General features: G+C 70.9%; 57 protein-coding genes (2 of these 57 only partly in view). 34 read left to right on the forward strand and 23 right to left on the reverse strand.

Features of this window, described 5'->3' with window-relative positions; all coding sequences use genetic code 11:
* The 8 genes from ADK57_RS00255 to ADK57_RS00290 all read left to right on the forward strand — a co-directional run.
* On the forward strand, positions 1-743 hold the 3' portion of the coding sequence (locus tag ADK57_RS00255) for a GvpL/GvpF family gas vesicle protein (RefSeq protein ID WP_053747227.1). Its footprint begins 28 nt before the window's first position; the window shows 743 of its 771 coding nt (coding positions 29-771); its start codon lies beyond the left edge, outside the window; it ends in the stop codon at positions 741-743.
* 7 nt (positions 744-750) lie between these two features.
* A complete protein-coding gene (locus ADK57_RS00260; protein WP_053747228.1) occupies positions 751-1014 on the forward strand; it encodes a gas vesicle protein GvpG in 264 nt (87 codons plus the stop codon).
* Positions 1011-1733 (forward strand): hypothetical protein, encoded by a 723-nt coding sequence (locus ADK57_RS49695; protein ID WP_053747229.1) that lies wholly within the window; start codon positions 1011-1013, stop codon positions 1731-1733. The genes ADK57_RS00260 and ADK57_RS49695 overlap by 4 nt, the downstream gene beginning before the upstream one ends.
* A 3-nt stretch (positions 1734-1736) precedes the next feature.
* Positions 1737-2834, forward strand: a complete 1098-nt coding sequence (locus ADK57_RS00270) for an SRPBCC family protein (protein ID WP_053747230.1) — start codon at positions 1737-1739, stop codon at positions 2832-2834.
* Positions 2831-3157: a gas vesicle protein gene (locus ADK57_RS00275; RefSeq protein ID WP_053747231.1), complete on the forward strand. Its 327-nt coding sequence runs from the start codon at positions 2831-2833 to the stop codon at positions 3155-3157. The genes ADK57_RS00270 and ADK57_RS00275 overlap by 4 nt, the downstream gene beginning before the upstream one ends.
* A complete protein-coding gene (locus tag ADK57_RS00280; RefSeq protein ID WP_053747232.1) occupies positions 3154-3942 on the forward strand; it encodes a GvpL/GvpF family gas vesicle protein in 789 nt (262 codons plus the stop codon). Before ADK57_RS00275 ends, ADK57_RS00280 begins: the two co-directional genes overlap by 4 nt.
* Positions 3939-4127: a gas vesicle protein gene (locus tag ADK57_RS00285; RefSeq protein ID WP_053747233.1), complete on the forward strand. Its 189-nt coding sequence runs from the start codon at positions 3939-3941 to the stop codon at positions 4125-4127. Before ADK57_RS00280 ends, ADK57_RS00285 begins: the two co-directional genes overlap by 4 nt.
* A 71-nt stretch (positions 4128-4198) precedes the next feature.
* Complete coding sequence (locus ADK57_RS00290) at positions 4199-4462, forward strand: gas vesicle protein K (protein WP_053747435.1); 264 nt, start codon at positions 4199-4201, stop codon at positions 4460-4462.
* Positions 4463-4534: 72 nt separating this feature from the next.
* Here ADK57_RS00290 and ADK57_RS00295 read toward each other — a convergent pair whose 3' ends face one another.
* The 3 genes from ADK57_RS00295 to ADK57_RS00305 form a co-directional block, all read right to left on the reverse strand.
* Complete coding sequence (locus ADK57_RS00295; protein ID WP_053747436.1) at positions 4535-4705, reverse strand: hypothetical protein; 171 nt, start codon at positions 4703-4705, stop codon at positions 4535-4537.
* Between the two features lie 42 nt (positions 4706-4747).
* Positions 4748-5569, reverse strand: coding sequence for a class I SAM-dependent methyltransferase (locus ADK57_RS00300; protein WP_053747234.1), 822 nt, complete (start codon positions 5567-5569; stop codon positions 4748-4750).
* 133 nt (positions 5570-5702) lie between these two features.
* Positions 5703-7196 carry a bifunctional phosphatase PAP2/diacylglycerol kinase family protein gene (locus tag ADK57_RS00305; RefSeq protein ID WP_053747235.1) on the reverse strand — a complete coding sequence of 498 codons (1494 nt, stop codon included), beginning with the start codon at positions 7194-7196 and terminating at the stop codon, positions 5703-5705.
* Between the two features lie 65 nt (positions 7197-7261).
* Between ADK57_RS00305 and ADK57_RS00310 the strand changes: the two genes are divergently transcribed.
* Positions 7262-7915, forward strand: a complete 654-nt coding sequence (locus tag ADK57_RS00310; RefSeq protein WP_053747236.1) for a histidine phosphatase family protein — start codon at positions 7262-7264, stop codon at positions 7913-7915.
* 50 nt (positions 7916-7965) lie between these two features.
* Positions 7966-9585, forward strand: coding sequence for an ABC-F family ATP-binding cassette domain-containing protein (locus ADK57_RS00315; protein WP_053747237.1), 1620 nt, complete (start codon positions 7966-7968; stop codon positions 9583-9585).
* A gap of 192 nt (positions 9586-9777) precedes the next feature.
* Here the strand turns inward: ADK57_RS00315 and ADK57_RS00320 are convergent, their stop codons facing one another.
* Positions 9778-10926, reverse strand: a complete 1149-nt coding sequence (locus ADK57_RS00320; protein WP_053747238.1) for a Vms1/Ankzf1 family peptidyl-tRNA hydrolase — start codon at positions 10924-10926, stop codon at positions 9778-9780.
* Positions 10927-10983: 57 nt separating this feature from the next.
* Between ADK57_RS00320 and ADK57_RS00325 the strand changes: the two genes are divergently transcribed.
* Entirely contained in the window at positions 10984-11262 is a 279-nt protein-coding gene (locus tag ADK57_RS00325) for a DUF6158 family protein (RefSeq protein WP_053747239.1), read from the forward strand.
* A gap of 40 nt (positions 11263-11302) precedes the next feature.
* Here ADK57_RS00325 and ADK57_RS51900 read toward each other — a convergent pair whose 3' ends face one another.
* From ADK57_RS51900 to ADK57_RS00345, 5 genes are read right to left on the reverse strand one after another with little or no spacing between them, the layout of a single operon-like run.
* Complete coding sequence (locus ADK57_RS51900; RefSeq protein ID WP_267890749.1) at positions 11303-11431, reverse strand: hypothetical protein; 129 nt, start codon at positions 11429-11431, stop codon at positions 11303-11305.
* The gene (locus tag ADK57_RS00330) at positions 11431-11973 is read right to left on the reverse strand and encodes a type 1 glutamine amidotransferase domain-containing protein (protein ID WP_053747240.1); all 543 of its coding nucleotides are present in this window, start codon (positions 11971-11973) and stop codon (positions 11431-11433) included. Before ADK57_RS00330 ends, ADK57_RS51900 begins: the two co-directional genes overlap by 1 nt.
* A gap of 6 nt (positions 11974-11979) precedes the next feature.
* On the reverse strand, positions 11980-12360 hold the full coding sequence (locus ADK57_RS00335) for a hypothetical protein (RefSeq protein ID WP_053747241.1): 381 nt from the start codon (positions 12358-12360) through the stop codon (positions 11980-11982).
* On the reverse strand, positions 12357-12782 hold the full coding sequence (locus tag ADK57_RS00340) for a CBS domain-containing protein (protein WP_053747437.1): 426 nt from the start codon (positions 12780-12782) through the stop codon (positions 12357-12359). Before ADK57_RS00340 ends, ADK57_RS00335 begins: the two co-directional genes overlap by 4 nt.
* 26 nt (positions 12783-12808) lie before the next feature.
* Positions 12809-13192, reverse strand: a complete 384-nt coding sequence (locus ADK57_RS00345) for a DUF2795 domain-containing protein (protein ID WP_053747242.1) — start codon at positions 13190-13192, stop codon at positions 12809-12811.
* A gap of 130 nt (positions 13193-13322) precedes the next feature.
* Here ADK57_RS00345 and ADK57_RS00350 point away from each other — a divergent pair, with 130 nt between their 5' ends.
* The 5 genes from ADK57_RS00350 (at position 13323) to ADK57_RS00370 (ending at position 17914) form a co-directional block, all read left to right on the forward strand.
* Positions 13323-13520: a hypothetical protein gene (locus ADK57_RS00350; protein ID WP_053747243.1), complete on the forward strand. Its 198-nt coding sequence runs from the start codon at positions 13323-13325 to the stop codon at positions 13518-13520.
* Positions 13521-13742: 222 nt separating this feature from the next.
* Positions 13743-14540, forward strand: a complete 798-nt coding sequence (locus ADK57_RS00355) for an RNA polymerase sigma factor SigF (protein ID WP_053747244.1) — start codon at positions 13743-13745, stop codon at positions 14538-14540.
* 159 nt (positions 14541-14699) lie between these two features.
* Positions 14700-15413, forward strand: a complete 714-nt coding sequence (locus ADK57_RS00360) for a hypothetical protein (protein WP_053747245.1) — start codon at positions 14700-14702, stop codon at positions 15411-15413.
* 213 nt (positions 15414-15626) lie between these two features.
* Positions 15627-16874, forward strand: coding sequence for an aminotransferase class I/II-fold pyridoxal phosphate-dependent enzyme (locus ADK57_RS00365; protein WP_053747246.1), 1248 nt, complete (start codon positions 15627-15629; stop codon positions 16872-16874).
* Entirely contained in the window at positions 16871-17914 is a 1044-nt protein-coding gene (locus tag ADK57_RS00370; protein WP_053747247.1) for an MBL fold metallo-hydrolase, read from the forward strand. Before ADK57_RS00365 ends, ADK57_RS00370 begins: the two co-directional genes overlap by 4 nt.
* Here the strand turns inward: ADK57_RS00370 and ADK57_RS00375 are convergent.
* Together ADK57_RS00375 and ADK57_RS00380 are read right to left on the reverse strand one after the other, a co-directional pair.
* Positions 17911-18555: a DedA family protein gene (locus ADK57_RS00375; RefSeq protein WP_053747248.1), complete on the reverse strand. Its 645-nt coding sequence runs from the start codon at positions 18553-18555 to the stop codon at positions 17911-17913. The two genes, ADK57_RS00370 and ADK57_RS00375, sit on opposite strands and share 4 nt — an antisense overlap.
* A complete protein-coding gene (locus tag ADK57_RS00380; RefSeq protein ID WP_053747249.1) occupies positions 18552-19325 on the reverse strand; it encodes an MBL fold metallo-hydrolase in 774 nt (257 codons plus the stop codon). The genes ADK57_RS00375 and ADK57_RS00380 overlap by 4 nt, the downstream gene beginning before the upstream one ends.
* An 85-nt stretch (positions 19326-19410) precedes the next feature.
* On the opposite strand from ADK57_RS00380, the gene ADK57_RS00385 reads away from it, so the two are divergent.
* The 8 genes from ADK57_RS00385 to dnaK all read left to right on the forward strand — a co-directional run bounded on the left by ADK57_RS00385 (position 19411) and on the right by dnaK (position 29957).
* Positions 19411-19842, forward strand: coding sequence for a hypothetical protein (locus ADK57_RS00385; RefSeq protein WP_053747250.1), 432 nt, complete (start codon positions 19411-19413; stop codon positions 19840-19842).
* Between the two features lie 100 nt (positions 19843-19942).
* Positions 19943-22039, forward strand: coding sequence for a phage holin family protein (locus tag ADK57_RS00390; protein ID WP_063785904.1), 2097 nt, complete (start codon positions 19943-19945; stop codon positions 22037-22039).
* A 280-nt stretch (positions 22040-22319) separates the two neighbouring features.
* Entirely contained in the window at positions 22320-23381 is a 1062-nt protein-coding gene (locus tag ADK57_RS00395; RefSeq protein WP_053747252.1) for an ATP-binding protein, read from the forward strand.
* Positions 23378-25177: a DUF2201 family putative metallopeptidase gene (locus ADK57_RS00400; protein ID WP_053747253.1), complete on the forward strand. Its 1800-nt coding sequence runs from the start codon at positions 23378-23380 to the stop codon at positions 25175-25177. Before ADK57_RS00395 ends, ADK57_RS00400 begins: the two co-directional genes overlap by 4 nt.
* 61 nt (positions 25178-25238) lie before the next feature.
* Positions 25239-25667, forward strand: coding sequence for an OsmC family protein (locus tag ADK57_RS00405; protein ID WP_053747438.1), 429 nt, complete (start codon positions 25239-25241; stop codon positions 25665-25667).
* Between the two features lie 117 nt (positions 25668-25784).
* On the forward strand, positions 25785-27176 hold the full coding sequence (locus ADK57_RS00410) for a hypothetical protein (protein ID WP_053747254.1): 1392 nt from the start codon (positions 25785-25787) through the stop codon (positions 27174-27176).
* Between the two features lie 7 nt (positions 27177-27183).
* Positions 27184-27942, forward strand: coding sequence for a glycerophosphodiester phosphodiesterase family protein (locus ADK57_RS00415; protein ID WP_053747255.1), 759 nt, complete (start codon positions 27184-27186; stop codon positions 27940-27942).
* A gap of 95 nt (positions 27943-28037) precedes the next feature.
* Entirely contained in the window at positions 28038-29957 is a 1920-nt protein-coding gene (gene dnaK / locus ADK57_RS00420) for a molecular chaperone DnaK (protein WP_053747256.1), read from the forward strand.
* Positions 29958-29991: 34 nt separating this feature from the next.
* Here the strand turns inward: dnaK and narJ are convergent, their stop codons facing one another.
* The 3 genes from narJ to ADK57_RS00435 all read right to left on the reverse strand — a co-directional run bounded on the left by narJ (position 29992) and on the right by ADK57_RS00435 (position 32453).
* A complete protein-coding gene (gene narJ / locus ADK57_RS00425) occupies positions 29992-30474 on the reverse strand; it encodes a nitrate reductase molybdenum cofactor assembly chaperone (protein ID WP_053747257.1) in 483 nt (160 codons plus the stop codon).
* 179 nt (positions 30475-30653) lie between these two features.
* Positions 30654-31469 (reverse strand): SAM-dependent methyltransferase, encoded by an 816-nt coding sequence (locus ADK57_RS00430; RefSeq protein WP_053747258.1) that lies wholly within the window; start codon positions 31467-31469, stop codon positions 30654-30656.
* A 120-nt stretch (positions 31470-31589) separates the two neighbouring features.
* The gene (locus tag ADK57_RS00435) at positions 31590-32453 is read right to left on the reverse strand and encodes a helix-turn-helix domain-containing protein (protein ID WP_078972864.1); all 864 of its coding nucleotides are present in this window, start codon (positions 32451-32453) and stop codon (positions 31590-31592) included.
* 372 nt (positions 32454-32825) lie between these two features.
* Between ADK57_RS00435 and ADK57_RS00440 the strand changes: the two genes are divergently transcribed.
* A complete protein-coding gene (locus ADK57_RS00440) occupies positions 32826-33251 on the forward strand; it encodes a hypothetical protein (RefSeq protein ID WP_053747260.1) in 426 nt (141 codons plus the stop codon).
* Here the strand turns inward: ADK57_RS00440 and ADK57_RS00445 are convergent.
* Entirely contained in the window at positions 33233-34072 is an 840-nt protein-coding gene (locus ADK57_RS00445) for a helix-turn-helix domain-containing protein (protein WP_053747261.1), read from the reverse strand. The genes ADK57_RS00440 and ADK57_RS00445 overlap by 19 nt on opposite strands.
* Positions 34073-34215: 143 nt before the next feature.
* Here ADK57_RS00445 and ADK57_RS00450 point away from each other — a divergent pair, with 143 nt between their 5' ends.
* From ADK57_RS00450 to ADK57_RS00460, 3 genes are all read left to right on the forward strand, one after another.
* Positions 34216-35319, forward strand: coding sequence for an ADP-ribosylglycohydrolase family protein (locus tag ADK57_RS00450; RefSeq protein ID WP_053747262.1), 1104 nt, complete (start codon positions 34216-34218; stop codon positions 35317-35319).
* Positions 35320-35417: 98 nt separating this feature from the next.
* Entirely contained in the window at positions 35418-35723 is a 306-nt protein-coding gene (locus ADK57_RS00455) for a 4a-hydroxytetrahydrobiopterin dehydratase (protein WP_053747263.1), read from the forward strand.
* 5 nt (positions 35724-35728) lie between these two features.
* A complete protein-coding gene (locus ADK57_RS00460; RefSeq protein ID WP_053747439.1) occupies positions 35729-36472 on the forward strand; it encodes a class I SAM-dependent methyltransferase in 744 nt (247 codons plus the stop codon).
* Here the strand turns inward: ADK57_RS00460 and ADK57_RS00465 are convergent.
* Positions 36441-36917, reverse strand: a complete 477-nt coding sequence (locus ADK57_RS00465; protein WP_053747264.1) for a hypothetical protein — start codon at positions 36915-36917, stop codon at positions 36441-36443. The two genes, ADK57_RS00460 and ADK57_RS00465, sit on opposite strands and share 32 nt — an antisense overlap.
* Positions 36914-37393, reverse strand: coding sequence for a hypothetical protein (locus ADK57_RS00470; RefSeq protein WP_053747265.1), 480 nt, complete (start codon positions 37391-37393; stop codon positions 36914-36916). The genes ADK57_RS00465 and ADK57_RS00470 overlap by 4 nt, the downstream gene beginning before the upstream one ends.
* Before the next feature lie 39 nt (positions 37394-37432).
* On the opposite strand from ADK57_RS00470, the gene ADK57_RS00475 reads away from it, so the two are divergent.
* The gene (locus tag ADK57_RS00475; RefSeq protein ID WP_053747266.1) at positions 37433-38413 is read left to right on the forward strand and encodes a helix-turn-helix transcriptional regulator; all 981 of its coding nucleotides are present in this window, start codon (positions 37433-37435) and stop codon (positions 38411-38413) included.
* Positions 38414-38454: 41 nt separating this feature from the next.
* The gene (locus tag ADK57_RS00480) at positions 38455-40353 is read left to right on the forward strand and encodes a rhamnogalacturonan lyase (protein WP_053747267.1); all 1899 of its coding nucleotides are present in this window, start codon (positions 38455-38457) and stop codon (positions 40351-40353) included.
* 61 nt (positions 40354-40414) lie between these two features.
* On the opposite strand, the gene ADK57_RS00485 is transcribed toward ADK57_RS00480, so the two are convergent.
* Both ADK57_RS00485 and ADK57_RS00490 read right to left on the reverse strand, forming a co-directional pair.
* Positions 40415-43072: a cellulose binding domain-containing protein gene (locus tag ADK57_RS00485; protein ID WP_053747268.1), complete on the reverse strand. Its 2658-nt coding sequence runs from the start codon at positions 43070-43072 to the stop codon at positions 40415-40417.
* A 152-nt stretch (positions 43073-43224) separates the two neighbouring features.
* A complete protein-coding gene (locus tag ADK57_RS00490) occupies positions 43225-46143 on the reverse strand; it encodes a glycoside hydrolase family 48 protein (protein WP_053747269.1) in 2919 nt (972 codons plus the stop codon).
* A 251-nt stretch (positions 46144-46394) separates the two neighbouring features.
* Between ADK57_RS00490 and ADK57_RS00495 the strand changes: the two genes are divergently transcribed.
* From ADK57_RS00495 to ADK57_RS00510, 4 genes are all read left to right on the forward strand, one after another.
* Positions 46395-47876, forward strand: coding sequence for a cellulase family glycosylhydrolase (locus ADK57_RS00495; RefSeq protein ID WP_199830439.1), 1482 nt, complete (start codon positions 46395-46397; stop codon positions 47874-47876).
* Between the two features lie 47 nt (positions 47877-47923).
* Entirely contained in the window at positions 47924-49633 is a 1710-nt protein-coding gene (locus ADK57_RS00500) for a glycoside hydrolase family 6 protein (protein ID WP_053747271.1), read from the forward strand.
* Between the two features lie 144 nt (positions 49634-49777).
* Positions 49778-50680 (forward strand): class I SAM-dependent methyltransferase, encoded by a 903-nt coding sequence (locus ADK57_RS00505; protein WP_053747272.1) that lies wholly within the window; start codon positions 49778-49780, stop codon positions 50678-50680.
* Between the two features lie 185 nt (positions 50681-50865).
* Complete coding sequence (locus ADK57_RS00510) at positions 50866-51567, forward strand: SDR family oxidoreductase (protein WP_053747273.1); 702 nt, start codon at positions 50866-50868, stop codon at positions 51565-51567.
* 13 nt (positions 51568-51580) lie between these two features.
* Here the strand turns inward: ADK57_RS00510 and ADK57_RS00515 are convergent, their stop codons facing one another.
* The 4 genes from ADK57_RS00515 to ADK57_RS00530 form a co-directional block, all read right to left on the reverse strand.
* Positions 51581-52282 (reverse strand): glycoside hydrolase family 75 protein, encoded by a 702-nt coding sequence (locus ADK57_RS00515; RefSeq protein ID WP_053747274.1) that lies wholly within the window; start codon positions 52280-52282, stop codon positions 51581-51583.
* 176 nt (positions 52283-52458) lie between these two features.
* Entirely contained in the window at positions 52459-53292 is an 834-nt protein-coding gene (locus tag ADK57_RS00520; RefSeq protein WP_053747275.1) for an aldo/keto reductase, read from the reverse strand.
* A gap of 120 nt (positions 53293-53412) precedes the next feature.
* Positions 53413-55239: an AMP-dependent synthetase/ligase gene (locus ADK57_RS00525; protein WP_053747276.1), complete on the reverse strand. Its 1827-nt coding sequence runs from the start codon at positions 55237-55239 to the stop codon at positions 53413-53415.
* Between the two features lie 285 nt (positions 55240-55524).
* Positions 55525-55663, reverse strand: partial view of an MFS transporter gene (locus tag ADK57_RS00530; protein WP_053747277.1) — the 3' end only. It continues 1361 nt past the right edge of the window; 139 of the gene's 1500 nt are visible here — the last part of the coding sequence; its start codon lies beyond the right edge, outside the window; its stop codon occupies positions 55525-55527.

A 55663-nucleotide genomic window follows, 5' to 3' on the forward strand; every position in this document is an offset into this window, starting at 1 on the left:
CCGCGTCCCATCCTTCGCTGCCCGACGGCATGGGAGGCGTCGGCGACCCGCCGCGTCCCGTCCGCATCCTCAAGGAGGGTGAGCTGGCGGCGATCGTCAGCGAAGCTCCCGAAGGCCTGCGCCCCAAGCGCAGGGACCTGCTCGCCCACCAGAACGTCCTGAGCGAGTCCGGTGCGGCCGGCTGCGTCCTGCCCATGAGGTTCGGCAGTGTCGCCCCCGACGACGGCACCGTCACCGGGGTGCTCGCCGAGCGAGCCGACCACTACGGGGAACGCCTGCGCACCCTGGACGGCAAGGTCGAGTACAACGTCAAGGCCACTCACAACGAAGAGGCCGTACTGCACCGCGTGATGGCCGAGAATCCGGAGATCCGCGCCCTGACCGAGGCCAACCGGCAGTCGGGCGGCGGCAGTTACGACGAGCGGCTCCACCTCGGCGAGATGGTGGTGGCCGCGGTCAAGGCCCGCGAGGCCGAGGACGCGACCGACGTGCAGCACACCCTGGAACCGGCCGCCGAGGCGGTCAGCGTGGGGCCCGAGTCCAGCGGCTGGATCGCCAACATCTCGTTCCTGGTGGGCCGCGACGACGCGGCGTCCTTCCTGACCGCGGTGGACCAGGTCCGCCAGGGCCATCCGCACCTCGAACTGCGCGTCAACGGCCCCCTGCCGCCGTACAGCTTCGTCGAACCCGGTCCCGCCGAGCCCGCGGGCACCGCGTTCGCTGGCGACGCCGCGGAGGAGTGAGGACGACGTGGGACTCATAGGCGAAGTACTGCTGCTGCCGTTCGCACCCGTGCGCGGCAGCGGCTGGGTGATCAGACAGGTGCTGAACGAAGCGGAGCGCCTCTACTACGACCCGGCCACGGTCCGGGCCGAACTCGCCCAGCTCGAAGAGCGTCTTGAGGCGGGTGAAATCGAGGAGGAGGAGTTCGACCGCATCGAGGACGAGCTCCTCGACCGGCTGGAGATCGGCCTGCGCGGCGGCGCGGGGCCTGGCGACGGGACAGCGCTATGAATCGAGTGGGACTGGGCCTCGCGGTAGGGGCCGGCTACGTCCTCGGGCGTACGAAGAAGATGAAACTGGCGTTCGCGATCGGCACCCTCGTGGCCGGCAAGCGGATGCATCTGAACCCGCGGGCCCTCGCGGACCTGGCCTCCCAGCAACTGCGGAACAACCCGCAGTTCAAGGAGATCGGGGACCAGCTGCGCGAGGATCTGCGCGGTGTCGGCAAGGCGGCATCAGGCGCCATGGTGGAACGCCAGATCGACGCGGTCGCCGACCGCCTGCACGGCCGTACCGCCCAGGTCCGCGACCAGCTCGCGGGCGTGGTGCCGGACACCTCGGACCTCGGGCTCGCGGACGAGCCCGACGAGGACGAGGAACCCGAGGAGGAGTACGAGGAGCCGGAGGCCGAAGAGGCCGACGACGCCGAAGCGGCCGACGCCGAAGAGAGTGACGAGGCGGAAGAGGCCGAAGAGGCTGAGGACGCCGATGGCGCCGATGACGCCGAAGCGGCCGATGACGCCGACGCGGAGTCCGAGCCGCGTCGCAGGCCGGCGGCGAAGAAGGCCGCCAGGAAGGCGCCCGGCAAGAAGGCGCCCGCGAAGAAGGCTCCGGCGAAGAAGGCTGCCGCGAAGAAGACCGGGGCCAAGAAGACGGCCGCCAAGAAGACGACCGCGTCCAGGGGTGCCGCCCGCGGTGCCCGCGGCCCGCGTGCCGAAGGGAGGCGCTGAGCGATGACCGAAACTCTCGGAGCGGCGCGGGGCGTCACCGACAAGGCGAAGGATCAGGCCACGAAGAACCCGATCACCGACGTGGCCAAGAGCGAGGCCGCCGACCGGCTCAAGGCGGAGGTGCAGGAGTACCTCGCCGCCCAGGCCCAGCGCATGCTGGTCGGCGTCGGCCGCAAGCTCGGCGAGACCACGGGCAAGCTGAACGACATCGCCGAGGGCAACAGCCCGGGCTTCGCCAAGCTCGCCCTCGACGGCGGCCGCAAGCTCGCCGAGGGCAAGGGCCCGCTGCGGTCCGCGCTGGAGCTCGGCGCCACGCGCGCCAAGGACAGCGTGGTCAGCGCGTTCAAGAACCTCGGCGGCGGCAAGGGCAAGAAGAAGGGCGGAGGCGGCAACAAGCCGACCGTCATCATCGAGTACATCGACATCGGCGTCCCGCTGCGCACCGCCTACGACCAGTGGACCCAGTACCAGGACTTCAGCACCTTCGCGAAGGGCGTCAAGAGCGCGAACCGCGCCGACGACACCCATTCCGACTGGCAGCTGAAGGTCTTCTGGTCCAACCGCGGCTGGAAGGCCCACACCACCGAGCAGGTGCCCGACGACCGGATCTCCTGGAACTCGGAGGGCGCCAAGGGCACCACCAGGGGCGTCGTCTCCTTCCACCACCTCGCCGACAACCTCACCCGCGTCCTGCTGGTCATCGAGTACTACCCCCAGGGCTTGTTCGAAAAGACCGGCAACATCTGGCGCGCCCAGGGGCGCCGGGCCCGGCTCGACCTGAAGAACTTCGCCCGCCACATCACCCTCAAGGGCGAGGCGGAGGACGCCTGGCGCGGCGAGATCCGCGACGGCGAGGTCGTGCAGAGCCACGAGGACGCCGTGGCCGAGGAGGAGGAAGAGTCGGCCAAGGCGGAAGAGGAGGCCGAGGAGCCCGAGGAGGAGGGCGAGGAGGCGTACGAGGACGAGGAGGAAGGCCCGTACGCCGAGGAAGAGGCCGAAGAGTACGAGGACGAGGAGGAGCCGGAGGGGGATGAGGAGCCGGCGGCCGAGGCCGAGGAAGAGGACGAATACGAGTACGCGGACGGCGGGAGCCGACGATGACGACGCCGAGCCGGCTGCCCGACCCCTACGGCCAGGGCAGCGGCTCCAACCTCGCGGACATCCTTGAACGCGTCCTCGACAAGGGCATCGTCATCGCGGGTGACATCCGCATCAACCTGCTCGACATCGAACTCCTCACCATCAAGCTGCGCCTCATCGTCGCCTCCGTCGACAAGGCCAAGGAGATGGGCATCGACTGGTGGGAGGACGACCCGGCGTTGTCCTCCGGTGCCCGTCGCAAGGAACTCGCCCGGGAGAACGCCGAGTTGCGCGAACGTCTCGCCGAACTGGAGCCCGACCGTGCTCAGGAGGAGGCGCCGTGAGCGGACTGCGCTACGTCTACGCCATCTGCCGCCCCTTCGGCGCGCCCCTGCAGTCCCAGCTGACCGGCGTGGCCGGCGACCCGCCCAGACTGCTGAACCACCACGGCCTGGTCGCCGTCGTCAGCCATGTGCCGGAGCGGGACTTCGCCGAGAAGCCGCTCCACGCCCATCTGGAGGACCTGGACTGGCTCACCGCGACCGCCCGCGCCCACCAGGGCGTGATCGACGCCCTCACCGTGGTCACCACCCCGCTGCCGCTGCGGCTCGGCACCGTCTTCCGCGACGACAGCGGTCTGCGGACGATGATCGAGGAGCGGGAGGACGACTTCCGGCGCACCCTCGACCGGCTGGCGGGCCGCGTCGAATGGGGCGTCAAGGTGTACGCCGAGCCGGAGCCGCAGACGTCGGAAAGCGGTCGGCCGGCGGAGAAGGCAGCCTCGGGCCGGGACTATCTGCGTCAGCGACGCCAGAGCGTCCGGGCGCACGAGGACAGGTGGCAACAGGCGGAACAGTTCGCGAGCCGGCTGCACGAAACGCTTTCCGTCTATTCCGAGGATTCCCGGCTGCACGCCCCGCAGAACCCCGCCCTTTCCGGTGTCTCCGGACAGAACGTGCTCAATGCCGCCTATCTCGTTCCGCGCTCCGATTCCGAGGAATTCGTGGAGCTCGTGGACCGGACGAAGGGTGAGGTACCGGGAATGCGCGTGGAACTCACCGGTCCCTGGGCCGCCTATTCCTTTTCGGGGGAGCCCACGGGGGAGTCCACGGGGGAGGAGGACCGGTGACGGTGATCGAGCGCCGAGAGGTCGCGCTGGTGGACCTCCTCGACCGGCTGCTCGCCGGCGGGGTCGTCATCACCGGCGACATCACCCTGCGCATCGCGGACGTCGACCTGGTCCGGATCGACCTGAACGCGCTGATCAGTTCGGTGAACGAACAGGTGCCGTCACCTTGGGGGGAGCTGTCGTGACCGAGCGACACAACCGGACCGAGCGGCACAACCGGACCGAGCGGCACAACCGGACCGAGCGGCACAACCGGATGGACCTCGACCCCGACACCGTCGAGCGGGACCTGGTCAAACTCGTCCTGACCGTGGTGGAACTGCTGCGCCAGCTCATGGAACGCCAGGCGCTGCGCCGCTTCGACGAGGGTGGCCTGAGCGAGGAGCAGGAGGAGCGCATCGGGCTCACCCTGATGCTGCTCGACGACCGCATGACCGAACTGCGCGAGCGGTACGGGCTGCGGCCCGAGGACCTGAATCTGGACCTCGGGCCGCTCGGACCTCTGCTTCCCCGGGAATGAACCCCGGGAAGGAAACGACGGTAAGGAAACGAACGGGGGCCCCGGGTCAATTCCCGGGGCCCCCGTTTCAATTCACCACCTGTACCAGCGGCCCCTGCCTCCACCCGCGGTCGTACTCCGCATCAGGAAGCCCAGAAGCCATAGCACCAGAACAGCCAGCGCAATCCACCAGAGAATCTTCACTGCGAACCCGGCACCGAAAAGGATCAGTACCAGAAGCAGTACCAGCAGGATGGGAACCATAGTGTGAACCTCCTGCATTCCGGGTTTCCCGGAAACGGGGATTCAGGCTTCCTTTCGGCACAGAATCTCTCCGTGCAGCACGCTGAACCAGCCGTCTTCGCACTGCCCCCACTCCCGCCAGGCGGCGGACACCGCCCGCAGTTGCCCGTGGGTCGCGTGCCCGCCGTCCGTGGCCCGCTCGGCGTACGCCGAGGCCAGGGTGCGGTCCGCCCACAGGCCGCTCCACCACGCCCGTTCCTCCTGGGTGGCGAAGGTCCAGGTGCTGGAGGTCGCCGTGATGTCCGTCAGGCCCGCCCGCAGCGCCCAGGACTTCAGCCGGCGCCCGGCGTCCGGTTCGCCGCCGTTGGCGCGGGCCACCCGTTGGTAGAGGTCCGCCCAGTCGTCCATCCCCCGGGACGCGGGATGCCAGGTCATCGCCGCGTAGTCCGACTCCCGTACGGCGACGAACCCACCCGGGGCGGTGACCCGCCTCATCTCGCGCAGCGCCTGCACCGGATCGCCGACGTGCTGCAGCACCTGGTGGGCGTGGACCACGCAGAACGTGTCGTCGGGGAAGTCCAGGGCGTGCACGTCCGCGACCGCGAAGCCGACGTTGGCCAGACCCCGTTCGGCGGCGGTGGCCCGGGCCTGGTCCAGGATGCCCGGTGCGTGGTCGACGCCGGTGACGTGCCCGTCGGGGACCAGGGCGGCCAGGTCGGCGGTGATGGTGCCCGGCCCGCAGCCGACGTCCAGGATCTTCATGTGGGGCTTCAGTGAACCGAGCAGGTAGGCCGCCGAGTTGGCGGCGGTGCGCCAGGTGTGGGAACGCAGCACCGACTCGTGGTGCCCGTGCGTGTAGACGGCGGTCTCCTGTGACTTCGACATGGGTGTGCTCCCTGTTCGGCGTCTCCTCGGGTACGCCTCACCGTACGCGCGCATGTCGAATAATGAGACCCGCGTTTTGCCATCTGGACTGACGGGTGGTCAGTTACCGGGCAGTGGCTGGATTGACGGGTGGTCAGTTACCGGGCAGTGGCCGGTACACCGCGAGCGCCTCGGGCAGCTTCTCCAGCGTCACCTCGCCCTCCACCTCGGTGACTTCACCGTCGTAGGCGAGGAGCGTGCCGGAGGCGACACCGGACAGGTGCAGTCGGCCCACCTGGACCGCCGCGTGGGCGGGGGAGCGGGTCAGCGGCCCGGCGACGGCGGCCGCGAGCAGCCGCAGTGTGGGTCGCCGCCCGCCGTGCACGACCCGCACGTCGAGTTGCCCGTCCGCCAGGTCGCGGCGCCGGCCGGGTGTGAGGCCCATCCGGTGGTAGGTGCCGTTGCCGGCGAACAGCAGCCACAGCGGCCGTGCCTCACCACGGAACTCGGCCTCCAGCGGGTGCTGGTCGGTGCGCGACACGCGCAGCGCCGCGAGCACCCCGGCCGGCCAGCCGCCGATCCGGGACGACCAGCGTTCCCGTTCGCGCACCAGCTCCGGATACACGCCCAGGCTGCACGTGTTGAGGAAGATGCCCTCCCGTTCGCCGCCGCTGAAGCGGCCCACGTCGACCCGTACGCCCTCGCCCTCCTGGACGGCCCGGCTCAGATCGCGGATGCCCTCCACGCCCAGGTCGTAGGCGAAGTGGTTCAGAGTGCCGCCGGGCAGCACCGCGAGGGGCAGACCGTGGCGCAGGGCGATTGCGGCCGCGGCATTGACCGTGCCGTCGCCGCCGCACACGCCGAGCACCCGGGCGCGGGCCGCCGCCTTCTCCAACTCGGTGCGGACATCGGCCGGTTCGCACTCGACGACCTCGGCCGCGCTCAGACTGTCCCGCAGCGCGCGCACCCGGTCGGCGGTGCCCGAGGCGGTGTTGGCGACGACGACCAGGCCCGCGCCGTCCGGCAGCGCGGGAACGTCCGCGCGGGGCCGGGCCGGCACCGCCACCTGGGCGCGGGTCGGCACCAGGCCCCGTACGGCGAGCGCGGCGCCCGCGCCCAGCGTGGCGCCCGCCAGCACGTCGCTCGGGAAGTGGACGCCGGTGTAGACGCGGGACATGGCCACCGAGAAGGCGACCGGCGCCACGACCGCGCCCCAGGACGGCGACTCCAGGGCGACCCCGGCCGCGAACGCGGCCGCCGACGCCGAGTGGCCGGAGGGGAACGACGTGGTGATCGGCTGCCGCCTCAACTGGCGCCTCAGCGGCACCGGGTCCAGGACGGGGCGGGAGCGGCGCACCGAGCGCTTGCCGACGGTGTTGATGGTCAAGGAGGCCAGGCTGAGCGAGGCGAGGCCCCGCGCTGCCGCCCGGCGGGCTCGCGGGGTGCGGCTCGCGGCCATCGCGGCGGCTGTCGCGAACCACAACACTCCGTGGTTCGCGCTCCGGCTCAGTCGCGGCAGGATCGGTCCGGCGGCGGGCCAGTTGCGCTCGGCGGCGAACTCGAACAGCCGGCAGTCCAGGGCCAGCAGCCGGTCGCGCAGCACGTGGGGGCCGGGCTTCGGGACGGTGAGGTCGACGTCTGGGCTCATGCTGTCCCGGGTACCCTGAAGTGGCCGTTTCCTGTCCGGCGGGCGGCGCACCCGGAGGCCCCCACATGCGTCTGCTGCTCATCCGTCACGGCCAGACCCCCACCAACGTCCGGTTCCTGCTGGACACGGCAGTCCCCGGGCCCGGCCTCACCGAGCTCGGCGAACGCCAGGCCGCCGCCCTGCCGAAGGCCCTCGCGGACGAGGACATCGAGGCCCTGTACGCCTCCACCCTCGTCCGTACGCAGCTCACCGCCGCCCCGCTGGCCGCCGCCCGAGGCCTCGACGTGCGCGTCCGGGACGGCATCCGGGAGCTGTCCGCGGGGGACCTGGAGATGCTGCCGGGAGACTCGGAGCCAGGCCTGCGGTACATGGAGACGGTGTTCGCCTGGTCGGCCGGCGACACGGAGTTGCGTATGCCGGGCGGGGAGAGCGGTGCGCAGGCGCTGGCGCGCTACGACGCCGTGGTCGCGGAGGCCGCCGACAGCGGGGCCTCGGCCGTCGCCATGGTCAGCCACGGCGCGGCGATCCGGATGTGGACGGCGGCCCGCGCGGACAACGTCGACGTGTCCTTCGCCGCCGCCCGCCCGCTGGACAACACCGGGGTGGTGATCCTGGACGGATCGCCGTCGGACGGCTGGAAGGCCCTGTCGTGGGCGGGCGCGGTGGTCGCCCCCGCGGGCGAGGGCGGCCCCACGGGCCGGCCCGTCGACCCGGAGTGAACGTATAACGGTTTGCCCGGGCTCCCCGGCGGCCCGCACAATGCGGCCTCATGGGACATCTGGAAGCCGCACACCTCGAGTACTACCTCCCCGACGGGAGGGCGCTGCTCGGCGACGTGTCGTTCCGGGTGGGCGAAGGGGCCGCCGTGGCCCTCGTCGGACCCAACGGCGCCGGCAAGACCACCCTGCTCCGGCTGATCTCCGGCGAGCTCAAACCGCACGGCGGGACCGTCACGGTGAGCGGCGGCCTCGGGGTGATGCGCCAGTTCGTGGGATCCGTACGGGACGAGACGACCGTACGGGACCTGCTCGTGTCGGTCGCGCCGCCCCGTATCCGGGAGGTCGCCCGGGCCGTCGACAAGGCCGAGCACGCGATCATGACCGTCGACGACGAGGCCGCCCAGCTCCAGTACGCGCAGGCCCTCTCCGACTGGGCCGAGGCGCGCGGCTACGAGTCCGAGACGCTCTGGGACATGTGCACCATGGCCGCGCTCGGCGTGCCCTACGAGAAGGCGCAGTTCCGGGAGGTACGCACGCTCTCCGGCGGCGAGCAGAAGCGGCTGGTCCTGGAGGCACTGCTGCGTGGCACCGACGAGGTGCTGCTGCTCGACGAGCCCGACAACTACCTCGACGTGCCCGGCAAGCGCTGGCTGGAGGAGCGCCTGAAGGAGACCCGCAAGACGGTCCTGTTCGTCTCCCACGACCGCGAACTCCTCGCCCGCGCCGCCGAGAAGATCGTCTCCGTCGAACCCTCGCCGGCGGGCGCCGACGCCTGGGTGCACGGTGGCGGCTTCGCCACCTACCACGAGGCCCGGCGCGAACGCTTCGCCCGCTTCGAGGAGTTGCGCAGGCGCTGGGACGAGAAGCATGCCCAGCTGAAGAAGCTGGTTCTGAATCTCCGTCAGGCAGCCTCCATCAGCCACGAGTTGGCGTCCCGCTACCAGGCCGCCCAGACCCGCCTTCGCAAGTTCGAGGAGGCCGGACCGCCGCCGGAGCCGCCGCGCGAGCAGGACATCAGGATGCGACTGAAGGGCGGACGTACCGGCGTACGGGCCATCACCTGCAAGGGACTTGAGCTCACCGGCCTGATGAAGTCCTTCGACCTGGAGGTCTTCTACGGCGAACGCGTCGCCGTCCTCGGCTCGAACGGCTCCGGGAAGTCGCACTTCCTGCGGCTGCTGGCCGGCGACGACGTGGCGCACACGGGGGAGTGGAAGCTCGGCGCGCGCGTGGTGCCCGGACACTTCGCCCAGACGCACGCCCACCCCGAGCTGGAGGGCCGCACGCTCCTGGACATCCTGTGGAAGGAACACGCCCAGGACCGTGGCGCCGCCATGTCCCGGCTGCGCCGCTACGAGCTCACCGGCCAGGCCGAGCAGAGCTTCGAACGGCTCTCCGGCGGCCAGCAGGCCCGTTTCCAGATCCTCCTGCTGGAACTCCAGGGCGTCACGGCCCTGCTCCTCGACGAGCCGACCGACAACCTCGACCTGGAGTCCGCGGAAGCCCTCCAGGAGGGCCTGGAGGCTTTCGACGGCACGGTCCTCGCCGTCACCCACGACCGCTGGTTCGCCCGCTCCTTCGACCGCTACCTGGTCTTCGGCAGCGACGGCCGGGTGCGGGAGTCGACGGAGCCGGTGTGGGACGAGCGGCGGGTGGAGCGGGTGCGCTGAGACCGGCCGGGGAGCCCCCTGGGGCTCGGTGGCGCGAAAGGGCCCGGTGACCGCAGGTCACCGGGCACGGCACGCACCGCTCAGTCGTTCAGCAACTCAGTCGTTCAGCAACTCAGTCGTTCAGCAACTCAGTCGTTCAGCAACTCAGTCGTTCGGCAACCCGGTCGCTCGGCAGGTCGGCCGCCCGGGAGCTCACGTCCAGCGCAGCAGTGCCCCCAGGCCGCCCACCGGGACCTCCTTCTCGACCTCCTCGGACTGGCCGGGACCGGCCGGCACGGTCTGTCCGGTCGCCGGCGTCACCGAGATCGCCGGGGCGCCCGTCGCGACCGCCGACCGGATCAGCGCGTCGTCCGCGCGGGCCGACCAGGAGTTCTGCTCGCCGAGGATCTTCAGGTCCGTGCGGCGCACGGCCAGCTGGTCGGGGTCCTCGCCGATCCACACCTCGCGGTGCGCGTCGGGGCCGTCCGGACGGATCAGCAGCTCGTCGATACGGTGCTCGCGCGCCGCCTCGACCAGCGCCGGCACGCCCTCGACGGCCCCGGCACGCCCGTCGTCGCCCGGTTGGCGGGCCGCGAGGAACCGTTCCAGCTCCCGCTCCGCCCGCTGCCGTACATGCGCGGCGCGCGCCTGTTCCACGTCCTCGTGGAGCAGCCTGCTGCCGGTGCCGTGCGGCGCCTCCACGACCAGGTCGTCCAGCCTCTTGGGCAGCCGCTCGTGCACGGTCCGCCGCTCCCGGTCGTCACCGACGAGAATCAGCAGGTCGGCCCGGGTCTCCTCCTGGCAGACGGCGAGCGCGTCCGCGATCTCGGCCGCGTTGTGCTCCCAGGTGTTCTCCACCCTCAGCTGGAAGTGCCGCTCCGACCAGTCGGCCGTACGCGTACGGTGTACCGGATACTGTCGACCGGCGACCGTACCCGCATCCTGTCGCCCGAGTCCGCTGCGCAGCTCGAAGTCGGCGCCCTTGCGGTCGACGTACGCCACGATGCACACCGGGTCCTCACCGGCCAGCTCCAGCAGCGGTGCGGTGTGCGGCAGGGGCGCCCAGTGCGCGCTGTTGCCGGCCGGAGCCCTGGTCAGCGACGGATCCAGGACCACCTCGCCGGCCCGTGCGAACAGGGCCCGGCCGTGCGGCTCGGAGGAGTGCCGCAGCTCCTCCAAGGCCTCCCGCACGGCCCGGCACGTCTCCTCGTCGGCGCCCTGCCCGGCCAGTTCCCGGGACAGCGCGATCGCGGTCAGATGCCGTTCGTGGGGCGTGTCCTCCGTGTGCCGGGAGGTGTCGACGTAGACGGAGGCCCAGGGGCCCGGATGTTCGTAGAGTGGATGGAGAAAGGCGAGATCCATGGTTCCCTCCCGGATGCCGCTTGGGGGTAGTGCTTGCCGGGCGGGTACCCGGAGGCCATGAACGAACACGACGAGCGGGACATGACCATGACTGGAGTCGACGCCGCCCGGCTGGACGACCAGCAGCTCATGAAGGAGCTGGAGACCATCCACCGCACGCGCCACGACACACTGCTGTACGCCTCGAACGACGCGCTGCGGGCCCACAACGACCGCATGGCGCAGCTCGAGGGCGAGTTCCTGCGCCGCAACCCGAACCGTCCGGTCGCCGCGGGCCGCACCCGTGAAGGAGCCCGGGAACGCGGAAGCGGGGAGTCGGCGACTCCCCGCTCCTGAACGCCTCCCGGTCCGTCGGTGGCGCGTGACCCGTCTCCGGTCAGTGGCGCGTCGGCGGCCGGTGCCGGTGCCGGTGCGCGGCGATCGCCGCCACTAACGCCCGGGTGAACTCCTCGCTCGCGGTTCCCGGCGAGGTGTCCGTCACCACGCCTCGGTCCACCAGGATCATCAGACTGCCTCCAGGGCGAACACCTCGAGGAACGCCTCGCAGAACACCTTCAGGTCGTCCGGCTTGCGGCTGGTGACCAGCTTGTTGGTGCCGTGGTCGCAGACCTTCACCTGTTCGTCCACCCAGGTGCCGCCCGCGTTGCGGATGTCGGTCCGCAGGCTCGGCCAGGAGGTCAGCACCCGGCCGCGTACGACGTCCGCCTCCACGAGCGTCCACGGCGCGTGGCAGATCGCGGCGACCGGACGTCCCCGCTCGAAGAAGTCCCGTACGAACGCCACGGCCTTCTCGTCCATCCGCAGGAAGTCCGGGTTGGCCACCCCGCCCGGCAGGACCAGCCCGCCGAAGGAGTCGGCCGTCGACTCGCCCACGACCTCGTCCACGGGAAACGTGTCCGCCTTGTCGAAGTGGTTGAACGCCCGGATCTCGCCGGACTTCGTCGACACGAGCACGGGGTCGTGGCCCGCGTCCTTCGCCGCCTGCCACGGGTCGGTGAGTTCGATCTGCTCCACGCCTTCGGGTGCGGTCAGAAATGCGATGCGCATGATGGTTCAACGACCTTTCTTGAAACGCTTCTCGGCGCGCGGCGCAAGCCATCGAGCCGCATCGCCTCCCACGCGCCTCTTCCTCGACCCGGCCGCGCGCGGGCACCGCGGCAGCTCTTCGCCGTACGGCAGGAGCACACAGGCGCCGATCGCGGCGGCGATGCCCGCGAGGTGACCGGGCGGCAGCTGCGGACGGCGCGGCACGGGACGCCAGGCGTCCTCGATGCGGGTACGCCGGTGCATGACCCGGTCGGCGAGACCGGGCACGAACCAGCTGGGCAGCAGCCCGTACAGCAGGCGGCGCGAGGTCGCGTCGCCGGCGTCCACGGTGGTGCCGGTGGTGCCGGTGGAGGCGATCCCGGCGGCCGGGTCACGGCCTTGGCTCACAGGACGTCCCGCCCGCCGCCGCCCCGACCGTCGTCCGGCAGGGCCCGGCTGATGTCGGCGAGCGCCGAGTCCGGGTCCTGAGCCTCGGCGAGGTCCCCGAGGCTCACCATCCCGACCGGCAGCCCGTCCTCGACAACCGGCAGACGCCGTACGGCGTGCTCACGCATCAGCGCCACCGCCGTCGACACGGGGTCGCCCGGGGCCACCACCACCGGATCCGGCGTGCAGACCATCTGTGCGCTCGCCGTCAGCGGATCCGCACCGTCGGCGACGGCACGCACCGTGATGTCCCGGTCGGTGAGCATGCCGACGACGTGCTGTCCGTCGGCCACCAGGACGTCGCCGATGTCCTGCGTGCGCATCAGCTGCGCCGCCTCGACGAGCGAGGCGTCCGGGCGTACGGCCACCACGCCCGGGGTCATGACGTCCTTCACGAAGTCGGCCGGCACTAGGGGGCCTCCCTCCGGGTCAGCGTCCGTGCCAGTTCCTGCACGGTGGCGTAGGACTCCTTGCGCGGCAGCCGCTCCACCGCCTCGACGAGGGCGTCGGGAGCGTGCTTGCGGCGCAGGGCGCGTACCAGTTCCACGGGCGTCGCCGGGAACGAGCTGCGGCCCAGGTTCCGGGCCAGCTCCATCCGGACCGCCTCCAGCGACGTCCCGGCCCGGCCCGGCAGTGCGGGCCCGCCCGCGACCTCCGGATCGTCCTCGGCGGTCGGCTCCGGGTCGTGCCACTCCTCGCTGCGCGTGGGGTGGCCGGACCTGAGCAGACCTTGCAGTTCGTGCTTCATCTCGTCGTCGCGGTGACGGCTCAGCCGGTCGCTGCCTCGCTGCATGTCTCCCTCCAGAAACCTCGGGATGGGCACCCGCGTACCCGAGGACCGGACCCCGACACGGGGTTTGCGCCCCCGATGGCGGGAGACCCGGCCCACGCCCCCCGCGCACATCCCTGGAAAAGGACAGGCCATGGCGGTGCTCGCTGTGATCATCCCGCTCCTCATGCTCGGCGTGGTGCTGGCACTGGGCCGATACGAGGAACTGCTGCTGCCCGAGGATGACGCCGACCGGTACGAACCGGCCGTCACCCCACCCTTGTCGACGCCCGCTGCCGCCGCCGTCACTGCTTCTCGCGGCCCGGCAGGAACTCCTGCACCTTCGCCTTGAACCGTTCCTGAGCAGCGAGAGGGAGTGACGTACGGGGGCGGAGGCCCTGGTGCTTGTTTGCGGCCGAGGGCCGGGGGCAGGCGCACTGGCAGTGCTTCGGACCGGAGGCACGTCCGTGGGAGCGGCGAGACGCCGCCACGGCCGCGTCTGTCCGAACCGCAGACGCCCCCTCACGGTGACCGTCCATCCCAGAGCACCCCTCCCAGGGAGTTGCGACGCACCATGGCGACCAAAGTGAGCGCGAAGCATCATCCGCACGACGACGCACCCGACACGGCAGAGGCGTTCCGCAAGCTCGCCGGGCTTCCACCCGGCCCCCGACGCGACACCCTCCGTGGACAGATCGTCGAGGCCTGGCTGCCCATGGCCGACCGCCTCGCGGGCCGCTTCCGCAACCGCGGCGAGAGCTTCGACGACCTGCGCCAGGTCGCGGCCCTCGGCCTGGTCAAGGCCGTCGACCGCTACGACCCCGAGCGCGGCAACGCCTTCGAGAGCTACGCCGTGCCCACCGTCACCGGCGAGATCAAACGGCACTTCCGCGACCACATGTGGACGCTGCACGTGCCGCGCCGCGTCCAGGACCTGCGCAACCGCGTCCGCTTCGCGAGCCAGGACCTGTCCCAGACCATCTCGGGCCGCCGGCCCACCGTCGCGGAGATCGCCGAACACGCGAACATCAGCGAGGAAGACGTCCTGGTGGGCCTGGAGGCCCTGGAGAGCTTCACCGCGCTGTCCCTGGACGCGGAACTGCCCGGCAGCGAGGACGGCTACTCGCTCAGCGACGCGCTGGGCTCGCCCGACCCCGCGCTGGACACGGTGGTGGACCGCGAGGCCGTCAGGCCCCGGCTCGCCGCCCTGCCCGAGCGCGAGCGGGCGATCCTGTACATGCGGTTCTTCGGGGACATGACGCAGAGCCGGATCGCCGAGCAGCTGGGCATCTCCCAGATGCATGTGTCCCGGCTGATCAGCCGGTGCTGCGGGCGGGTGCGGGAGCAGGTCATGCGGGACGCCGCCGCCTGACGCCGCCTGGGCGCGGGGTCCGCGCGCTGTCACCCGCTCGGCGGTTCCCGTCCCGCGAATGGTGTCCGGCCGCGCGCGCCCGGGCGGTGGGCGGGCTGTGATGGGTGCGGGGGCACGGCGGTCGTGCCCCCGCAGCCGTCGGCCGAAGGAGCCCTCCCCATGCGCCGCAGCGTCCGCGCCCTGTCCGTCGCCGCCGTGGCAGGTGCCGCCCTGGGCATCGCCGTGCCGGCCGCCCTCGCGGAGCCGGCCGCCGAGGTCAGCCCCGGCAACGCCTCCCCGGGCGGCAGCGTCACCGTCTCCGTCGCCTGCGACCCCACCGGCGGCTCCCCACCCGACACCATCGACGCCACCTCGCAGGCCTTCGAGGAGGGCACCGTCCGACTGCGGCTGGTCTCCGGCAACGACGACGAGGCCACCGGCCCCGCCTACAACGGCACCGCCCGGATCGCCCCCGCCGAGAACCTCGAGGGCGACGTCGACGCGGTCGGCAACGACTCCGCGTGGACCGTCGACGGCACCTGCCCGGCCGCGCCCGGCGGGCAGGGCAAGCAGTGGAGCGCCACGTTCACGGTGTCCCGCGGGAGCGGCAAGTCGTGCGGCACCGGCACCGAGTGGTCGCACACGGAGTCCTGCGCCACCACCCACCCCTGCATCGAGTCGCACACCGAGTCCTGTGCCACCACCCACCCGTGCACCGAGTCGCACACCGATTCCTGCGGCGGGGCGACCGTCCAGCGCGGGGTGCGGGCCGGTGAGGGCGGCGCCTTCACCGACTCCGTGCCCGCCCTGGTCACCGGCGGCCTGCTGATCGCGGGCGCGCTCGGCGGCGCCGTGTACCGACTGCGCCGCAAGACGCCCGCCGCCGAGAGCTGACCCGGGCACACCCGCCGAGAGCTGACCCGGGCACACCCGGGCACAGACCGCCGTCGCCGCCGTGTGACCGGCGCAACCCGCATCGGCGGCCATGCCGGGGCGCCTCTCCGGGTACTCGGAGCCCGAGGACACCACCCGCACCGCACGAGCCACCGAACACGCCCGGGCGATGACAACGGCAGAGACGAGAAGCCCCCCACCCCGGAGGTACGCATGCCGCGGACGGACCCGGAAGGCCACGGCCCCGTCCGTTTCGGACCGCCGCTTCCCGAGGACGGGCTGCCCGTGCTGCCCGAACTGTCCGCCGTACTCGCCGCCGCGGCCGGCCGCGCCGGGAGCGAACCGGTCGGCGGCGGAACCGCCCTCCTCCAGGCCGCGTGCGGCTACTGGGAGCGGCGCGGTCTGCACACCGGGCCCGGCCATGTGGTCGCCGCCCCCGGCTCACCGTCCCTGCTGCTCGCCCTGACCGCCGCGCTCGGCGGCGACGTCCTGGTGCCGCGGCCCTGTGCCGCCTGGTGGGCGCCGTACGCACGGCTGCTGGGAAGACCCGCCTTCCATGTGGCGACACCGGCGGAGAGCGGCGGTGTCCCGGATTCGTACGCCCTGCTGGAGACCGTCCGCAGGGTTCGCGCCGAGGGCGGCGACCCGCGGCTGCTGGTGCTGTCCGTCGCCGACGACCCCACCGCCACCGTGGCCCCGCCCGAGCTGCTGCACGAGACGCTGGAGGCCGCCGTCGGCGAGGGCCTGCATCTGGTCAGCGACGAGACCTGGCGCGACACCCTGCACGACCCGCACGGCACCGTGCTGCTCAGCCCGGCCGAGATGCTGCCCGGGAAGGTCACCGTCGTCACCGACCTGGCCGGTGCCCTGCTGCCGACCGGCTGGCCTGCCGCCGTCGCCCGCTTCCCCGAGGGTGAGGCCGGCGACGCCCTGCGCGCGCGCGTGCTCGACGTGCTCACCGCGCTCGGCGCCCGTGTCGCCGCCCCCGTCGCGGTCGCGGCCGCGTACGCCCTGACCGAGCCCGAACCGCTCACCGACCGCGTCGAAGCCGCCGTACGCCTGCACGCGCGCGTGGCCGCCGCCGCGCACACGGCCGTCGTCACGGCGGGGGCCCTGGCGCGGCCCCCGCAGGCCGGCCGCCACCTCTACGTCGACCTCGGCCCCCTGAAGACCGCGCTCACCGGCCACGGGGTCGGCGACGCCCAGGAACTGGAGGACTTCCTCACCGCCCGGCTCGGCATGCCCGCGCCGGGCGGGCACCGCTTCGGCGACGACCTCGGGGCGCTGCGGGTGCGACTGTCCACCGGCCCGCTGCTGGGCGGTACGGACGAGGAACGCGCGGAATGCCTCAAGTCACCCTCACCGTTGGAACTGCCACACGTGCAACGCGCGTTGATCCTTCTGGAATCGGTCTTCGACGATCTCCGTGACGACGCTCAGCGATGGGAGCCTCCTCGATGACTCAGCAGTCCGAGTCGACCACGAGCACGCCCACCCACGACACCGAAGCTCCGACGGCCCCCTCCTCCTTCACGCCCCCCGCGGCCCCCCGAGCGCTCGGCGAGCGCCGGGTGTGGCCGCGGTCCTTCCACGACCGGCTGACCGCCCCGCTGCCCGACCTCAAGTCCATGGCCCGCTTCGCCCGCGAGGGCTCCATCCGTCCCGGCCCAGAGGGCCTCGCCGACATCCCGCGGCTGCCCTTCGAACCGGGCCCGCTGCCTCGCGTGGACGCGCGCACGGTCGCCGTCTCCTGGGCGGGGCACGCCAGTTGGGTCGTACGGATCGGCGGGCTGACCGTCCTCACCGACCCCGTCTGGTCCCGCCGCATCCTCGGCACCCCGGCCCGCATCACCCCGGTCGGCATACCCTGGAGCGCCCTGCCGTCCATCGACGCCGTCGTCATCAGCCACAACCACTACGACCACCTGGACGCCCCCACACTGCGCCGACTCCCGCGCGACACCCCGGTGTTCGCGCCGGCCGGACTCGGCCGCTGGTTCGGTCGCCGCCGGTTCACGAACGTCACCGAACTGGACTGGTGGGAGGCGGCCGAACTGAGCGGGGTCCGCTTCGACTTCGTGCCCGCCCACCACTGGTCCAAGCGCTCCCTCACCGACACCTGTCGCACCCTGTGGGGCGGCTGGGTGCTCACCGCCCCCGACGGACAGCGCGTCTACTTCGCGGGCGACACCGGCTACGGCCACTGGTTCGCCCACATCGGACAGCGCTACCCCGGCATCGACCTCGCCCTGCTTCCCATCGGCGCCTACGACCCACGCTGGTGGCTCAGCGACGTGCACTGCGACCCGGAGGAGGCGGTGCGCGCGGCGCAGGACCTCGGGGCGCGCCGCATGGCGCCCATGCACTGGGCGACGTTCGTGCTGTCGGCGGAGCCGGTGCTGGAGCCGCTCACCCGGGTCCGGGCGGCCTGGGAGAAGGCGGGCCTGGACCGCGAGAACCTGTGGGACCTGCCGGTGGGAGGGTCCCGGATCCTCGACTAGGCCTTCCGGGACTTCTCCGCCTTCGCAGGTCTGCGGATCCTCTTCCAGACACTCGGCGCCGCGCTGATCGCCACGGTCAGCGCGACCGCCGCGACCACGCCCTCCCAGGGCTCCGCGAACAGGGAGCCGCCGAGGATCCCGATCAGCTGGTACGTCACCGCCCAGGCCAGACAGGCCGGGAGGTTGCCGCGGGCGAAGCGGCGCATCGGCCACTTCGCCATCAGGCAGGCCAGCATGACCGGGATCCGGCCGGCCGGCATCAGCCGGGACAGCACCAGGACCGCCACACCGTGGCCGGCCAGTTTCTCCTGCGCCTGCGTGAGCCGGTCCTCGGGCGCGCGCGAGCGGATCGCCTCCAGCCAGCGCGAGCCGTTCTTCGACTTCATTCCGCGCCGACCCAGCCAGTACAGAGCCATGTCCCCGAGGAACGCGGCCGCCGAGGCCGTCACGAACACCAGCGCCAGCGCGAACGGCGCGGTCTGGTGAAAGGCCACCACGGCCGCCGAACTCACCAGCGCCCCCGTCGGGATCACCGGCACCAGCGCCCCGAGCAGCACCAGCACGAACAGCGTCGGATACCCGATCGCCTGCTGGGTGGACTCCGGCGTCACGCCCGTCGAGGCGGCAGCGAGCCAGCTCACCGGGCGGCCTCCAGCCGCACACTCTCCCCGTGCCCGAGCCGGTGCACCGCCACCTGCGGCGCCCGCTCGGCCGCGAGGCGTACGAACTCCTCGCCCGGCGCGTGGAACTCGTGCGGGCGCACCGCGTCCATCCCGATCGGCCAGTACGTGCCGTAGTGCACCGGCACCGCACTGCGCGGCGCCAGCCGGGCCAGCGCCTCCGCGGCCCGCCCCGCGTCCAGATGCCCCTCACCGAGGTAGGGTCCCCAGCCGCCCACCGGCAGCAACGCCACGTCGATGGGCCCGACCTCCTTCGCCATCTCGTCGAACAGGCCGGTGTCCCCGGCGAAGTACGTACGGCCCTCGCCCTCGACGACATAGCCGAGGGCGGGGGAGCGGTGCGGTCCCAGCGGCAGCCGCCGGCCGTCGTGCCGGGCGGGCACGACCCGTATCACCAGGTCACCCACCGCCGTCTCGTCCCCGGGAGCCACCTCGCTCAGCCGCAGATGAGTGAGCCGGCGCAGCCCCGGCACCGCCCGTGGTGCGCCCCGGGGCACGAGCAGGCGCGTGCCCGGCTCGAGCCGCGCCAGCGAGGGAACGTGCAAGTGGTCGGCGTGCAGATGGGACACCAGCGCCACGTCCGCGCGCCAGGCGTCGGGCGGCGGCAACGCCCCGCGGCGGCGCCGCAGATGGGCGAGGCGGCGGGCGAACAGAGGGTCGGTGAGCACACGTACGTCCGAATCCGTGACCGTGCAGGTGGCGTGACCCCACCAGGTGATCTCCACCGGCACCTCTTTGCCCCCTTCGCGCGACTCCCCCGAAGCCTACGGGCAGGAGTAGGGTCGGCGGCGAAACCCGGAGGTGAGGGGGGACTCCATGGGAGAGGTTCGCGGTGCACCGGGCACGCGCCCGCCGTTGCGCGTCACGGCGATCGCCGGCTTGACGCCCCTGGAGGAGCTCGACGACGACCCCTTCCTGGTGGACTCCCGCAGCCAGCACGCGATGTGCGCCCGCTGGGCCGCCGAACGGGGCTACGTCGTCACCCGCGAACTGCTCGTGTGCGGGCTGCGTCCCGACCACGACGTCCTGTGGGAGGGCGTCCGGCCCGGCCGCGACCTGTTCGTCGCACCGAGCCTGCGCGTCCTGCGGAGCGCCCTGGCGTCGGTCGACGAGTTCACCGCCGAGTGCGCGCGACGCGGGGTGCGGGTCGAGACGGTGGGGCGAGCGGAGCCGTCGTACGACGCCCAGATGAAGGCCCGGGTGCACCGGCGGCTGTCGATGCCGACGGCCGGGTACGACGGGCGCTAGCGAGGCTCTCGGGGATCCTTCTCGATCACGACCATATGACAGGCTTGCCCCCGGGCCCGCGCCGATGACGGGCCGGGCCGGGACGTGAGGTGTGCTGGGCGTGCGTGGAGGGCGTTGGCGGCGGGTCGCCAGTCAGGTCGGGCGGAGCGTCACGGTGTGGGCCGTCTCCACCCTCACGATGCTCGTACTGGCAGGCATCCTGCCCGACTTCCGGCTCCAGTCCCCCGACGGCGACAGCGCCACCCGGATCGCCATCACCGCCGCGTTCGGGGCGGGCGCCTTCGGTCTGCTGTCGGCGCTGGTGTGGCCCCTTCTCGTACGGCTGCTGCTGCTCGTGCCCGCGCTGGTGCTGGGCCTGCTGGTCTTCTTCCTCAACGGCGGGCTGCTGCTGCTCGCCCTGCGGCTGAACCCGGCCGAACAGGGTGACGCCGCTCCGGAGACCGCGGTCGTGGTCGCCGCCGTGATGTCGGCCGTCGCCTCCGCCACCGGCGCCGCGCTGGCCGTACGCGACGACGACGCCTACCGGCGCCGCCTGTACCGCCTCGCCGACCGCCGCCGCAGAGGCGGCGGCCCGGCCTGCCCGGCCGGCCACGGCACCGTCTTCATGCAGCTCGACGGCGTCGGCCACGACGTCCTGCTCGACGCGGTGGGCCGGGGCCTCATGCCGACCGTCGCCCGTTGGCTGGGCGACGCCACCGCCGACGTCGGCGGCCGGCGCCGGCCCACCCACCGGCTCACCCCGTGGCGCACCGACTGGTCCAGCCAGACCGGCGCCAGCCAGCTCGGCATCCTGCACGGCTGCAACCACGACGTGCCCGCCTTCCGCTGGTACGAGAAGGACCGCGGCGAGGTCATGGTCTGCAACCGGCCGACCAGCGCCGCCGAGCTCCAGCGCCGCGCCGTCGAGGCCACCGGCGACGGCGGACTGCTCACCGCCGACGGCGCCAGCCGCGGCAACCTCTTCTCCGGCGGCGCCGACGAACAGGCCCTCGTCCTGTCCATCGCGACCCGCCGCCGCAGCCGCGAGACCCGCTCCAGGGCCGGCTACTTCGCCTACTTCTCCGACCCGGCCAACGCCGTGCGCACCGCCATGTCCTTCGTCGCCGAGGCCGGCCGCGAGATCGGCCAGTCCACCCGGGCCCGCGCCCGCAAGGTCCGCCCGCGGGTGGGACGCGGCGGCCTCTACCCCTTCATCCGCGCCTTCGCGACCGTCGTCGAACGCGACGTCGTGGTCGCCGCGGTGACGGGCGACATGCTCGCCGGCCGCACCGCCGTCTACGCCGACCTCGTCGCGTACGACGAAGTGGCCCACCACTCCGGGCCCGGGAGCCGCGACGCCGCCAAGGTCCTCGAACGCCTCGACCGCTCCCTCGCCCTGATCGAGAACGTCGCCGAGCACGCACCCCGCCCGTACCGCATCGTCGTCCTGTCCGACCACGGCCAGAGTCCCGGCGAGACCTTCCGCACCCGCTACGGCCTCACCCTCGGCGACCTGGTCCGGGCCGGCTGCGGGCTGCCCGTGCCGCGCAGGGCACGGCACACCCACAGCGGCGCCGAGGCCCGCGCGGCGGTACGCGCCGCACTGCACCGGCCCGTCGAGGAGGGCGGCGAACAGTACCGCCCCTCCAGCCGCCGCCCGGAGCCGATCGTGCTGGCCTCCGGCAACCTCGGCCTGGTCTCCTTCCCGGACGTGCCGCACCGGATGAGCAAGGAGGAGATCGACGCCCGCCACCCCGCCCTGCTGACGACCCTCGCCAACCACCCCGGCATCGGCTTCCTCCTGGTGCGCAGCGAGGAGCACGGCGGGGTCGTCCTCGGCCCGTTCGGCGCCGAGATCCCCCTCGGCGAACTCGACGACAACCCCGGCCCGCTCGCCGACTTCGGGCCCGGCGCCGCCGACGCCGTCCGCCGCACGCACTCCTTCCCGCACACCGCCGACATCATGGTCAACTCCTGGTACGACCCCGCCGACGGCGAAGTCCTCGCCTTCGAGGAGCAGATCGGCTCGCACGGCGGCCTCGGCGGCGCCCAGGCCAAAGCCTTCCTGCTGTCGCCGCTCGCCCTGTCCACACCCGTCGAGGACGGCACGGAACTCGCCGGAGCCGAGCACATCCACCGCGTGCTGCGCCGCTGGCTGCGCGAGACGGACGGCCCCCAGGTTCCGCTGGCGGCGCGCCAGGACCGACGCGCCGCCTGAACCCACACCTCCCGCCGCTTCTTTCGTACCCCCATGAACGAAAGAAGCGGTTGTCACGGAGGACGTGACTCACCGTGTCACCCCACGCCCGGTTTGCCCAGCGCACATTCCGGTCACCCCGGACGTCTCCCCGCGCCCCACCCGTCGGCGGCGCCGGTGGTACGACGCCGGCGCCGGCCCCCGGAAAATGGGCTGCGCCCGCCGATGGCCGCGCCCACACTGTTCGTACCGGACGTCGCGCACCAGCGCGCCCTTTTCGAACACCCCCAGGAGTCACTTCTTGCAGGCAGCCGTCACCGTCACGCCCTCCCGCATCCCCGAGCTGCTGCTCGGTCTCGCCACCGTGCGGCCGGTCTTCGTCTGGGGCGCCCCCGGCATCGGAAAGTCCTCCCTGGTACGGGAGTTCGCCGACTCACTGGGCCTCGAGTGCGTGAGCCTGCTGGGCACCCAGCTCGCCCCCGAGGACCTCATCGGCGTCCCGCAGATCCGCGACGGACGCTCGGTGTTCTGCCCGCCCGAGTCCATCGCCCGCGACGAGCCGTACTGCCTGTTCCTGGACGAGCTGAACGCGGCCACGCCGGACGTGCAGAAGGCGTTCTACTCGCTGATCCTGGACCGCCGTATCGGCACCTACGAACTGCCGAAGGGCTCCATCGTCATCGGCGCCGGCAACCGCGCCACCGACAACGCCCTCGCCCGCCCGATCGCCTCCGCGCTCGTCAACCGCCTCACCCACGTGCACCTGGAGGCCTCCGCCAAGGACTGGCTCGTCTGGGCCGCGGGCAACGGCATCCACCCGTGGATCCTGGACCACCTCACCGACCGGCCCGACCACCTGTGGTCCAAGCCGCCGAAGACCGAGGAGCCGTTCTCCACGCCCCGCTCCTGGCACATGCTCTCCGACGCCCTGCACTCCTTCGGGCCGGGCCTCGACGAGGAGACCCTGAAGGTGCTGGCGCACGGCACCCTGACGCCCGCACACGCGACCGCGTTCTGCGGCTACGTCAAGATCGTGCGCAGCCGGTTCGGCATCGAGGCGATCCTCAAGGGCGACGCCCGCTGGCCCGGCCGCCTCGAGGACCGCGACCTGCTCTACTACCTCGCCGAGTCCTTCCGCGGCCGCCTCGTCAAGGAACTGCCCGCGAGCAAGGACCACATGTCGGCCAACGGCCGCCAGACCGCGTACCGCGCCAAGTCGCTGCTCGTGCAGCTCGCGGAGATCTCCGTCGAGGTCGCCCAGAGCGTCATCGCCTCCGACGCCGACGGCCACCCCGTACTGCCCGCCTGGTTCCTGATCGAGGCGGCCCGGGACATGCCCCGGCTGGTGGAGGCCCGCAGATGAGCCGCAGCCGCAGGCAGGCCGAGCCCAAGAAGGACCCGGCCGCCGAGGCGTGCGCCGAGGGCGTGCGGCTGGTGGGGGCCCATCACGCGCTGGCCGCGATCGAAGCCAAGCTGTGCCGGGAGAAGGAGTGCGGCCTGGCTCCTCGGCACGGCCTGGCACGCGTCACCTCCAGCGGCACCGTGCACCTGCACCCCACCCGCCTCGCGGAACCCGGCGAATGGGCCTGGGCGATCGCCCACGCCCTCATCCACCTGGGCTTCGGGCACGTCCCCGCCGCCACCGGCGAGCGCGAACAGCCCGACCGCCACGACCTCGCCGCGCGCTGCGCGGTCGTCAACCGCTTCCTGCTGACCTCCCCCGTCGGGCAGGCCCCCGACCACCTCCCGTTGTCGTACCCCGACGGCGACGAGGAACAACTCGCCGCCCGTTGGCGGCGGGACGGCATCCCGGGCGCGTACGAGCACTGCGGTACGGCGGCCGGAGAGGCGGACCAGCTGCTCGTGCCGTGGAGCAGATGGGGCGGCCAAGTCCCGGACTGGCAGCTCGCCTTCGCGCACGCCCTGACCCGCACCATGTCCACCGCCCTGGACCTGGCCGGCGGCCGCCGCGACTCCATGGCCGGCGGTCCGACCCGGCTGCGCCCCTGGGAAGAGGCCCTGAGCTGGTTCGTCTCCTCCTACCCGCTGCTCGGCGGCATCGCCGCCGGCATCACCCTCGTCGCCGACGCCGAACTCGCCCGCGCCCACGGCATCTCCGTCGCCGCGGTGAACGCGCAGGCGGGGGAGATCTACGTCAACCCCCTGCGCCGGTTCGACGACGAGGAGTGGCGGTTCGTCCTCGCCCACGAGATGCTGCACGCCGCCCTGCGCCACGGCGACCGCTGCGGCACCCGCGACCCGTTCCTGTTCAACGTCGCCTGCGACTACGTCATCAACGGCTGGCTGAGCGAGATGCAGGTCGGCACCATGCCCGAGGGGCTCCTGTACGACCCGGAGCTCTCCGGCCTGTCCGCGGAGGAGGTCTACGACCGCATCACCCGGGATCTGCGCCGGACCCGTCGCCTGGCCACCCTGCGCGGCAAGGGAGCCGGCGACATCCTCGGCGGCCCGCTCGGCGCCCCCGGCGCCCCGGTCGACCTCGACGAGCTCTACCGCCGGGGCCTTGCCCGCGGTCTCGACCTGCACCAGCAGCAGGCCCGCGGCTTCCTGCCCGGCGGCCTCGTCGAGGAGATCCGCGCGCTCAGCCATCCGCCGCTGCCCTGGGACGCCCGACTGGCCCGCTGGTTCGACGAGTTCGTGCCGAGTCCGCAGCCGGTACGGACGTACGCCCGCCCCTCCCGCCGCCAGGCGGCCACGCCCGACATCCCGCGCGCGGGACGGTACTTCCCGCCCGAGGAGATCGCCCGCTGCACCTTCGGCGTCGTCCTGGACACCTCCGGCTCCATGGACCGGGTCCTGCTCGGCAAGGCACTCGGCGCGATCGCCTCGTACGCCGAGGCCCGCGACGTACCGGCCGCCCGGGTCGTGTTCTGCGACGCCGCCCCGCACGACGCCGGCTACCTGCCGGTCACGGACATCGCGGGCCGGGTGCGGGTGCACGGCCGCGGCGGCACCGTGCTGCAGCCCGGCATCGACCTGCTGCACCGCGCGGACGACTTCCCGCCCGCCGCACCCGTCCTGGTCATCACCGACGGCTGGTGCGACGTCCTGCGGGTGCGGCGCGAGCACGCCTACCTGATCCCGCAGGGCGCCCGGCTGCCGTTCAGCGCACGTGGACCGGTCTTCCGGGTGAGCTGAGCCGGAGTGTGATCGTATGGGGTCCCGAACCCGGATCCGGGACCATAGGAAAGGAATGACCGTGGCCACCACGCGCTCCGCACACACCGTCTGGGAAGGCAACCTGCTCGAGGGCAACGGAGTCGTCACCTTCGACTCCTCGGGCGCCATCGACGAGCAGCCGGTGACGTGGGCTGCCCGCACCCAGGAGGCGAACGGCAAGACCAGCCCCGAGGAGCTGATCGCGGCCGCCCACTCCAGCTGCTTCTCCATGGCGTTCTCGCACGCCCTCGCCGGGGCCGGCACCCCGCCCACCAAGCTCGTCACCTCCGCCGACGTCACCTTCCAGCCGGGAGAGGGCATCACGGGCGTCCACCTCACCGTCGAGGGCACCGTGCCGGGCCTGGACGAGGACGGCTTCGTCGCCGCGGCGGAGCAGGCCAAGGTGAACTGCCCCGTCAGCCAGGCCCTGAAGGCCGTACCGATCACCCTGTCCGCGAAGCTCGCCTGACCGGACCGGCACACCACGACCGTCGCGCGGGCGGGCCCCCACCGGGGGCGGCCCGCGCGACGGTCGGTTCGTGACCGGGGGGAGGGGTATCAAGATGACGGTGTCGAAGGGGACGTGATGGGGCCGGGAACATCCAGCGGGTCGGCGGTACTCGACTCCGCCACGCGTGAACTCACCCGCGCGGTACTGCTGTTCAGCCTGGCCGGCCGGATACGCCCGGATGCCTCCCCGCTGGGCGCCCTCGTCGACCGCTACGACTTCGGCCGCTTCGAACCGCACCTGAGAACCAGCGAGAAGGTGCTCCCCGTACCGGTCCTGGCCGTACGCGCCGCACCGGACGACCTGCACCTGCCGCACGGCGGTCACGGCCTCGGCCTCGCCTCGGTCGACATCATGGTCGTCGCCACCCCGCGCGGCGACGTGACCCTGCTCCTGGACTGCGGCTTCGCCGCCGAAACCGAGCCCGCCGCCCTCGCCGCCTGGCTCGCGGACACCTGCTTCGACCGCGAAGGCATCCGCCTCGGCGGCCGGCCGCTCCTCGACGTGGTGAACGAGCGGCTCACCCTGCCCACACCGCTCGCCCACGGCCAGAACGTGCACCAACTCGTCTTCCCCGGCGGGCGGTTACTGCACGACCTGCTCGCCGACGGCGTCGACGACGCGCCCCGCCGCCCCGCCCTGCTCAACGAGATCGTCTACCGCGGCAGGATGCCGGCGAACCACACCCCCGACCTCGACGCCACCATGCCGCCCAACCTGCGCAACCACGGCGTCACCCTCTCCTCCCACGGCCGCGGCGTCTCCGTCCAGGCCGGCTGGGCCCCGCACGTGGAGAACGGCCTCACCCTGGTCGCGCTCGGCATGATCTCCGCGCTCGCCGTCCTCCAGCGCACCCGCCTCGCCGCCTTCGAGACGATGCGGGCCAACGAGCGGGCCATGACGGACTCGCCGTACGAGGTCCGCTCCCTCATCTCCCGCCTCTCCGCGGGCGTCAACGAACTCCAGCTGGACCTGGCCTTCGGCGTCGAGGCCTACGTCGACAGCCTGCTGATCCCCGAGATGCTCATGGAGAGCTTCCAGTCCTCACTGCGCGACGCCCTCGGCATCCGTGACAGCCTCGACAACTCGGCCCGCATGGTCGAGCGCCTCACCTCCGTCATCAGCGCCCGCTCCGCCGCCCTGGACGCGGCACTCGCCGAACGCGACGACCGCCGGGACCGCACCGTTTCCGCCCTCGTCGCCGCGGCCACCCTCATCGCACTGCCGCCGACCCTGCTGCTGACGTTCTTCGGGATCAACGGCACGAACGTCCACGCCGACCGCTCCATCCTCGACCTGCGCGAGTACGGCACGGCGTACGCGCTGGCCTGGCTTCCCTTCGTGGTCCTCGTCGTGATCGGATACGTGATGCTCAGGCGGGTCAGCCGACGCTCCGGCACCCTCCTGACACCGCCCGACGGCGGGCCGCCCGCACCGGTGCCCCCGCCCCGATCCGCCTCCGGGAGCTGACCCGACCATGCCGCGACTGCCCGCCGTGTCGGCCCACCGGGGAGGATCCGAGCGCGCCGGCGCCGCCACCTGGGAGGCGTACGAGGACGCGCTCGCCTCCGGCGCGGAGTACGCCGAGTTCGACATCCGGCGTACCGCCGACGGCGTCTTCGTCGTCTACCACGACCCCCGCGTCGCACACACCGGGCCGCTCCTGTCGCGGATCACGCACGCCGAGCTGAGCGAGCGCGCCGGGTACGCGGTGCCGGTCGCCGAAGAGGTCATGGCCCTGATCGCCGGGAAGCTCGTGGGGCACCTGGACCTGAAGGAGGTGGGCCACGAGCGCGAACTGATCGACCGGGCCATCGCCCTGCTCGGCATGGACGGCTTCGTCGCGACGACCCTGGAGGATCCTTCCGTCGCCGCGATCAGGAGGGCCTTCCCCGCCGTGCGTACGGCCCTCTCCCTGGGCCGCGACCGCAGGGAGGTCCGCCCGGCCCGGCTGCCGGGGACCCGGCTGAGCGAGCTGCTGCCCATGCGGCGGGTCCGCGCCTGCGGGGCGACCGGAGTCGCCGTCCACCAGAGGCTGGCGCGGGCGAACGTCCTGCGCGAGGCCGCCCGGCACGGTCTGTTCACCATGGTGTGGACGGTCAACGAGGACGTGCCGATGCGCGCGTTCCTCGCGGACCCGCGCGTGGACGTCCTGGTCACCGACCGGCCGCGGCGGGCGGTCGACCTGAGGGGCGGGAGGCAGGACGAGCCCTCCCTGGGGTACCCGTCCGTTTGACAGGAGCCCTCCACTGACAAGACCCACCCATTGACAAGAACGCACTCAAGTTTTGTGCTGGAGTGCGGGAGGCTCCCTGACGGAAGGGGACAGCGATGGGACGTGCGGTCGGAATCGATCTGGGGACCACGAACTCGGTGGTGGCCGTGCTGGAGGGCGGCGAACCCACGGTCGTCGCGAATGCGGAGGGTGCCAGGACCACACCGTCGGTCGTGGCCTTCGCCAAGAACGGCGAGGTGCTCGTCGGCGAGGTCGCCAAACGGCAGGCGGTGACGAACGTCGAGCGCACGGCCCGCTCCATGAAGCGCCACATGGGCGACGTGAACTGGCGCTTTCCCGAGCAGGGCGCCGTCGACGGCAACCGCTACCGGGCGCAGGAGCTGTCCGCGCGGGTGCTGCAGAAGCTGAAGCGGGACGCCGAGTCCTACCTGGGCGAGGACGTCACCGACGCGGTGATCACCGTCCCCGCGTACTTCGACGACGCCCAGCGGCAGGCCACGAAGGAGGCCGGGGAGATCGCGGGCCTGAAGGTGCTGCGGATCATCAACGAACCCACGGCCGCCGCTCTCGCCTACGGTCTCGACCGCGGCGAGGAGCAGACGGTCCTCGTCTTCGACCTCGGCGGCGGCACCTTCGACGTGTCGTTGCTGGAGATCGGCGACGGAGTGATCGAGGTCAAGGCGACGAACGGTGACACCCACCTCGGCGGCGACGACTGGGACCAGCGGGTCGTCGAGCACCTCGTGAAGAAGTTCAAGGGCCAGTACGGCATCGACCTCGGCAACGACAAGATGGCCCTGCAGCGGCTGCGCGAGGGCGCCGAGAAAGCCAAGATCGAACTGTCCAGCTCCACCGAGACCACGATCAACCTCCCCTACGTCACCGCCTCCGCGGAAGGCCCCCTGCACCTCGACGAGAAGCTGACCCGCGCCCAGTTCCAGGAGCTGACCGCCGACCTCCTCGACCGCTGCAAGAACCCCTTCCACCAGGCGGTCAAGGACGCCGGCATCAAGCTCGCCGCGATCGACCACGTCATCCTCGTCGGCGGCTCCACCCGCATGCCCGCCGTCACCGGCCTGGTCAAGGAACTCACCGGCAAGGACCCGCACAAGGGCGTCAACCCGGACGAGGTCGTGGCGGTCGGCGCGGCCCTCCAGGCGGGCGTCATCCGCGGCGACGTCAAGGACGTCCTCCTGCTCGACGTCACCCCGCTGTCCCTGGGCATCGAGACCAAGGGCGGCATCATGACGAAGCTCATCGAACGCAACACGACCATTCCGACCCGGCGTTCGGAGATCTTCACCACCGCCACCGACAACCAGCCCTCGGTCGGCATCCAGGTCTACCAGGGCGAACGCGAGATCGCCGCGTACAACAAGAAGCTGGGCGTCTTCGACCTCACGGGCCTGCCGCCCGCGCCTCGGGGGGTGCCGCAGGTCGAAGTGGCCTTCGACATCGACGCGAACGGCATCATGCACGTGTCCGCGAAGGACCTCGCCACGGGCCGCGAACAGAAGATGACGGTCACCGGCGGCTCGGCCCTCCCCAAGGACGACATCGACCGAATGATGCGGGACGCCGAGCAGTACGCCGAGGAGGACCGCAAACGCCGCGAGGCGGCCGAGACCCGCAACCAGGCCGAACAACTCGTCTACCAGACCGAGAAGTTCGTCCGCGAGAACGGCGACAAGGTCCCCGCCGACACCAAGACCGAGGTCGAGTCCGCAGTCGCCGAGCTGAAGCAGCTCCTGGAACAGAACGCCGAGACCAGCGCCCTGCGCACAGGCGTCGAGAAACTGGCCTCCGTCAGCCAGAAGATGGGCCAGGCGATGTACGCCCAGGCCGCCGCCCAGCAGACCCCCACGGAGAACACGGACACCGGCCGGCACACCCCGCCGCAGGACGAGGAGGGCGTGGTGGACGCGGAGATCGTGGACGACGAGAGGGACCGGGAGGGGAGGGACCGGGACGCGAGGGACCAGGATGCGAGGGACGGGCGGGGCGGGGCGGCCTAGCTCCCGCGCGGAGCGGTGAGGTCATCGGCCGCATTCAGGTGTACGCCGTCGGCAGTGTGGCGCACACGGCATCCAGGACGGATGCATACGGTGTACCGAAGACGGTGAGCCGGGCGCGGAGCTGCTCCAGGCCGGCGCGGTGTCCGGTGAGCAGGCCGATGTCGCCGGTGCGGGCCGCGAACTCCAGCACCGCTGGCAGGAAGTCCGGCAGCTCCTCGTCGCTGCACTCCAGGCCGTGCGCACGGTAGACGTCCTCGAAGCGGACCGGCGACGTGTCCTGCCGCCGCGTGTCTCCGTCCCGCCACCGGCTCAGGTACAGGCTGTGCCCGTCCGTGAAGTCGAAGACCCGGACGTAGTGCGCGGCCAGGTCCTGCGCGGGGGTGACGGCCGCGTGGTCCGTGAACTCCCTGAGCTGCGGGGCGGCTTCGCGCAGCAGGGGCAGCCGGGCGCGGAAGTCGTCGTCCGGGTAGGTCAGACAGAGCGCCGCCGCCTGGTACAGCACCGCGTCCGAGGGCATCAGGCATCCTCCGCCTCGTCGGCGGTCTGCCGGTGACGCGGACCGTGGAACTTCCGGGTGTCGGTCACATGCGCTCCCTTGCTCGCCCGCGGCTCATTCGAACCTAGGGCGGGGCGGGGGAGCGCACCTTCTGACGGCACCCGTACGGGTCCCGTGCCCGCCGACGGCACCCGTACGGGTCAGGACTTACGGGCGACCCCCGCGTACACCGGCACGATGCCCTCGGCCTGCACCGCCACGTCCTCCGGCTCGGGTCGCCACCCGGAGACCGGGATCACGCCGGGGCCGAGGAGTTCCAGGCCGTCGAAGAAGCGCGAGAACTCGGTGAGCGAGCGGGGGTGGAAGGAGGTGCCGCTGCGACGGAAGTGCTCGGCGGCCTTCTCGATCGCCTCCGGGTTCAGATCAGCCGTGACCTGCGACAGGACCAGGTAGCTGCCGGGGGCAAGGAAATCGACGTAACGCTTCAGCAGACCGTGCACGTCGTCGCCGTCGGACTCGTCACCGAGATAGTGCGTGAGGGCCACCAGCGACAGGGCCACAGGCTGCCCGAAGTCCAGCGACTCGGCCGCCAGACGCAGAATCGTGTCGGGGTCGCGGACGTCCGCGTGGATGTAGTTCGTCGAGCCCTCCGGCGAACCGTGCAGCAGCGCCTCCGCATGCCGGAGCACGATCGGGTCGTTGTCCGCGTACACCACCTTCGACTCCGGGGCCACACCCTGCGCCACCTGGTGCAGGTTCGGCTCGGTGGGAATGCCGGTGCCGATGTCCAGGAACTGACGTATCCCCGCCTCGGCGGCCACCCTGGTCGCCCGCTGCATGAACCGGCGGTTGGCCCGCGCCCCGCGCAGCACCGTGCCGTCGACGGCGAGGATCTTGCGGGCCAGCTCCTCGTCCACCGGGTAGTTGTCCTTGCCGCCCAGCCACCAGTCGTACACCCGGGCCGGATGCGGCCGGCTGGTGTCGATACGGGCGGGCGCGGCGTCGGATCCGGTCATACGGCGTCGTCTCCTAGGTCTTGAGTCAGGGGCTTCGAAGTCCAGGCCTTCGAAGTCAGGGGCTTGGAAGCAGAGGCTTGGAAGCAGGGGCTTCGAGTCGGGGGCGGGTGGTGCGGGGGCTCAGAAGTCCTCGCGGCGCTCCCGGAGCAGCTTCTTGGTGCGCTCGGCCGACGCGGCGCGCGCCGACATGTGGTCCAGGACCTCCAGGTGCGTCGCGACCTCCGTGCGGGAGTCGAGATAGAGCGCACCGGTCAGGTACTCGGTGAAGACCATGTCGGGCAGTTCCGGCTCGGCGAAGCGGAACAACGAGAACGGTGCGTACGTCCCCGGATGCGGGCCCTCCTCGAACTCCGCGACCTGCAGCGTGATCCGGTCGCGTTCGGCGAACTCCAGGAGCTTGTCCAGCTGGTCGCGCATGACCTCGCCGCGCATGCTCACCGGCCGCCGAAGCACCGTCTCGTCCATGATCACCCACAGGTGGGGCGGGTCGGGGCGCTCCAGCAGCCGCTGACGCTCCATGCGCAGGGACACATGCCGGTCGATCGTGTCCGGCCCCGCCTGCCCGATCGTCCCCGCCTCCATCACGGCACGCGCGTACGCCTCGGTCTGCAACAGCCCCGGCACGAAGTGCGGTTCGTAGGAGCGGATGATCCGGGCGGCGCCCTCCAGGCTCACGTACAGGCTGAACCAGTCCGGCAGCACGTCGTGGAACCGCTGCCACCAGCCCGGCTGGTTCGCCTCCTCGGCCAGGTCTATGAAGGCGGCCGCCTCGTCGTCGCCGACGCCGTACGTCTCCAACAGCACCTGGACATAAGGTATCTTCAGGGCGACCTCGGCCATCTCCATCCGCCGTACGGTCGCCGGGGCCACCCGCAGTACCTGCGCGGCCTCCTCGCGCTTGAAGCCGGCCGCCTCTCGCAGTTCCTGCAGGCGTCTGCCGAGCACCACCTGACCCACGGTGGGCGCAGGGCGCCGCTCACTCACGCCACGCCTCCCCTACGCGTCGAAGCTTGCGTGCAGTGTGCCATGTTCCGCCGTCGGTCACACCAGTCCCAGGGGGCGGATGAGGCTTGTCTGCCGCGGTTTCGTCGCGACCGGGATTACCTCAGGGGTAATCGACCGTGGCGCCGGCGGGCGGGATCGTGGTGGCAACGGGTCCCGGGCCGGCGCACTCCGGTCCGGGATCCGGTATCCCGCCCGTATTCGGTATGCAGGATCCGGTAGCCGCCTGGCATGCGGTATCCGGCATGCGAGATCCGGCATGCGGGATCCGGCCTGCGGGATCCGGTAGCCGTCAGGCATTCGGTATGCAGGATGCCGTGTTCCCAACTCAATCTCGACGGAAGGTGATTCGTCATGTCCGCGTCCCAGATCGCCGCGCTCGCCCGGACCCCCGACCCGCACACCATGCTCCGTCGCTTCCTCGCCCTGGACGCGGTGGTGACCGGGGTGAACGGACTCGCCTACCTCGCCGCGTCCGGCCCGCTGGGGCGCTTCCTCGGGGCCGGTTCCGGACTGCTGCTCGGGCTCGGCGTCTTCCTCGTGGTGTACGCGGCGGCCGTCGGCCTTCTCGCCGCCCGCGCCCGCCCGGCCGCGCTGCCGGTCCGGGCCGTGATCGAGGCCAACCTCGCCTGGGCCGCGCTGAGTTTCGTCGCCCTGGGCCTGTGGCTGTCGCCGACCACGGCCGGCGCCGTGTGGACCGTACTCCAGGCGCTCACCGTCGCCGGGTTCGCCCTGCTCCAGCACGCTGCCCTGAGGGTTCGTCAAGACATCAACGAGTGAAGGTACTTGACCGTCGCCGGGTCGGCCGGGAGCAGCGTCTCGATGGCCAGCTCGGCGACGGTCACGTCCATGGGGGTGTTGAAGGTGGAGATGGACGAGATGAACGACAGTGTCCGGCCCTCGTGTTCGATCTGCATCGGCAGTGCGAAGTAGGGGACGGGTTCAGCCGGTTGTGCGTCCTGCCCGTCGGCCGCCGCTTCGGGCGCCGGGTACGCGGCGACCTCCTCGTACAGCGCCCGCAGCGGCTCCGACCGGTGCAGGGCGATCTGCCGCTCCATCTGCGCCAGCAGATGCCCGCGCCACTCACGGAGATTGCGGATGCGCGGCGCCAGGCCCTGCGGGTGCAGGGTCAGCCGCATCGCGTTCAGCGGCGGCGCGAGCAGGGACTCCGGAATGCCGTCGAGCAGCATCAGGATGCCCCGGTTGGCCGCGACGACGTCGTACATCGCGTCGACGACGAGGGCCGGATACGGCTCGTAGCCCTGGATCAGCCGCTCCATGCCCTCGCGCAGGGCATCCAGCGCCGGGTCGTCCAGCGGCGTTTCGGGGTAGCGCGGGGCGTAACCGGCCGCCAGCAGCAGCGAGTTGCGCTCACGGACGGGGACGTCGAGGTGCTCGGCCAGCCGCAGCACCATGTCCTCGCTGGGCCGGGAACGGCCCGTCTCGATGAAGCTGATGTGCCGGGCCGAGGAGTCGGCACGCAAGGCCAGCTCCAGCTGACTGACCCGCCGCTGCTCCCGCCAGGCCCGCAACAGCGGGCCCACACCCCTGTCGCCGGGGGTGCCGGAGGATGTGGGGGACCCGGAGGCGAGAATGGTCATACCGACGACCGTAGTCGAGGAACGGCCGCCGTCGGCGAGCAGCCGCAGCGGGAGAGCGACGACGGTCGGCCAAGAACCGTAGTCGAGAAACCGGCGACTGTAGACAATAGACGGTCGCCCGTGTTCAGTTGAGGAGTGGGCGCATGAGCTGGCCGCCGATGCCGACCTTGGAGACCGCCGCGGTGTACCGCGCCAGAGTGCGGGGGTGCCTCCTGGGCGGGGCGATCGGCGACGCCCTCGGCTACCCGATCGAGTTCTCCTCCCTGGACCGGATCCGCGCGTCCCACGGCGAGCGCGGGGTGACCGGCTTCGTGCCCGGCGCGCACGGCGTGCTCGGCCGCATCAGCGACGACACGCAGATGACCCTGTTCACCGTCGAGGCCATCGTCCAGGCTCAGGCACGGGAACGGGAGAAGGGCATCGGCGGCGGCTGGGCCCTGCTGCTGCGCCAGGCGTACGAGCGGTGGCTGGAGACCCAGACGAAGCCCGGCCCGGAGCAGGCCGCACCGCCCCGGAGCGGTGCTCCCTCCGGCGGCCTGATCGCCGAGGCGTGGCTGTATTCCCGTCGCGCCCCCGGCAACGCCTGCCTGTCCGGGGTCGCCCAGATGTACGCCCCCGACCCGTGGCTCGAACTCGACGGCAAGCCGGGTCAGGTCAACTCCGACTCCAAGGGCTGCGGCGCGGTAATGCGCTCGGCCCCCTTCGGTCTCGTCAACCCCGCCGACGCGGCCTTCGCCATGGCGGCCCGCGGCGCCCAGATCACCCACGGCCACCCCACCGGCTACTACGCGGCGGGCGCGTTCGCCGCGATCGTGGCCCACCTCGTCGCCGGGGACTCCCTGGAGGGCTCGGTACTGCGCGCCCTGCGCGAGCTGGAGCGCCACCCGGGTCATGAGGAGACCTCGGCCGCGCTGCGCCAGGCCGTCGACCTGGCCGCGGAGGGGGCACCGACGGCGGAGAAGGCCGAGTCCCTCGGTGCGGGCTGGGTCGCCGAGGAGGCCCTCGCCATCGGCGTCTACTGCGCGCTCGTCGCGCCCGGCGTCAAGGACGCACTGCTGCTCTCCGTCAACCACTCCGGCGACAGCGACTCCACCGGCTCCATCTGCGGCAACCTCCTCGGTGCCCGGCACGGCGACGTCGGACTGCCGCACGAGTGGGTGGAGCAGGTCGAGGGCCGTACCCGGATCGCGGCGCTCGCCGACGACCTGGCGGCCGGGAGTTCCCCTGTGGGGGGTGTCCGCCACTGACCACTGGGAACCCTGCTGACCAGGGCCGTGACCAGGGCCGAAGCAGCCCGGCTGTGGCACGCTGAAGAAGTACCCGGCATCCAGGAAGGAGCGCGGCCATGCCTGTGGAACCGCTGTCGCAGAAGGAGATCGAGGACCGGCTCGCGGAACTGCCGGGCTGGTCGCTCGACGGGGACCGTCTCGCCCGTTCCTACCGGCTCGGCACGCACTTCGCCGCCACGGCGATGGTCGTCCACATCGCACAGGTCCAGGAGGAGCTCGACCACCACTCGGACCTCACCCTCGGCTACAACACCGTCTCCCTGACGGTGAACACGCACAGTGTGGGCGGGGCCGTGACCGAGCTGGACTTCGAGCTCGCGAGGAAAGTGGAGGCGCTCGCCCCCGGCCACGGAGCCCAGTGACGCAGGTGCTGGACTACGACAAGGAGGCCGACGCCTACGACGCCAGCCGCGGCGGCGAGCCCAGAGCCGCCGCGGCTGCCGACGCGGTCCTCGGCCTGGTCCCCGTCGGTGCCCGCCGCCTTCTCGACGTCGCCTGCGGCACGGGGATCGTGACCCGCCGCCTGGCGGCGGCCCGGCCCGGCCTGCGGGTGACGGGCGTGGACCTGACATACGGGATGGCCCGGTTGGCGGCCGCGCGGGTGCCCGGGGCGATCGTTCTCGCGGACAGCCGTCGGCTGCCGTTCCCCGACGGGGCGTTCGACGCCGTCACCAGTGTGTGGCTGTTACACCTGCTCGACGGGCCCGGCGACGTCCGGGCGGTCGTCGCCGAGTGCGCTCGCGTGCTGCGGCCCGGCGGGGTGTACGTCACCACCGTGGACAAGGCCGCCGCACACGACGTGGGCAGTGACATCGACGCGGTTCTCGCGCCGCGCCCGCGCCGGCCGGCCCAGGACGCCGCCGGGACCGTCACGTCGTATGCAGTCGACTGCGGACTGGATCCGGCCGGTCGGGCCCACTTCCAGGGGTTTGGTCAGGGCCGCAGCCCGCGCAGCACGGTCGCGGATCTGCGGCGCGGCTGGTTCACGCGGCTGCCGCCCGGCGGTCCGCTCGCCGAACGGTTCGCCGCACGGCTACAGGCCCTGCCCGAACAGGACCGGCCGCGCGCCGACCCCGTGTTCACGGTGCTGGCGTTCCGGAAGGCCGGCTGAAGTCCATGTGCCAGTTGGTCACCCAGGTGGCTCCGCCGTCCACCGAGAAGGCCTGCTCCCAGTGTGCCCCTGTCGCGGACACGTCCGCCCACACGAACCGGACCCGCACGTCCTTCCCGTCGCACGTGTCATCGCCGTGGAACTCGCCGCGCCCGTTCTCGAAGCGGCCGATGACCGGCGGGAAGAGCCTTCCGGTGCTGCTGGAGGACCAGTTCAGCGACCACTGGCGCGCGTCGGGGTCGAACAGCCGCAGTGTCAGGCCCTTCGCCCCCAGATACGGCATGTCGATCTCGTCGATGTTGGCGGCCCCGTCGAACAGCGCCCAGCAGCGGTGCGTCGCCGGGAACTCCACCCAGTCGCTGTCGGGGTCCAGGAAGTCGGTGCGGCGGCGGTTGAGTACGTCCCACTCACCGTGGAAGAAGTCGAAGTCGTGCGGGCTGCTCATGAGCGGTCTCCGGTTGTTCCGTCGGGCAGGCAGTCGGACAAGTAGGCGTCCAGGTCAGGGACTTCGGGGGCGAGCAGGTGGCGCACCCAGGCATCGCGTTCGTGCAGGATCGGCGGCAGCTCCCAGACACAGCCGATCCACGGCAGGTCCGGCGTGACGAAGTGCGTGGGATCGTCGTCCGGGCAGCCGAGGACGGGCTGACCGGCCGCGGCGCCCCGGAAGTGCAGGACGTTGTCCCACACCCAGCTGTACGCGTTCAGATAGGCGCCGTCGTCACCACCGCGGTGCAGCACCACGAACGTCGCCGGCGGCGTCCCGTCCTGCTCCGGCAGCAGCTCCGGCAGGATCTCGTACGCCGCCTTCTCCACGTCGGGTGCGATGCCCGCGGGGTCCGCGGTGACGTGGTAGCGCTTGATGCGCCGCCCCGCCACCTCGATCGGCGGCCGCACGGTCAGCAGTTTCTCCGTGAAAGCCATGACGCGACGCTAGGGCGACTTCACTGACATCCTGTGTCAGTGAAGTCGAGCCGACTGGTGTCCATCCTTCTCCTGCTCCAGGCCCGCGGCCGGATGACCGCCGCCGAGCTCGCCGAGGAACTGGAGGTCTCCGTCCGCACGGTCTACCGGGACGTCGAAGCGCTGAGTGCCGCCGGTGTCCCGCTGTACGGCGACGCTGGCCACGCCGGCGGCTACCGCCTCCTCGACGGCTACCGCACCCGCCTGACCGGCCTCACCGTGGGGGAGGCGCAGGCCCTGTTCCTCTCCGGAGCCCCCGGGCCCGCCGCCGACCTCGGGCTCGGTTCTGTCCTGGCCGCCGCCCAGCTCAAGGTCCGCGCCGCGCTGCCGCCGGAGCTGCGCGCCCAAGCCGACCGGATCAGCGGCCGCTTCCACCTCGACGCCCCGGGCTGGTACGCGGACGCGGACGAGACGCCGTACCTGTCTGCAGTAGCCGATGCGGTATGGAACAACCATATCCTGCATATCGTATACCGTCGTTGGCGTACACCGACCGATGTGGAGCGTCGTCTGGAACCGTACGGACTGGTCCTGAAGGCAGGCCGCTGGTACGTCGTCGCCGGCCCCGGCCCGCGCACCTTCCGCGTCGACCAGATCCTCCAACTCGCCACCGAAGAAGAAGAGTTCACGCGCCCAGACGACTTCGACCTGACCGCTTACTGGACGGCCTACCAACGGGACTTCCACGCCCGGCTCAAGCAGGGCCAGGCGGTGGTACGCCTGGCGCCGGGCGTGAGACTCGCCAGGCAGGCAGAGGCAGAGGCAGAGGCAGAGGCAGAGGCCGACGGACGTACGGACGGAGACGGCTGGACCGTGGCCACGGTCCCCATCGAGTCCCTCGACCACGCCCACGCCGAGTTCCTGCGCCTGGGCACCGGCATCGAGGTGCTCGAACCGCCGGAGCTGCGCGCGAAGATCGCCCGAACGATCGCCGAATTGGCCGAGAAGTACGGCAACTTGGGGATGCGTGGCGGCGACTGACGAGGAACGGAACCCGCCCGTGCTCCCAGGAGGTCTGACCCGTGCAGAACCCGCACCCGCACCCTCGGTCGCACCCGCGCAAGCACCGCAGACGCCGAGTGCTCCTCTCGGCGGCCACCGCCGTCGCCGCCCTCGTCGGCGCCGGACTCACCACGACACTCGGCAGCGACATCGCCGAGGCCGCCACCGCCCGCCAGGTCGAGAAGCTCGACCGCGGTGTCGTCAGCGTGCACACCGACAGCGGCAACCTGATCAGCTGGCGCTGGCTCGGCACCGACCCGGGCGACGTCTCCTTCAACGTCTACCGGGCCGGCACGAAGGTCAACTCGACCCCGATCACCGGTTCCACGAACTACTTCCACTCCGGCGCGCCCGCCCAGGCCGACTACACGGTCCGCGCGATCGTCGGCGGCGTGGAGCAGGCCGACTCCGTCCATGCAGTCCAACTCCGCACCGGTTACATGGACGTGCCCATCACGCCGCCCGCCGGCGGTACCACACCCGACGGCGTCGCCTACACCTACGAGGCCAACGACGCCTCGGTCGCCGACCTGGACGGCGACGGTGCGCTCGACTTCGTCCTCAAGTGGCAGCCCACCAACGCCAAGGACAACTCCCAGTCCGGCTACACCGGCAACACGATCGTCGACGGCGTCAAGCTCGACGGCACCCGGCTGTGGCGCATCGACCTGGGCCGCAACATCCGTTCAGGCGCCCATTACACGCAGTTCCAGGCATACGACTACGACGGCGACGGCAAGGCCGAGCTCGCCATGAAGACGGCCGACGGCACGGTCGACGGAACCGGCACGGTCATCGGCAGCTCGTCGGCCGACTACCGCAACTCCAGCGGCTACGTGCTGTCCGGCCCCGAGTACCTGACCATGTTCAACGGCCAGACCGGCAAGGCGATGCAGAGCGTCGACTACGTCCCGGCCCGCGGCACGGTCTCGTCGTGGGGCGACTCGTACGGCAACCGGGTCGACCGCTTCCTCGCGGGAACGGCGTATCTGGACGGCGCACGCCCCTCCCTGATCATGGCGCGCGGCTACTACACCCGAACGGTCATCGCCGCCTGGGACTGGCGAGGTGGCGCCTTCACCCGCCGCTGGACCTTCGACACCAACTCCTCCACCAACAGCGGCAAGGGCTACGACGGTCAGGGCTCCCACAGCCTCTCCGTCGGGGATGTCGACAACGACGGCAAGGACGAGATCGTCTACGGCGCGATGGCCGTCGACGACAACGGCAACGGCCTGTGGACCACGAAGACCGGTCACGGCGACGCCCAGCACCTGGGCGACCTCGACCCCTCGCACGCGGGCTTGGAGTACTTCAAGGTGTCGGAGTCGACGAGTCAGCCCGCCGAGCTGTACATCAACCCGGCCAACGGCACGGTCAATTGGCGCCTGGCCGCCTGCTGCGACAACGGACGCGGTGTGGCGGGCGACATCTGGGCCGGCAACGACGGTGCCGAAGTGTGGTCCGCCTCCGACACGTCCGTCCGCGACGAGGCCGGCGCCACCAAGGGCCGCGAACCGTCCTCCGTCAACTTCCTGTCCTGGTGGGACGGCGACACCGTCCGCGAACTCCTCGACGGTACGCACATCGACAAGTACGGCACATCCTCCGACACCCGCCTGCTGACCGGCTCCGGCGTCCACTCCAACAACAGCACCAAGGCGACGCCGTCCCTCTCCGGCGACATCATCGGCGACTGGCGCGAGGAGGTCGTCTGGCCGACGTCGAACAACACGGCGCTGCGGATCTACTCGACCCCGACGGAGACCAGCACCAAGATCACGACCCTGCTGCACGACACGATGTACCGCACCGGCCTCGCATGGCAGAACACTGCATACAACCAACCGCCGCACCCGAGCTTCTTCATCGGCAACGGGATGGCGACGGCACCCAGGCCGACGGTCTACACCCCGTGAACGACGGTGGGTGCGTGCTCCTCGGGGAGCACGCACCCACCGCACCTCGGTCTCCTGCCCGTCAATTCACCGTGCAGGTCTGATCGCCCAGCTTGAACGCCGCCGGTTTCGTGTTCGACCCCGACCAGCTCCCCGTGAACCCGAAGCCCACCGACGAACCGGCCGCCACGTTGGCGTTCCAGCCGACGTTCTTGGCCGTCACGGCCGTACCCGACTGCGACGTCTCGGCGTTCCAGGCCTGGGTCACCTTCTGGCCGTCCGGGAAGGTCCAGCCAAGTGACCATCCGCTCCAGGCAGTTGATCCGTTGTTGGTCAGCTGTACGTCCGCCTGGAAGCCGCCCGACCACTGGTTGGTGACCTTGTACGTCACCGTGCAGGCGCCGGTCGGAGTCGGATCGGGATCAGGCCCCGGATCCGTTCCGCCGCCCGTGTCGGAGCTTTCGCCGTAGATGACGCCGCGGCCGTTCGTCGCCACGTACACACGGCCGTACACCCGCGGGTCACCAGTGATCGCCCCGCCCGTCCAACCCCACTCGTGGGCATCGTCGTTGATACGGGTCCAGGTCGCGCCCTTGTCGGTGGAACGGAAGATACCGCGTACTCCGCCGATCTTCGCGCTGGTGTAGAGCGTCTGGTACGACGCCCCCGTCGCCGCCTTGCCGAAGCCGATCGTGTCGGCCTGCTCGACGCCCGAGAGCTTGGTGAAGGTCGTGCCGCCGTCCGTGGAGTGCCACAGACCGTACGCGCCGTCGCTCGCACCGCCCGCCAGCCACACGTCGCCCTTGGTGCCGGGCAGTGCTTTGAAGCGGACGCTGTCACCGGCGGGCAGGCCGGTCGCCGAGGACGCGGTGAAGGTCGCGCCGCCGTCCGAACTGACGTAGAACTTCCCGGACTTGAAGCCGTAGAAGGTCTTGGGGTCCACCCGGTCCGACTCGACGATCGCGCCGGCCGGGATGCCGCTGGAGGCCGCCCAGGACGAGCCGAACCCCGTCGTGTACTGGACACCCGTGCCCGCGGGGCTCCACACGAACCCGCTGCCGTCGGCCGCCGCCGCGACCGTGCCGCCGCCGCTGACGCCCGAAGGGTCGGTCCCCGCGAACCAGTTGGCGCCGTTGTCCGTCGAGAACGCGATGTGCGGCCCCGAGTCGAGGTTGCCGACCCGGACCACCGTGTTCGGGTTGGTCTCGGCGAAGTCCAGACTCGTCGTCGAGGTGAAGTTCGGCGAGGTGAACATCATCGACGGGACCTTCGTCAGGTCCGTGTGCCGGAAGCCGCCGATGTCCCCGAGGGCGCTGAGCAGTGGAGCGCCCGAGGGCGGCGACGCGAGGTCGTTGACCGCCGTCTCCTCCAGGCCCTGCACCATCGGCTTGATGGTGAACTGGCTCCCGCCGTCCCAGTTGGTCAGGTTCTCCGTGCCGTAGACCGTCGCGCCCGTCCCGTACATCATGCGGTTGGAGTCGAACGGGTCGATCTCCAGCGACTCGGTCATCCAGCCGAGCTTCGGGGCCTGCTCGGGCGGCGAGGGGTTCGCGCCCCAGGTCAGCCACGGGGAGGACGAAACGTCCATGGTGTAGCGGTTCGAGCGATTGGGGTACGACGTGTAGTCCCACGCCTTCGTCCAGGTCCCGCCGCTGTCCGTGGAGCGGAAGATCTGCGTGTCAGGCCACCAGGAACTGTATGCGGTGGCCATGACGGTGCCGGGCTTCTGCCGGTCCACCGTCAGCCCGCTGAAGCCGTAGTAGGTGTCGGCCTCGGCGACCGGGCTGATGTTCGTCCAGGTGCCGGTCGCGGTCGCGTACCGCCACAGCTGGCCCTTGCCGCCGTCGTACGGGCCGCCCTTGTCGCTGTATGCCAAATACAGAAAACCGTTCGCCGCATCCAGTACACCCTTGTGCGCGAGGTATCCCGTCGGCTGTCCGGCGAGCCGCGTCCAGGTCGCGCCCGCGTCCGTGGAGCGGTACACCGCGTTGTCCTTGTCGGCGACCCCGACGTAGATCGTCTTCGTCGCGTTCCCGGACGTACCCGTCGACTCGTCGAAGGTGACCCAGACGATGCCCTGGTTGTCGCTGGCGTAGCCGCTGGTGTCGCTCGGATCCTGGGCGTAGTTGCCGACGTTGGGGAAGTTCGCCACCTGCGACCATGTGACGCCGGAGTCCGTCGACCGCCACAGGCCCTTGCCGCTCGGCGCGCCCAGATACAGGACGCTGTTCTTGTTCGGGTCGATCGCCAGGCGCTCGCCCATGCCCCGGCCGGGCATGTTGCCGCCCAGCTTGAAGGGCAGGTCGGTCTTCTGCCAGCTGGCGCCCCGGTCGGAGGACCTGAGCACGGCCCCGTTGCCCGGATCCCAGCTGTTCGTGTACGTGCCGACGGCCGCGTACACCTTGTTCGGGTCCACGGAATCCGACGCCAGACCGGCCACGCCCGTGTGTCCCCAGTCGTCCCAGCCGACCGAGTCCAGCAGAGGCGTCCAGGTCTTCGTCGACTCCTGCCAGCGGTAGGCGCCGCCGATGTCGGTGCGGGCGTAGGCGAGGTTCTTCTCGGTGCGGTTGAAGACGATGCCGGGGACGAATCCGCCGCCATCGATGCGCGCGTTCTTCCAGGTGTACGTGTCGGCGGCGATCGCCGGCTTCGCGGTGTCGGCGGCGAGTGCGGGCGGGGTGCCCGCGAGCAGTCCGGCCGCCAGTGCCAGCACTGCCGTGAGGATGCGGGTTCTTCGCACGGTGGGGGACCTTCCTTTCGGGAGGGCCTTTCGGGGGGCCTTTCAGGAGGGGAGCGTGCGAGGACCGGGCGGCCCCCAGTGCGGGTGGGGGCCGCCCGGCCTGGGCCCTGTCGTCAGGTGACAGGGCCTGCACGCGGAGCGTCAGCGGGGACTTATTCGAGGAGCTCCGCGTACGAGGCCATGGCCAGGGCTATGTCCGCCTGGGCCCAGAACCGGTGGTACGTGAAGGAGGGCGCGGCTCCGCCCGCCAAGTAGGCCTCGATCTTCGACCAGGCCGGATCGTCCTCGTAGAACGAGCGGATGGAGTCGAAGGTCGACGACCCGTTGATGGCGTCGCCGTTCGGCATGGTGCCGGTCCAGCCGCTCGGGACGTACACGCCGTCGTCGAAGCGGTTGTAGTCGGCGCGGGTCTCCGGGACGGCTATGCCGAGGCTGTCCTGGTAGTTGTCCCACATACCGTCGAGAAGAGCCTTGGCCGTGGTCGCGGCCTGGGTGTCACCGGAGCGGTCCGCGTAGTACGTCAGGGTCTTGGCGTACGCGGCGGCCACGCCGACGTCGTTGGTGTAGTCGGCGACGGTGACGTGAAGTCCGCTGTTGGCACCGGGACTTGACGCGTTCCAGGTGTCGGGCTGGCCGGACCACTGGAGCGTCGACGGGATCAGATAGGTGCCGTCCGGGTTGACCGTGGTCTTGGACAGTGCCCAGTCGACCCACTTGTCGAGGACCGTCTTGGCGTCCGCGTCACCTGTCTGCTGGTAGTACTCGGCCACCCGCTCCATCGACCACGCCTGGAAGCCGAACCACTGGTTGGACGGCGGGTCGTGGTAGACGGGCTGCTGGTCGTAGTACATGCCGTAGAACGTCGACTTCCCGGCGGGCGGCGTCGCGTAGCGGCCCGACCAGCTGTTGGTCGCACCGCCCGCGATGGCACCCTCGTCCGACTGCAGCCAGCGGTAGAACTCCAGCTGCCGGTCGAGCGACTTGGCCCAGTCGGCCTGCCCCGTCGCCGACTTGGGCTTCAGGTCGGCGTAACTGCTCAGTGCGTACGCGGCCAGCGGGTTCTGGTAGCCGCCGTGCGTGTGGCTGGATCCGATGCGCCAGGCCCAGCCTGCCGAGGTGTCGGTGGCGCCGCCCCAGGCGTAGTACCAGGACATCAGGTAGTGCGAGGCGTCCTTGCCGGTGCCGGCCGGGCAGGTGGTGGGCCCGGCACAGTTGCCGACCTTCTTGAAGTACTTGTCGTACATCGAGTAGCGCAGGTAGTCGCCCATCTTCGCGGCCTTGCCGACGGTCGCGGAGACGTCACCGCCCTTGCCCTGCTCCTTCGCCCAGATGTCCGCCCAGTACGCGGCCTGCACGGCGCGCGCGTCGGCGTCCGGGGCGTTGGTGAACTTCCACTGCTTGGCGTACGACGCGTCACCCGTGAACAGGTCCAGGTAGCCGTTGGTGCCGCCGTACTTGAAGGCGTCGCAAGTGGGCTGCGGGACGGTTTCCCACACCGACTCCTGCGCGCCGCGCTGGAAGGTGTTGATGTACGACGGTCCGGTGTCCGTCGGGCCTGCCTCGCACTTGCCCGGCGAGTTGCCGTAGCCGTAGACGTTGTCGACGTCCTGCAGCCAGTGCATACCGTAGACATCGTCCGTACCGTATGCAGTCTTCAGTTCACCGGCGATCGGATCCGGACCGACCGAGACCGACGCGTCGAGCTTCGCCGGGTACTCGTTGGGGGTGTCCAGCTCGGGCGCGTACGTCGCCGGCTTCGAGGCGTTGTAGAAGGAGTTCGTCGGCTGGTCGGCGTGGGTCGGGATCATGAACTTCTCCATGATGTCCCAGGCGCCGTTGAACTTCGTCCAGTCGCCGGTGACCTTGCCGTACATGGCCTGCAGCCAGAGAAGGTAGCTGTACGCCTCCGACGTGGTCTCGTGGCCGTGGTCCGGGGCCTCGACGATCAGCGTCTCGACCGAGTGGTAGGGGATGCCCTCGGGGGAGAAGTAGCCGCTGGCCGGGTTGGTGATCTTGCCGTAGAGCTCCAGGAACCGGGCGTCGTAAGCCTTCGACGCCGCGATCTGGGTGACCGTCACAGCGGACTTCGCGTGACCGGTGGCGCTCGACTCGAAGGTGGCCGCGCCGGTGCCGGAGGCGTCGGCCGTGATGGTCACCTTCTGTGCGGTGTTCCAGTTCGACGGGGTGAAGGTGAGAGACGCCCCGCCGGTCACCGACAGGCCCGTGTTGCCGCCTGTGCGGGCGGTGGTGACGGTCACGTTGGCGGACGGCTGGGTCGACAGCTTCACGTCGAACGTGCCCGTCTTGCCCTGCTGGACGGCCAGTTGGTTGGTCGAGGCCACCACGGCGGGACCCGAGGCGACCGTGATGCCGACCGGCGTGGACTCCGCGGACGCACCCAGGCTGTCGTACCCCTTCGCGAGGAGCGAATGACTGCCCACGGTCAAACTTGAGGCCGAGAGCGAGTACGGCGCCGTCGTGTCCGTGCCCAGCAGCGTGGTGTCGTCGTAGAACTCCACCTTGCTGATCGTCGCGCCGTCCGCGGCCGCGGCGGTCGCCGCGAGCGGGACCGCGTCACCCTGCGTGTAGACCGCGCCCGCGGCCGGGCTGGTCAGCACGGTGATCGGCGGCTGGTGCGCACCCGTGCAACTGGTGCCGTTCACCGCGAAGTCGGTCGGATTCGCGTTCGTGCCGCTGTAGGTGAACTGCGCGCCGGTGGAGACAGCGGCACCGACGGCGATCGTGCCGTTGTACGACGCGTTCTTCACCGTGACCGCCTGGCCGGACTGGGCCCAGGTGCCGTTCCAGCCGGTGCCGCTGAGCTTCTGGTTGCCCGCGTAGGCGTACGTCACGGTCCAGCCGGCTATGGGGTCCGTGCCACGGTTGGTGATCGTCAGGTCCGCGGTGAAACCGGAGCCCCAGTCGTTCGTCTTGTAGTCGACGCTGCACTGAAGTGGCGCCGCCTGTGCGGGAGTTGAGCCCGCGCTCAACATCGTGAAAGGAAGTGCCAGGGCCGCCACGACGGCGGTCCACAAACGCCGAGCGGTCCGGCATCTTGCTCTGGGGGGCATGTGCTGGTTCCTCCTTGCGGCTCGGAGATGTCAAGGCTTGAACCAGTGGGAGCGCTCCCATAGTGGGGACGGGGGTGGAAGGGGTCAAGGTGCTTGAAGAGTCGAAAAGATTCGACACGAGACGTTGAGGGAAAGTCAGCGGCTCCTCTGTTCTTTACCGTCACTTGGCGCTAGCTTCGTTGACACCAGTGGGAGCGATTCCATCAGTCGACGCGTCCGTAACGACGCGCCCGAACTGCAAGGAGTCGCTCATGCGACACCCCCCGCGTTCAGTACTTTTAGCCGTCGCCGGTTCGGTTGCTCTTGTCGGGTCCATGACTGCCACGGCAGTTACGGCGTCCGGCGCCGCGCCCGCCTGCACGGTGGAGTACTCCGTCACCAGCCAGTGGGACACCGGCTTCCAGGGCGCCGTGAACATCACCAACAACACGGCGGCCGTGAGCAGTTGGAAGCTGACCTTCGACCTTGCGAACGGCCAGAAGGTCAACCAGGGCTGGAGCGCCAAGTGGTCCCAGTCCGGTACAACCGTCACCGCCGCCAACGAGAGCTACAACGGCTCGCTCGGCACCGGCGCGAGCGTCAGCGCCGGGTTCCTCGCCTCCTCGTCGGGGAGCACCGCCGTACCGACGTCGTTCCGGTTGAACGGCACCACCTGCAACGTCGACGCCGAGCCGTCGCCCACCCCGGATCCGACCGATCCGCCGGACCCCGGTGACGGCACGGCACCCGCCCTGCGCGTTTCCGGCAACAAGCTCGTGGACGCCGAGGGCACCACCCGACGCATGCTCGGAGTGAACCGGTCCGGCGGCGAGTTCATGTGTGTCCAGGGCCGCGGCATCTTCGACGGCCCGGTCGACGACGCGTCGGTCAAGGCGATCGCCGACTGGAACGCCAACACCGTCCGCATCCCGCTCAACGAGGAGTGCTGGCTGGGCCTTTCCAACATCATGCCGGAGTACGCCGGCGCCAACTACATCAACGCCGTCAAGGACCTGGTGGCGAAGGTGAAGGCGAACGGCATGACGCCCATGCTCGAACTGCACTGGAGCTACGGCCAGTACACCGGAAACTCCGCCGGCTGCTCCGACGTGCACGCCAGCTGCCAGAAGCCGATGCCCGACATGCAGTACACCCCGTCCTTCTGGACTTCGGTGGCAAACACCTTCAAGGACGACCCGACCGTCGCCTTCGACCTGTTCAACGAGCCCTATCCGGACCGCGCCACCTCCACGACCACCCAGGCGTGGCAGTGCTGGCGGGACGGCGGCACCTGCCCCGGCATCGGGTATGAGGTCGCCGGTATGCAGGATCTCGTCGACGCCATACGGAACACCGGCGCCAAGAACCTGATCCTGGCCGGCGGGCTCGCGTACTCGAACGACCTCAGCCAGTGGCTCACCTACAAGCCCACCGACCCGGCCGGCAACCTCGCCGCCGCCTGGCACGTGTACAACTTCAACACCTGCTCCAACGAGAGCTGCTGGAACTCCACGCTGGCCCCGGTCGCCGCCCAAGTGCCGCTCCTGGCCGGGGAGATCGGCGAGAACACCTGCTCGCACGGCTTCGTCGACCAGGTCATGAAGTGGTTCGACGACCGCGGTCTGTCGTACCTGGGCTGGACCTGGAACACCTGGGACTGCAACACCGGTCCCGCTCTGATCTCCGGTTACGACGGTACGCCCACGGCGTACGGCATCGGGCTGCGCGACCATCTGCGCGCCCTGAACGGCTGACAGCTCCCGCAACCGAGTCACCCGCAACCGAGAAGGAACCCGCACTCATGAGTCGTACCAGAACCGCGATGCTCGCTGCACTGGCGCTGGTCGCCGGTGCCTCCGGGACGGCCTTCGCCGTCGTCCCCGGAGACGTCGGCGCCGCCGCCATCCCGTGCACCGTCGACTACAAGGTGCAGAACCAGTGGGACACCGGCTTCACCGCCGCCGTCACCATCACCAACAACGGCGCTGCCAAGTCGAGTTGGGCGCTGAAGTGGTCGTACGCCGGCAACCAGAAGGTCACCAGCGGCTGGAACGCCAAGATCAGCCAGAGCGGCACCGCCGTCACCGCCGCAAACGAGTCCTACAACGGCACGCTCGCCACCGGTGGTTCGGCCAGCTTCGGCTTCCAGGGCACCTACAGCGGCAGCAACGCCATCCCGGCCACCTTCACCCTCGACGGCGTGACCTGCAACGTCGACGACGGCGGCGGCGGCCCCACCGATCCGCCGGACCCGACCGGCCCGAAGGTCGACAACCCGTACTCCGGCGCCAAGGTGTACGTGAACCCGGAGTGGTCCGCGAAGGCCGCCGCCGAGCCGGGCGGCAGCCGCATCTCCAGCCAGCCGACCGGTGTGTGGCTGGACCGGATCGCCGCCATCAACGGCGCCAACGGCGGCATGGGCCTGCGCGACCACCTGGACGAGGCGCTGACGCAGAAGGGTGCCGACGAGCTCGTCGTCCAGCTGGTCATCTACAACCTGCCCGGACGCGACTGCGCCGCCCTCGCCTCCAACGGCGAACTCGGCCCGACGGAGATCGACCGGTACAAGACGGAGTACATCGACCCGATCGCCGCGATCCTCGCCGATGCCAAGTACGCCGCGCTGCGGATCGTCACCACCATCGAGATCGACTCCCTGCCCAACCTCGTCACCAACACCGGAAGCCGGCCCACGGCCACCCCGCAGTGCGACGTGATGAAGGCCAACGGCAACTACCAGAAGGGCGTCGGCTACGCCCTGAACAAGCTCGGTGACGTGGCCAACGTCTACAACTACATCGACGCCGGCCACCACGGCTGGATCGGCTGGGACGACAACTTCGCCGCCAGCGCCACCGTGATGAAGGAGGCGGCGACCAGCGAGGGCGCCACCGTCAACGACGTCCACGGCTTCATCACCAACACCGCCAACTACAGCGCCCTGAAGGAGAACAACTTCACCATCAACGACTCCGTGGCCGGCAAGTCGGTCCGCGAGTCCAAGTGGGTCGACTGGAATCGGTACGTCGACGAGCTGTCGTTCGCCCAGGCGTTCCGCAACCAGCTGGTCACGACCGGCTTCAACTCCGGTATCGGCATGCTGATCGACACCTCCCGCAACGGCTGGGGCGGCGCCGCACGGCCCGCCGGACCGGGCGCCACGACCACCGTGGACACCTACGTCGACGGCGGCCGCTACGACCGTCGCATCCACATCGGCAACTGGTGCAACCAGTCCGGTGCCGGCCTCGGCGAGCGTCCGCAGGCCAACCCGGCCACCGGGATCGACGCGTACGTGTGGATGAAGCCCCCGGGCGAGTCCGACGGCTCGAGCCAGGCCATCGACAACGACGAGGGCAAGGGCTTCGACCGGATGTGCGACCCGACCTACACGGGCAACCCGCGCAACGGCAACAACCTCTCCGGCGCCCTGCCGAACTCCCCGCTGTCGGGACACTGGTTCTCGGCGCAGTTCCAGGAGCTCATGAAGAACGCCTACCCGGCGCTCTGACTCCTTGAGTGATCCGCCGGGGCCGGCCTTCGCGGGCCGGACCCCGGCGGATCGCACGGATTTTTTGCGGTCGTGGCAACAGCGGTGGCCCTTGCGCGGTGCGTCGGCGCACGCTGGCGGCATCCTGACGAGAGGCTGACTTCCATGGCGCACCACGACCACGACCCGCACGATCACGGCCCGCACGATCACGGTCACGGCCACAGCGACATCGACTGGAACGAGATGGCCTCGCTGCTGGAGAACCAGGCGGAGCTGTTCACCCCCCTGTACGAGCGGGCCCTGGCGTGGCTCGGTCACAAACAGACCGAACCGGGGCTCATCGTCGACGCGGGCAGCGGACCAGGCGTGGTCTCCTGTCTGCTCGCCGATGCCTTCCCCGGCGCCCGCGTCGTCGCCGTCGACAGCTCCGAACCGCTGCTGGAACGGGCCCGGGCCCGGGCCGGCCGACTCGGCGTGGCCGACCGTTTCGACACCCTCGCCGGTGAACTGCCCGGCGTCCTCGACGACTTGGAGTATCCGGCCGACCTGCTGTGGGCCAGCCGGAGCCTGCACCACCTCGGCGACCAGCGCGCCGCCCTCGCCGCCTTCGCGGCCCGGCTCGCACCCGGCGGCACCCTCGCGCTCCTGGAGGGCGGCCTGCCCACCCGGTTCCTGCCCCGTGACATCGGCATCGGGCGGCCCGGGCTGCAGGCACGCCTCGACGCGCTGGAGGAGGAGCGGTTCGCGACGATGCGCGCGGACCTGCCCGATGTCGTCGCCGAGACCGAGGACTGGCCGGCGCTGATGACCGCGGCGGGTCTGAGGCCGACCGGCACGCGCAGCTTCCTCCTCGACCTGCCCGCACCGACCACGGACCGGGCCCGCGCCTACGTCGCCGAGTCCCTGACCCGTCGCCGCGAAGGGCTCGGCGACCACCTCGACGCCTCCGACCGTGCCACCCTCGACCGGCTCGTGGATCCCGAGGACCGGGCGAGCGTGCACCATCGGCCGGATGTGTTCGTGCTGGCAGCCCATACGGTGTACACGGCCGTGCGTTCGGGATGAAGTCGACTGTAGACAATCCTGGCGGCCCCGACCGCGCATTCAACGCCAGCCTCAACGCCACCCCCCACCCCACCCCGGCCCCAACTCCGGCCCCAGCCAAACCCCTTGACTTCGAGAACGCTCCAACTGATGGACTCCCCGGCATCGACACAAACGCAAGCTCCATCGAAGTCCCAGGGGGAACCATGACCGACTCTCCGGTCGCGCTCATCACCGGCGGCGGCAGTGGCATCGGCGCGGCGGTCGCCCGGCGGCTGCTCGACGCCGGCCACCGGGTGGCCGTCACCGGCCGCGGCGAGGAACGGCTGCGCGGCTTCGCCGAGGAACTCGGCCTTCCCGACGGTCTGTTGACGCTCGTCGGCAACGCGGCCGAGTACGACAGTATCCAGTCGGCGGTCGACCGTACGCTCAAGGAATACGGTCGGCTGGATACAGTCGTCGCCAACGCCGGCTTCGCCACCCACGACTCCGTGGCGGACGGCGACCCCGCCGGATGGCCCGAGATGGTGCTGACCAACGTCCTCGGCCCCGCGCTGCTCATCCGTGCGTCGATCGACGCCCTCAAGGAGACCCGCGGCCGGATCGTGCTCGTCGGCAGTGTCGCCGGGTTCGTGCCGACGCCGGGCAACGTCTACGGGGCGACGAAGTGGGCGGTGACCGGTCTCGCCGAGAACACCCGTCGGCAGGTGACGGAGTTCGGCGTGGGCGTGACCCTGATCGCGCCCGGCCGGGTGGAGACCCCGTTCTGGGACAGCTACGGAAGTCTGCCTCCCGGGCATCTGCTCACCGCCGACCAGATCGCCGACTCCATCGTGTGGGCCATGGGGCAACCCGTCGGCGTCGACGTCAACACCGTCGTCGTACGGCCGATCGGGCAGCCCAACTGATGGGATCCGTCCGTCAGTTGTCGAGCAGGAACCGCTTCGTGAGCCGCTGACCCAGGGCCACCGCCGCCTTGTGGTTCTCGATGGGGGACACCTGGGAGTTCTTGAACAGGATGTACGTCACCCCGGAGGCCGTACCGCCCGTCGACGGGTTCGGGTCGATGTCGAGGGCGCGGGCGGTGGCGTACGACGCCTCACCGATGATCTTCGTCGGGCCGGTGTCGCCGACCACGGCGTACCGGACCTGCTTGTCGTGGATCACCGCGACCACGGCGCCGCCCCTGATGCCCGCGCGGGCGGGGTTCCAGATGCCGCTCGCCCCGGGCACGACGACGTACGGCAGCGTGTCGGAGCGCAGTGGCCTGCCGTCGGACTGGTGGAACGCGGTGTCGGCATAAAACCAGGGGTCGGTGCGCTCGTTGCACTTCGCGGTGCGCCGGCCGTCGCAGTCGATGTCCATGTCGGCCTTCCAGAACACGGCGCCCTTCTTGCCGCACACGGGGATCGCGGCCCGGGTGTTCGCGTCGGTGCGGTACCTGCCGTGGGAGACCTGCGTGCAGGACGTCACCTTCGCGAGGAGGTCGGCCGCGCCGACAGAGCCTTCGCCGGCCGACGTCGGGCGCGCGGTGCCGTGGGCGCTCGCGGTGAGCGGGAGCTGCCCGGCGGTCAGCAGGGCGGCCGCGGAGAGCGTGGCGAGGGTCAGTGTCCGGAGGTGCACTGGGAGGGGGCCCTTCCGTAGGGAAATCCGTTAGTAACGTGTCCCTACCATGTGGGTCCGCGGCGGCCCGCCGACACGGCCGCGGCCGTCCCCCGCCCGGGTGGCGTACACGGCCGCGCCCCGGGACCGGCACCACCGAGGTGGTACCGGTCCCGGGGCGCCGGGCCGGGGGTAGATCAGCCGTCGAACGCCGCGGGGTCCGGGCCCAGGCGGCGGTCCTCGTTCAGCGCGCTGATCGCCGCCAGGTCCTCGGCGTCCAGGCTGAAGTCGAAGACCTCGATGTTCTCCTTGATCCGGGACGGCGTCACGGACTTCGGGATCACGACGTTGCCGAGCTCGAGGTGCCAGCGCAGCACGACCTGGGCCGGGGTGCGGTCGTGCTTCTGGGCGATGGCGACGATCGCCGGGACCTCCAGGAGGCCCTTGCCCGAACCGAGCGGCGACCAGGCCTCGGTCGCGATGCCCTGCTCCGCGTGGTACTCGCGGGAGGCGTGCTGCTGCAGGTGCGGGTGCAGCTCGATCTGGTTGACCGCCGGGATGACGGACGTCTCGGCGATCAGCCGCTCGAGGTGCTCGGGAAGGAAGTTGGACACACCGATGGCGCGCGCCCGGCCGTCGGCGAGGAGCTTCTCGAACGCCCGGTAGGTGTCGACGTACTTGTCCGCGGACGGCACGGGCCAGTGGATCAGGTAGAGGTCGACGTACTCCAGGCCGAGCTTGGCCAGCGACGTGTCGAAGGCACGCAGCGTGGAGTCGTATCCCTGGTCGCTGTTCCAGAGCTTGGTGGTGACGAAGACGTCCTCACGGGGGAGTCCGGCGGCCGCGACGGCCTTGCCGGTGCCCTCTTCATTGCCGTAGATCGCCGCTGTGTCGATGCTGCGGTACCCGGCCTCCAGCGCGGTGGTGACCGCCTGCTCCGCCTCGTCGTCCGGCACCTGCCAGACTCCGAAACCCAGCTGGGGCATCTCGACGCCGTTGTTGAGGATGATCGGGGGGACCTTGCTGCTCACGAGCTCTTGATCCTTACGGTTGTCGTCAGGTGGTACTCCCATCGTCAACGATCACAAGCCGTGGTGCATTCCTGACCGGAGAATCGGCCGGTATCAGACGGAATGTGTCGGTGTCGAGCATCATGCGCGGTACAGCGCCTCGACCTCGCTCGCGTAGGCGTTCTCGATCGCCTTGCGCTTGAGCTTGAGCGACGGGGTCAGCAGGCCGTGCTCCTCGGTGAAGGGCTGGGCGAGTATGCGGAAGGTGCGGATCGACTCGGCCTGCGAGACCAGCGTGTTGGCGGCGACCACGGCTCGCCGTACCTCCGTCTCCAGGTCCGCGTCGCGCACCAACTCGGCGGGCGGCATCCGTGGTTTGCCGCGCATCGCCAGCCAGTGCTCGACGGCCTCCTGGTCGAGGGTGACCAAAGCGGCGATGTACGGGCGGTCGTTGCCGACGACGATGCACTGGGCGACCAGCGGATGGTCGCGCACGCGCTCCTCCAGCAGGCCGGGGGAGACGCTCTTGCCGCCGGAGGTGACCAGGATCTCCTTCTTGCGGCCGGTGATGGTGAGGTAGCCGTCCTCGTCGAGGGAGCCGAGGTCGCCGGTGGCGAGCCAGCCGTCGTGCAGGGCCTCGTCGGTGGCCTTGGGGTTGTTGAGGTAGCCCTGGAAGACGTTCTCGCCGCGCAGCCAGATCTCGGCGTCGTCCGCGATGTGCACGGTCATGCCGGGGATGGCCTGCCCGACGGTGCCGTAGCGGGTGCGCTCGGGAGGGTTGGCGGTCGCCGCGGCGGTGGTCTCGGTGAGGCCGTAGCCCTCGTAGATGTGCACGCCCGCGCCCGCCCAGAACAGTCCGAGCCTGCGGTCCATCGCCGAACCGCCCGACATCGCCTGCCGGATGCGGCCGCCCATCGCGGCGCGCACCTTGGAGTAGACGAGCTTGTCGAACACCTGGTGCTGCATGCGCAGCCCCGCCGACGGGCCGGGGCCGATGCCCCAGGCCTTCGCCTCGACCGCGTCCGCGTACTTCACCGCGACCTCGACGGCCTTCTCGAAGGCCCCCGACCTGCCCTCCTTCTCGGCCTTGCGGCGGGACGCGTTGAACACCTTCTCGAAGATGTACGGCACGGCGAGGAAGAACGTCGGCTTGAAGGCGGCCAGGTCGGGCAGCAGGGCGGCCGCGTTCAGCTGCGGCTGGTGGCCGAACTTGACCTTGCCGCGGATCGCGGCGACCTGGACCATCCGTCCGAAGACGTGCGCCAGCGGCAGGAACAGCAGGGTCGCCGCCTCGTCGCCCTTCTTGGAGTGGAACACCGGCTCCCAGCGCTCGATGACCGTGTCCGCCTCGTACATGAAGTTGCCGTGCGAGATGACGCAGCCCTTGGGGCGGCCGGTGGTGCCCGAGGTGTAGATGATCGTCGCGACCGAGTCGGGGGTGACCGCCTGCCGGTGCCGGTGCACCACGTCGTCGTCGAGGTGGGCGCCGGAGTCGTACAACTCCTGTACGGCGCCCGCGTCCAGCTGCCACAGCCGGCGCAGTTGCGGCAGCCGGTCGATGACGGTGGCGATCGTCATCGCGTGGTCCTCGTGCTCCACGATGGCCGCCGTGCACTCGGCGTCGTACAGCATCCAGAAACACTGCTCGGCCGAGGAGGTGGGGTAGACCGGCACCACCTGGGCACCGATCGTCCACAGGGCGAAGTCGAACAGCGTCCACTCGTAGCGGGTGGGGGACATGATCGCGACGCGGTCGCCGAAGCGGATGCCCTGGGCGAGCAGGCCCTTGGCGAGGGCAAGGACCTCGTCGCGGAACTCGGCGGCGGTCACGTCCCGCCACTGCCCGGTCTCGTCCTTGCGGCCGAGCGCGATGAACAGCGGATCCTCCTGGGCATGCTGGAAGACGACGTCGGCCAGGCCGCCCACCGGCGGTGCCAACGCCAACGGAGGGTTGGTGAACTCGCGCAATCCCCGCTCCCCGCCTCTGGTGACGCTCCGCACAGCGCCGTGAAAGCTACCCCACCCGGGGAACGGGCGGGAGGGGGGCCGAAATCGAGCACTGCTCACGTATGCACTGGTCAGTGGCGGAAAATGCGCTCACATGGGGAAGGGTCGGACAGAAAACTGACGGTTGGGTAAGTTTCGGTGCCGCAATCTCCACCGAATCTGTACGACCTGATTACGGCCATCGCGACGGCTGGATGACGTCCGTCGCGATGACCCGATCATGTCCGCCGGGCCGGGCCGGCGGCCTCATCCGTGCTGTGCGGCCCTCTCCTCTGTCAGCGTCGGAGCGGCCGGATCCGTCACACGGGTCCGTGCCGCCCGTGGAGTCCTGACCAGCGCGAGCACCAGCACTCCCGCGAGCACGGCCACCACGCCGGCGACCAGT

Source organism: Streptomyces sp. MMG1533 (assembly GCF_001279775.1).
Lineage (GTDB): Bacteria > Actinomycetota > Actinomycetes > Streptomycetales > Streptomycetaceae > Streptomyces.

Excerpts from the sequence above, each read along its gene's own strand:
- ADK57_RS00345 (WP_053747242.1), bottom strand. The coding sequence starts at position 13,192 with ATGCAGCGAGGCAGCGACCGGCTGAGCCGTCACCGCGACGACGAGATG.
- ADK57_RS00370 (WP_053747247.1), top strand. The coding sequence starts at position 16,871 with ATGACTCAGCAGTCCGAGTCGACCACGAGCACGCCCACCCACGACACC.
- ADK57_RS00360 (WP_053747245.1), top strand. The coding sequence starts at position 14,700 with ATGCGCCGCAGCGTCCGCGCCCTGTCCGTCGCCGCCGTGGCAGGTGCC.
- ADK57_RS00275 (WP_053747231.1), top strand. The coding sequence starts at position 2,831 with ATGACGACGCCGAGCCGGCTGCCCGACCCCTACGGCCAGGGCAGCGGC.
- ADK57_RS00445 (WP_053747261.1), bottom strand. The coding sequence starts at position 34,072 with ATGACCATTCTCGCCTCCGGGTCCCCCACATCCTCCGGCACCCCCGGC.
- ADK57_RS00430 (WP_053747258.1), bottom strand. The coding sequence starts at position 31,469 with ATGACCGGATCCGACGCCGCGCCCGCCCGTATCGACACCAGCCGGCCG.
- ADK57_RS00310 (WP_053747236.1), top strand. The coding sequence starts at position 7,262 with ATGCGTCTGCTGCTCATCCGTCACGGCCAGACCCCCACCAACGTCCGG.
- ADK57_RS00505 (WP_053747272.1), top strand. The coding sequence starts at position 49,778 with ATGGCGCACCACGACCACGACCCGCACGATCACGGCCCGCACGATCAC.
- ADK57_RS00290 (WP_053747435.1), top strand. The coding sequence starts at position 4,199 with ATGGACCTCGACCCCGACACCGTCGAGCGGGACCTGGTCAAACTCGTC.
- narJ (WP_053747257.1), bottom strand. The coding sequence starts at position 30,474 with ATGCCCTCGGACGCGGTGCTGTACCAGGCGGCGGCGCTCTGTCTGACC.
- ADK57_RS00270 (WP_053747230.1), top strand. The coding sequence starts at position 1,737 with ATGACCGAAACTCTCGGAGCGGCGCGGGGCGTCACCGACAAGGCGAAG.
- ADK57_RS00330 (WP_053747240.1), bottom strand. The coding sequence starts at position 11,973 with ATGCGCATCGCATTTCTGACCGCACCCGAAGGCGTGGAGCAGATCGAA.
- ADK57_RS00510 (WP_053747273.1), top strand. The coding sequence starts at position 50,866 with ATGACCGACTCTCCGGTCGCGCTCATCACCGGCGGCGGCAGTGGCATC.
- ADK57_RS00300 (WP_053747234.1), bottom strand. The coding sequence starts at position 5,569 with ATGTCGAAGTCACAGGAGACCGCCGTCTACACGCACGGGCACCACGAG.
- ADK57_RS00305 (WP_053747235.1), bottom strand. The coding sequence starts at position 7,196 with ATGAGCCCAGACGTCGACCTCACCGTCCCGAAGCCCGGCCCCCACGTG.
- ADK57_RS00495 (WP_199830439.1), top strand. The coding sequence starts at position 46,395 with ATGCGACACCCCCCGCGTTCAGTACTTTTAGCCGTCGCCGGTTCGGTT.
- ADK57_RS51900 (WP_267890749.1), bottom strand. The coding sequence starts at position 11,431 with ATGATCCTGGTGGACCGAGGCGTGGTGACGGACACCTCGCCGGGAACC.
- ADK57_RS00315 (WP_053747237.1), top strand. The coding sequence starts at position 7,966 with ATGGGACATCTGGAAGCCGCACACCTCGAGTACTACCTCCCCGACGGG.
- ADK57_RS00340 (WP_053747437.1), bottom strand. The coding sequence starts at position 12,782 with ATGACCCCGGGCGTGGTGGCCGTACGCCCGGACGCCTCGCTCGTCGAG.
- ADK57_RS00400 (WP_053747253.1), top strand. The coding sequence starts at position 23,378 with ATGAGCCGCAGCCGCAGGCAGGCCGAGCCCAAGAAGGACCCGGCCGCC.
- ADK57_RS00325 (WP_053747239.1), top strand. The coding sequence starts at position 10,984 with ATGAACGAACACGACGAGCGGGACATGACCATGACTGGAGTCGACGCC.
- ADK57_RS00350 (WP_053747243.1), top strand. The coding sequence starts at position 13,323 with ATGGCGGTGCTCGCTGTGATCATCCCGCTCCTCATGCTCGGCGTGGTG.
- ADK57_RS00320 (WP_053747238.1), bottom strand. The coding sequence starts at position 10,926 with ATGGATCTCGCCTTTCTCCATCCACTCTACGAACATCCGGGCCCCTGG.
- ADK57_RS00410 (WP_053747254.1), top strand. The coding sequence starts at position 25,785 with ATGGGGCCGGGAACATCCAGCGGGTCGGCGGTACTCGACTCCGCCACG.
- ADK57_RS00295 (WP_053747436.1), bottom strand. The coding sequence starts at position 4,705 with ATGGTTCCCATCCTGCTGGTACTGCTTCTGGTACTGATCCTTTTCGGT.
- ADK57_RS00365 (WP_053747246.1), top strand. The coding sequence starts at position 15,627 with ATGCCGCGGACGGACCCGGAAGGCCACGGCCCCGTCCGTTTCGGACCG.
- ADK57_RS00440 (WP_053747260.1), top strand. The coding sequence starts at position 32,826 with ATGTCCGCGTCCCAGATCGCCGCGCTCGCCCGGACCCCCGACCCGCAC.
- ADK57_RS00355 (WP_053747244.1), top strand. The coding sequence starts at position 13,743 with ATGGCGACCAAAGTGAGCGCGAAGCATCATCCGCACGACGACGCACCC.
- ADK57_RS00450 (WP_053747262.1), top strand. The coding sequence starts at position 34,216 with ATGAGCTGGCCGCCGATGCCGACCTTGGAGACCGCCGCGGTGTACCGC.
- ADK57_RS49695 (WP_053747229.1), top strand. The coding sequence starts at position 1,011 with ATGAATCGAGTGGGACTGGGCCTCGCGGTAGGGGCCGGCTACGTCCTC.
- ADK57_RS00415 (WP_053747255.1), top strand. The coding sequence starts at position 27,184 with ATGCCGCGACTGCCCGCCGTGTCGGCCCACCGGGGAGGATCCGAGCGC.
- dnaK (WP_053747256.1), top strand. The coding sequence starts at position 28,038 with ATGGGACGTGCGGTCGGAATCGATCTGGGGACCACGAACTCGGTGGTG.
- ADK57_RS00455 (WP_053747263.1), top strand. The coding sequence starts at position 35,418 with ATGCCTGTGGAACCGCTGTCGCAGAAGGAGATCGAGGACCGGCTCGCG.
- ADK57_RS00490 (WP_053747269.1), bottom strand. The coding sequence starts at position 46,143 with ATGCCCCCCAGAGCAAGATGCCGGACCGCTCGGCGTTTGTGGACCGCC.
- ADK57_RS00385 (WP_053747250.1), top strand. The coding sequence starts at position 19,411 with ATGGGAGAGGTTCGCGGTGCACCGGGCACGCGCCCGCCGTTGCGCGTC.
- ADK57_RS00470 (WP_053747265.1), bottom strand. The coding sequence starts at position 37,393 with ATGGCTTTCACGGAGAAACTGCTGACCGTGCGGCCGCCGATCGAGGTG.
- ADK57_RS00465 (WP_053747264.1), bottom strand. The coding sequence starts at position 36,917 with ATGAGCAGCCCGCACGACTTCGACTTCTTCCACGGTGAGTGGGACGTA.
- ADK57_RS00500 (WP_053747271.1), top strand. The coding sequence starts at position 47,924 with ATGAGTCGTACCAGAACCGCGATGCTCGCTGCACTGGCGCTGGTCGCC.